This window comes from Pseudomonas sp. OTU5201, from assembly GCF_038440135.1.
In the GTDB taxonomy this organism is placed as follows: domain Bacteria; phylum Pseudomonadota; class Gammaproteobacteria; order Pseudomonadales; family Pseudomonadaceae; genus Metapseudomonas; species Metapseudomonas resinovorans.
Genome location: NZ_JASATC010000036.1, coordinates 1 through 54681 on the forward strand (window position 1 = coordinate 1; position 54681 = coordinate 54681).

Sequence of the window (54681 nt, forward strand, 5' to 3'; positions counted from 1 at the left end):
CCCCCCCCGCCGGGGCCCCCCCCCCCCCCCCCCCCCCCCCCCCCCCCCCCCCCCCCCCCCCCCCCCCCCCCCCCCCCCGGGGTGGGTCAGAAGTCGCTGGTCACCGAGACACCCACGGTGCGCGGGTCGCCGAACATCACCGCGGCGGTCTGGAAGCCGCCCGGCAAGGTGTGGTTGCGGTACTCCTTGTCGGTGAGGTTGTTGACGTAGGCGGTGACGCGGGTGGTCTCGCCCGGCAGCTCGTAGGTCACCCGGGCGTTGCCCAGGGTGTAGCCGGCGGCGCGCATGTTGGCGCTCTGGTCATTGGAGAAGAAGTACTGGCGACTGCGGGTGTTCCAGTCGGTGCCGAGGATGATCGCGCCGCCGGCATTCAGCGGGATGCGATAGTCGGCGCCGAGCACGGCCGACACGTTGGGGGCACGCACGAACTTGTTGCCGGAGAAGTCGTCGTTGCCCGAGGTGTAGTCGGTGAACTCGGTGTGCAGCAGGCCGAGGGCGAAGTTGATGTGCAGGTTCTCGACCGGAATGGCTTCCAGCTCGAACTCAGCGCCGTAGGCCTCGCCCTGGGCGCCGTTGGCCAGGCGCGAGACGGTCTGGTTGTTCACCGCGGTCACGATGTTGAGCTGGATGTCCTCGTAGTCGTAGTAGAACAGCGCCGCGTTGGCGTTGAGGCGGCCATCCAGCCACTCGGACTTCAGGCCCAGTTCGTAGGAGGTCAGGTATTCCGGATCGACCGTGGCGACGGTGGCCTGGCTGGTGACCCCGGCGTTATAGCCGCCGGAGCGGAAGCCATAGGCGTAGCGGAAGTACACCCTGGCATTGTCGGACAGGCGATATTCCGGGGTCAGGTCGTAGGTCCAGTCGCTCCAGGTATTGCTCTCGTCCTGCACGGCGTTGACCACCAGCGGCGTGCTGACGCTACCAACGTGCCACCAGTCTTCGTTGTTGAAACCGGCCTGGCCCTGGTTCCGCAGGCGCTGCAGGTCGATGTCCTTGGTCTCGCGGGTCCAGCGCAGGCCCGCGGTGAGGTTGAAGTCCTCGGTGAAGTTGTAGGTGGTGCTGCCGAACAGGGCGTAGCTCTCGGTGCCCTGGTTGAAGGTGACGTTGTTGTAGAAACGCGGGATATAGAGATTGCTCAGCGCGGCGTTGGCGTTCTCCGAGTCCAGATCCTCGTCGAAGTAGTGGAAGCCCAGGACCCAGTTCAGGCGGTCTTCGCGCGGCGAGGCGAGACGGAACTCCTGCGACCACTGCTTGCTGTCGGCGTAGCTGTAGCCACGCTGCAGCTCCAGCGGCGTGTTGTCGCTGTCGCTCAGGCCTTCGCGCTCGAAATGCTCGAAGGCGGTGATGGAGGTGAGCTCCAGACTGCCCAGCTGCCAGACCAGATTGAGGTTGGCGCCGGCCTGGTCGATGTTCACCTTGTAGTTGGCGTTGTAGTTGACCTCGCCCTTCTTCGGGTCGATCGAGTAGCCGAACTGGTTGGTGCCGTTGGCGCGGGTGCCGTAGCTGACGGTGCTGTAGCCGCCAGTGTCGTGGTAGCTGCGCGCGTGCAGGTTCAGATTGGCCTCCAGATCGTCATTGATGCGGGCGAGGAACTGCAGGCGGGCGGCATCGTCTTCCAGGGCGCCTTGATCGTCGTTGTCGGCGAGGTTCTCGTTGTAGCCGTCGCGGCCCTGATGGCGCAGCGACAGGCGGGCGGCCAGGCGGTCATCGACCAGAGCATCGCTGACAGCGCCTTCCACCACGCGATCGGCGTAATCGCCGACGCCGACCTTGAAGTAGCCGGACGGATCGAAGGTGGGTTTGCGCGAGATGAAGTTGATCGCGCCGGCCGTGGTGTTCTTGCCCCACAGCGTGCCTTGCGGGCCGCGCAGTACCTCCACCCGCTCCTGGTCGAACAGCGGGAAGCCGCTGGCGCTGATGTTGGCGATGTACACGTCGTCGACGTAGATGCCCACCGGGCTGACGGTATTGGCCCCCTGATCGCCGGTACCCAGGCCGCGAATCCACCAGCGCGGACGGCCGTGGCCTTCGGTGGTGCCCGCCGAGGCGTTGGGAATGAAACGGGTGACTTCGTTGGCCGACTGCAACGAGGTGTCACGCACCTTGTCGCCATTGAGCACGGAGATGGAAGAGGGCACCTCCTGCACGGTCTCCTCGCGCTTCTGCGCGGTGACGGTGACCTTGGCCAGCGTTGGGGCGCTGTCGGCCTGCTGCTCGGCAGGCGTTTGTGGCTGCTGCGTGGTCTCGGCAGCATGTGCCGCGACCAGGTGAAGGCTGGCCAGGCCCCCCAAGGCCCAGGCGATGGCAGTGGAAAGAGTGGTGCGCTTGAACATGTTGCCCCCAGTGACTGGCTTGTTTCCGGCATCGCGATGGCGATGCCGGGCGATCAGGTGTTGGCGGTGCCCATGCTCTTTTGCGGTGGTGGCTAGGCATCCGGCGGCTTGTGCAGGCCGCATTGCCCCTATCGCAACAACCGTACCGAGATATGTTTATTTCTCGTAATTTATTGATTAATAAGAATTTATTTTGGTTTTAGATGGCGAGTCAGCGGTTTTTTCCTACTGCCTGGCCAGCAACCATTGCTGCTCGGTTGCTGCCCCAGCAGCAATTGTCCTTATATTCTTTAAAAGAATAATCAAATGAATATTTATGATTATTTGTGCATAAATGAATTCCTGCACTATCGGCGCTCTGGCCATTAACGGATTCGCCGCCATGTCGCTGCTCACTCACCCTCAGGCTCGTGAACTGACCAAGTCGGTTCGCGCCACCGTGCTAGTGTTCAAGGACCCTCGTTCGCAGGAGTTGCTCAACCGTATCGAGCGTCTGGCACCTAGCGAGGCCAATGCACTGATCATCGGTGAGACGGGCACCGGTAAGGAGCTGGTAGCCCGCCACATTCATCACCTGAGCCGGCGCGGCAAGGCGCCGTTCGTGGCGGTGAATTGCGGGGCCTTCCCGGAGACGCTGGTGGAAAGCGAGCTGTTCGGCCACGAGAAGGGCGCGTTCACCGGCGCCGCCACCAGCAAGGCCGGTTGGTTCGAGGCCGCCAACGGCGGCACCCTGTTTCTCGACGAGATCGGCGATCTGCCGTTGAACATGCAAGTCAAGCTCCTGCGTGTCCTGCAGGAGCGCGAGGTGGTGCGGCTGGGCTCGCGTACCCCGATCCCGATCAACGTGCGTCTGGTCGCTGCGACCAACGTCAACCTGGCCGATGCGGTAGTGGCCGGGCATTTTCGCGAGGACCTGTTCTACCGCCTGCACGTGGCGACCATCCGTCTGCCGCCGCTGCGCGAGCGGCCGGGCGATATCCTGCCGCTGGCCGAGTTCTTCGTGAACGAGCATTGCCAGCGTCTCGGCTACCAGCGCGCCTCGCTGAGTCCAGAGGCCGAGCGCAAACTGCTGCTGCACAGCTGGCCGGGCAATATCCGCGAGCTGGAGAACGCGATTCATCACGCATTGCTGGTATGCCGGAATCAACAGGTGCAGCCGAACGATCTGCAACTGGTCGAACTGCGCCCCTCGATCGAGCGCCATGAACTGCCAGCTGCTTCTGGTGCGGTGGCCGAGGCGAGTCTGGAAGCGGCGCTGTACGCGCTATACGAGAAAAACCTGCCGGACCTTTACGAGCACATCGAAGAGGCGATCTTCCGCAGTGCCTATCACTTCTGCCAGGGCAACCAACTGCAGACCGGCCGTTTACTTGGAATCAGCCGCAACATAGTGCGGGCGCGATTGGAAAAGATCGGCGAGCTGAGCAGACCTATACGCGAGGTCGCGTGCCTTTAGAGCATTCGAGATTTTCAGTTTTACAAATCAATAATCCGATCCACGTCAGCCGGTCAGTTCTTGCTGGGTCCGGCATGCCCCGAAACGCCATCCAGAGCTGGCCCGTGATCCAGGAGCACACCGCCAAATGGGCAACGTCCTAAAAGCTGACAATCTGAAGGAAGTGCTGTGGCGCAATCCCGGCGACGTCCTCGATCTCGGCGTGCAGTTGCGCCAGGCCCTCGACCTGCAGCGTCATGTGCCGCGTCGCGAGCGTCCCGTGCTGAGTCGCCGCGAGGCCGTGCTGCTGGGCCTGTTCGCCCTGACCCTGCACGGCGCCGTGCTGTACTGGCTGAGCCAGCGCAGCGAGCCGGTGCTGCCGGAGGTGCCGGTGGTAATCCCGCCGATGACCATCGAATTCGCTGCACCGCCGCCTCCGCCGGAGCCGGTGATCGAGCCACCGCCACCGCCGGTGGTGGAGGAACTGGCGGTCAAGCCGCCGCCCAAGCCCGAACCGCAGAAGCCCAAGCCGCAGCCACCGAAGCCGAAACCCAAGCCGGTGCCGAAACCGGTCGAGCCGCCACCGCAGCCGCCCAAGGCCGAGACCCCGCCGGCGCCGCAACCGCCGACTCCGGCACCGGCCCCGGTGGAAACGCCGCCTTCCGCCAACGCCGCGTACCTGAAGAACCCGGCGCCGGAATACCCGAGCCTGGCCCAGCGCCGCGGCTGGGAAGGCACGGTGCTGCTGCGGGTACACGTACAGGCCAACGGCAAGCCGAGCGAGATCCAGGTGCAGAAGAGCAGCGGCCGTGAGGCCCTCGACGAGGCCGCCATCCGCGCGGTCAAGCGCTGGAGCTTCGTGCCGGCCAAGCGCGGCGACCAAACCATCGCCGGCTGGGTGACGGTGCCACTGGACTTCCGTTTGAACTGAGCCGTTTGAACTAACCGACCGATGCGGCGCCAAGCGGCGCCGCCGAACAAGACTGCAATACGCCCTGCGAGGAAAGCGACATGAACCTGCTTACCGACTCTCCCTTCCAATCGGTCGAACACAGCGTCATCTGGCTGCTGATCGGCTTCTCCGTCATCACCTGGGGGCTGGCCCTGATCAAGGGCATCCAGTTCGCCCGCCAGCGCTACCAGGATCGCCGCTTCCATAAGCAGTTCTGGAGCGCCACCAGCCTGGACTCCGCTGCCGAGCAGGGTCAGCAACAGAATGGTGCGGTGGCGCGCCTGGCCCAGGCCGGCTTCGCCGCCATCCAGGTGCAGGACGGTCAGGCTCACGATCTGGCCCAGTCGATCAACCATCAGGATCGCCTGGAGCGCTCGCTGCGCCAGCAGATCCAGCGTGAGCGCCGCTCGCTGGAGTCCGGCCTGGCGGTTCTCGCTTCGATAGGTTCGACCTCGCCCTTTATCGGCCTGTTCGGCACCGTATGGGGCATCATGGAAGCGCTCAAGGGCATCAGCGCGGCGGGCAACGCCAGCCTGGAAACCGTGGCTGGACCCATCGGTGCGGCGTTGGTCGCCACCGGTGTCGGCATCGCCGTCGCCGTGCCGGCGGTGCTGGTCTACAACTACTTCCTCCGTCGCCTCAAGCTGACCGCCGCCGACCTCGACGACTTCGCCCACGACTTCTACAGCCTGGCGCAGAAGAGTGCGTTCAAGGTCATCGCCCACCCTGGCGCGCGCAAGCCGCAGCAGCCGCAGAACGTGAAGGAGGCCGTCTGACATGGCCTTCTCCACGCAGGACAGCGACGAAGTCCTTTCCGAGATCAACGTCACCCCGCTGGTGGACGTGATGCTGGTGCTGCTGGTGGTGTTCATCGTCACCGCGCCGCTGCTGACCAACTCCATCCCGATCAACCTGCCGAAGACCGAGGCCGTGGCTCCGGCGGACCAGAAAGACCCGCTGGTGGTGAGCATCGACGGCGACGGCAAGCTGTTCATCAACAAGGACGAGATCCAGCCGGAGCTGCTGGAGAGCAGCCTGGCCGATGCCAAGAGCAAGGACGCCGAGATCAAGGTGCAGCTGCAGGCCGATGACCAGGTCGACTACGGCGTGGTGGCCAAGGCCATGGCCAGCATCGAGCGCGCCGGCATCACCAAGCTGGCCGTGATCACCGCCCGTTAGAACGATTTCATGGGGCCGCTCTTACCAGGCAGGGGAGCGGTCACTTTTTTATTCGCCATCAAGGAGTCGTCCATGCCCACGCTGTACATCTCGTCAGGGGCCTGTTCTCTGGCCGGGATTTCACCAGCTGGCGCTGTCGCAGGTCAGGCGAACCTGCGGGTACCCCAAAAGCAGGTCTGGACGAGCGGGTGCTAATGGCCGGTTAGCGACGGCCTGACACCGACCGTCGCTATACATGGTCAAACCTCGGTCTGCTCCGCCATTTCCAAGGCGTCATCGACCTCAATCCCAAGATATCGAACGGTGCTCTCCAGCTTCGTATGGCCGAGCAGCAGTTGAACCGCCCTCAGGTTCTTCGTTCTGCGATAGATCAGTGATGCCTTCGTGCGTCTCATTGTGTGAGTGCCATACATGGCCGGATCAAGGCCAATGGCTTTCACCCAGCCTTTGACGATACGAGCGTATTGACGAGTGGATAGATGGTCTGAGGTATGTAGGCGGCTCGGAAAAAGGCAGTCCTCGCTACGGAGCTGTGCTTGATGTATCCAGGCCGCGAGAGCAGACCGTGTTTGCTCAGTGATCTCGAACTGCACTGGCCGCTGCGTTTTCTGCTGCATCACCATGGCTCGTGATGACACGTGCTCGCCATGGGCAACGTCTCGCACACGCAGCTTGGTTAAGTCGCAGGCTCGAAGCTTGCTGTCGATGGCCAAATCGAAGAGGGCTAGATCACGGGTTCTTTCTGAAATCTGAAGCCTTACTCGGATCGCCCAGATATCTCTCAGTCGGAGCAGGGTTTTCTGCCCGACCAATTTCCCTTTGTTCCAGGGCTGACGGCTGCAGGTAGCGATGATGTTCATGGCAAGTCCTCCACGTGTGGGAGGACAAGGATGGCTAGCCAGAGCAATGGTCGCTAACTGGCCAGAAGCAGCCAATTGCAGAGGCTCAAAAACGATAAAGCCACCTTCGGCGGCTTGCTACAGATCACGTGCCCAAGTCTGCTCAATCTGGCTCATGCCAAATCTATGGCTGCTGACCTCCTCAACCAGCTCGAAACCGGCCTTCTGGTACAGCTTGCGGGCATCGAGCAGCGCGTCGTTGGTCCAGAGCACCATCCGTGTGTATCCGGCCAGTCGCGCAAAGCGCATGGCCTCTTCAACCAGGCGCCGGCCAATGCCCATGCCTCGCGCACTGGCATCGACGTAAAGCATGCGCAACTTGGCTGTCGTTTCGTCATGCCTGACCACGAAAATCGATCCCACCACCTTGCCGTCTTTCTCGGCAATCCAGCAGCGGTCTGAGGTGGGATTGAAATTGCGGATGTATGTGGCAACGATCTCGGCGACCAGGGCTTCAAATTCGCTGTTCCAGCCATATTCGCGGGCATACAGCACAGCCTGCTGATGCACTACCCAACCCAGGTCACCAGGCTGCGGATCCCTCAGCAGATAGCTTGTTTCCCGCTCGCCAAGCAGCGACTGAATCAGGCGCATGGCTTCGATCAACTGGTGCTGCTGAGGGGCCGTCAGGTGCTCGAGCATGCCGAGCACAGTGTTTAGCGAAGCCTCATTGAGGGGCGCAAAAACGGCTTTACCCTGGTTCGTGAGTGTCAGCTGGAACGCTCGGGCATCGAGGGCAGAACGGCTTTTCTCGACCAGTCCTTTTGCTTCAAACCCGCTGATCACGCGGCTCAGGTAGCCGGCATTGAGGTCAAGCGCGCGACAGAGATCGGTGCTGGTCAAACTTTCCTGATTGGCCAGCTCGTAGAGAATGCGCGCCTCTGTAAGGGAGAACTCACTGTCGAGAAGGTGCTCCTGCAAAGCCCCCACCTGCCGTGTATAGAAACGATTGAAAGCACGCACAAAACTGGCGCGTTCAATTGCGCTAAGTGTCGACATTGCAGAAACCATATAGTTGCTCAGGGCAAATAATTGATTGCCTTAGGCAATCATGTCAATACCTCTAACCGCAGGGCCGCGGTCTCGTTAACCATTTGGGATTTCCAGAGCGGCCACTGCGCGAACGGCAACGCCTGTTCATCCGTCATACGCGTTTCCTCATCAACGACGTGTAGCACCCTCGTTGCGCGAATGCCCCCTTTACCTACTCGCACTGCGGCGACGTACACCCGATGCAGCATTGGCCGCGGGTACAGAGAAGGCGGGCAAGATCCGCCTTTGGCCGCTTTGCGCCGGTCGCATCAGGCAGAAGTCGGCCAAAAGCGGTTATCCCGCGTCAACGAAAGCAGGGGCGCTTCAGTCACGCGCGCTTGCACATGCTCGATGTGCTCATTCACCAAGCTATTCACTCCCTCACAGTTTTCCTCTGGCCGATCCATCAGCGCCAGCAAACTTCTGATTTCGTCCAGGGCCATGTCCAGCGTACGGCAGTTACGAATGAACGTAAGCCGCTCAAGGTGCTCACTGCTGTACAGCCGGTAGTTACCCTCGCTGCGAGCCGGAGCCGGCAACAGCCCCTCGCGCTCGTAATAGCGAACTGTTTCAACCTGGCAATCGGCAAGCTTTTGTCTTCGGACTCAGGGGCTTGCGCTGGTGGTGGCTGCCTGCATTGTTGGCGGTGCTGGCCAACAGCCGTAATCGCTGGGTGGTGGAATGGGGCGTTGTACCGGAGACCTTGGCCCAGTTCGCCATGGCAGTTGCTGCCGCGCTACTGGGTCTAGCACTGCTGCGCCAACCCATTGCCTGGCATATCTGGCCAGTTGGCCGCTGGGGCTATTGGTTCTATCCGGGACACTTGGCGGCTCTGTATCTGCTTAGATTCTGAATGCTTTGGGTAACAGGGGCATCAATCCGTATTTGTCGGAAACGGACGATGGCAGCAGACAGGCATGTGATGCGCTCGCTTCCCCGCCGCTTGCACCACTGCATATGGATCAACAATCGGAGCGAAGCAGGGTGTTCTATTCAGCTGCGGTGCTGCGCAGGATTCCTCGCGGCGTATGGGTGCTCGGCGGCGTGAGCATGTTGATGGACATCTCGTCGGAGATGGTCCACAGCCTGCTTCCCCTCTTCCTGGCGAGCGGGCTCGGCTTGAGCGTTATCCTCATCGGCCTGCTGGAGGGTATCGCCGAGGCCACCGCGCTGATCACCAAGATATTCTCCGGCGCTCTGAGCGACTATGTCGGCAAGCGCAAGGGCCTTGCCGTTCTGGGTTATGGCCTGGGCGCCCTGAGCAAGCCGCTGTTCGCCATGGCCACGACACCTGGGCTGGTTTTCGGCGCGCGCTTCATCGATCGCATCGGCAAGGGTATACGCGGCGCCCCACGGGATGCACTGGTCGCCGATGTGACGCCAGAGGAGGTTCGTGGCGCAGCCTATGGTCTACGTCAGTCGCTGGATACCATCGGCGCCTTTATCGGCCCCTTGCTCGCTGTTGCTCTGATGCTGCTCTGGCACGACGATTTCCGTGCAGTCTTCTGGGTCGCTGTGATTCCGGCTGTTCTGGCAGTAGCCCTGCTGCACTTCGGCTTCAAGGAACCGCAGAAGCCCATCGACCGACCACGCACTAATCCGCTGCGCCGCTCGCAACTGCGCAAGCTGTCCAGCGCCTACTGGCAGGTGGTGCTGATCGGCGCCATCTTCACCCTGGCCCGCTTCAGTGAAGCCTTTCTGGTGCTCAAAGCCGAGGAAGTCGGCACGCCACTGGCACTGGTGCCACTGGTGATGGTTGCGATGCACCTGGTGTATTCGCTGGCGGCCTATCCGTTCGGCGCCCTATCCGATCGTGTCAGCCATCGCCATTTGCTCGCCGCCGGCCTGATTGTTCTGGTACTGGCAGACCTGGCGCTGGCCTGGGGGCCGGGCTGGTTCGGGCTGATGGCCGGCGGCGCACTGTGGGGTATCCACATGGGCATGACCCAGGGCTTGCTGGCCGCGATGGTCGCCAAGACAGCACCGGCGGAACTGCGCGGCACGGCGTTCGGCATGTTCAACCTGGCCAGCGGCATCGCCCTACTAGTCGCGAGCACCGCAGCTGGCGTGCTCTGGCACTTGCTGGGCTCATCGGCGACCTTCCTGTTTGGCGCCATTGCCTGCTGCGCCGCGCTGGTGGCACTGGCCTGCTGTTCCAGCCAGGGTGCTACGAGTCCTTGAATAGGCACAGCTTCCCCAGCGGGTTCATAGCCAATCCTAAAGCCTGACAGTCGGTGCTTATCCGTTTGCTCTCGGCCAGCAGCCGACCAGGCCTGTAGATGCTCGCTAACCCGGCATGTATGTTTTTACTCCCAGGACAGTCCCGTTAGGCGCACTATTCCGATTCAGGTCAACGCTAGGCCATTGTGTTCCATAGCAATGAACCGCCGCGCGAAACCATCTGCTATCGTTGCGCTAGATATCTTCGTGAAGAATTGCCGTGCGCCGAATTGGCTTGGTTCTGCTACTGATTGTCAGCCTCGTGCTGCCGACCTTCGGCAGTACGGCTTTCAGCATGCCGGCGCAACCCTGCCCAATGCAGAGCGGTGATCATCAAGGGCATGCGATGGTCGACGCCCCCTGCTGCGAGCATGCTGACGAGGTGGCAGACAAATCCCCCTGCAAACCCGGCCAGGAATGCAAGACCGCCAGCCTGCTGCAGACCGTCGTGATCAAGACGTTTCCCCCACGCCTTTCCGGCCCCGAAGTATTGCCGAACCAATCGGTGATCGAGCGCGAGCCCGCCGGGCTCTGGCGCCCACCCCGCTTCTCCTGATGCCCTGATCCACCGCGCCTGCATGGCAGGCGCACCGTTGCTGCCTTGCACCGCAGGGTAGCGGCTTCGATCAATCGCATTGGAGGCGAAAGCATGTCCGCTTTCCTTTTCCCACGCCGTGGCTATCTCGGTGTATTAGCTGCCGCATTCTGGGCAGTTCCCTGGGTTGCCGCGCAGGCGCAGCCACTGACCTTCGAACGAGCGCAGGCACTCGCCGAACTGAGCGCGCCTGAGAACCTTGCACGACAAGCACAGGTCGCCTCGGCACAGCAGGCCGTAGGGCCCGCAGACGCCTTGCCCGATCCCAAGCTGATTCTCGGCATCGACAACCTGCCCATCGAGGGGCCCGACCGATACACCCTGAATCGGGACTTCATGACCATGCGTCGCATCGGGCTCATGCAAGAGGTTCCCAATGGCGACAAACGCCAGGCTCGCCGCCAGTTGGCCGAGGCCTCCGTTGTCCGGGCCGAGGCCGAGCAGCGAGCCATGCAGCTTGAGGTCAAACGCCAGACGGCATTGAGCTGGCTGAATGTGTACTACGCCGAGCACAGTGTTGGCCTCTTCGATCAACTGGACCGTCAGATCGAGATGCTCCGCTCGACCGTGCAATCGCTGATCGCCGGCGGCAGCGCTCAGCCTGGCGAACTGTTGCAGGCCGACCAGGAAGCTCTGGCATTGCAGGATCGGCGAGATGAGCTGAGTCGCGATGTGACGATTGCTCGGGCCAAGCTACGCCGCTGGATAGGCAACGAAGCCGATCAGCTTCTGGCGGGAGATGTACCCGACCTGAGCTTGTACTTCCCCGATCTGCAGCACCGTTTGGCTCAGCATCCCGACTTGCGTGCAGCATCTGCCCGGGTTGGCGAGGCCAGCGCAGAGTTGGATGAGGCTGTAGCCGAGAAGACCCCCGACTGGGGCGTAGAGTTTGCCTACAACAATCGCGACAACCAGTTCGGCGACATGGTGATGGTGCAGTTCACCTTCGACCTGCCGTTGTTCGTCGGTACACGTCAGGGACCCAAAATCAACGCCAAGCAGCAGAGCGTGTCGCAGATGGAAGCTGAGCAGGAAGTGTTGCTGCGCGCCCATCAGGCTGAGTTAGAAAGCGGCCTTGCCGAGCTGGAGCAACTACGCAGAGCTCTGGCACGCACCGAAATTACCCTGATCCCACTGGCGAGCAAACGTGCCGATCTCGAACTGGCCGCCTACCAGGCCGGCAATAGTCAGCTGACATCCGTCATCACTGCTCAGCGCGAACTGATCGAGGCGCAGCTGCGGCAGATCGAACAGCAGCGCAAGCTGAGCCAGCTCTCCGCGAGCTTGTACTACGCCTATGTGGAGGGCTTGCAATGAAGATTTCAGCATTAGGTTTTTCGGCGGCGTTGCTAGCCATGGGTATTGCTGCGGCAGGCGGTGGCTACTGGCTGGCCGAGAGGCAGGCCAAACATGAGGTCATGCAGACTCCCGGACTGACGGATGAGCGCAAAGTGCTTTATTGGTATGACCCGATGCAACCTGAGCAGCGCTTCGATAAACCGGGCAAGTCACCCTTCATGGATATGGAGCTTGTCCCCAAGTACGCGGGGGCTGGGCAGGACTCGTCGACCCTGAGCGTGCCCGCTCAAGCCGTGCAAAACCTCGGAATGCGGACCACGCCAGTGGTTCGCGGTGTGCTGCCTTCGGGCATCGAGGCCGTCGGCTCCCTGGCCTATAACCAGCGCGAGGTGGCGAACCTGCAGGCCCGAGCTGGTGGGTTCGTCGAACGGGTCTATGGACACGCCCCTGGCGATGTACTACCCGTCGGTACGCCCCTCGTCGACCTGCTGATTCCCGAGTGGTCTGCCGCCCAGCTGGAGTTCCTGGCGGTGTTGCGCACTGCTGACACGCGCTTGATAAGTGCGGCCCAGGAGCGCCTGCGCCTGCTTGGCATGCCTCAAGTGTTGATTGAGCAGGTTCGTCGCAGCGGCCAGCCACGGGCGGTTCAGACCATCACTACGCCTATCGCCGGCGAGCTGCAGGCATTGGAAGTGCGTGCCGGGATGACCGTCGCAGCCGGTCAGGACTTGGCGCGGATCAACGGGCTGTCCACGGTTTGGCTCGATGCGGCGATACCCGAAGACCAAGCTGGAGCGGTTCAGCTTGGGGCGAGCATCGCCGCCACTCTAACCGCCTTCCCAGAAAAGCCTCTGCAAGGTCGTGTCGTCGCCTTGCTACCGAGTGCCGACCCGCAGACGCGTACGCTCACGGTACGCAGCGAGCTACCCAATCCCGCCGGTAAATTGCGCCCCGGCATGTTCGCCGCCGTACGCCTGAGCAGTACCGTCGAACAACCCGCGCTACTAGTCCCGAGTGAAGCCGTGATTCGCACTGGTAAACGTGCGCTGGTGATGCTGGCCGAAGCCGATGGGCGCTTCCGCCCCCTGGAGATCACCTTGGGCCGCGAGGAGGATGGGCGTCTGGAGGTGTTGTCCGGTCTTGAGGAGGGGCAGTCGGTCGTTACCTCCGGCCAGTTCCTTATCGACTCGGAGGCCAGCCTCCAGGGCGTCATGGCCAGCCATGTCGAGCAGGACAATGCAAAAGAACTCCATGAGTCCCATGGCGTGATTCGTGCCCTGGACGCCGAGGCAGTCACCCTGGAGCACGGTCCATTCGAGAGCCTGAACATGCCCGGCATGACCATGGCATTTCCGCTGGCCAGCCCCGAAGTGGCTGCGGGACTCAAGCCCGGGGACCACGTACGCATAGTTGTCCGCCAGATGGACTCTGGCTTGCAAGTAGAGCGGCTTGACAAGCAAGGAGAGCTGCCATGATCGCGCGCCTGATCCACTGGTCGATAGGCAACCGCTTCCTGGTGTTGCTGGCGACCCTATTCATCACTGCTTTAGGGATCTGGTCGTTACGCAACACGCCGGTGGACGCGTTGCCGGATCTCTCTGACACCCAGGTCATCATCAGAACCAGCTTTCCCGGCCAGGCGCCGCAGATCGTAGAGAACCAGGTGACCTATCCGCTGGCCACCACCATGCTCTCGGTCCCGGGGGCGAAGACGGTGCGCGGCTACTCGTTCTTCGGCGACTCCTTCGTCTATGTGCTGTTCGAAGACGATACCGATCTCTACTGGGCGCGCTCGCGCGTGCTGGAGTACCTCAACCAGGCCCAGGAACGCCTGCCTGAGGGCGTCACCTCCACTCTGGGCCCGGATGCCACCGGCGTGGGCTGGATCTACCAGTACGCCTTGGTCGACCGCAGCGGCCAGCATGACCTGGCCCAGCTACGGGCACTGCAGGACTGGTTTCTCAAGTATGAACTAAAGAGCCTGCCCAACGTGGCCGAGGTGGCCACCCTCGGAGGCATGGTCAAGCAGCATCAGGTGCTGCTCGATCCGCAGAAGCTGGTGGCTTATGGGGTAACTCAGCAGGAGGTCGAAGCGGCGCTGAAGAGCGCCAACCAGGAAACCGGCGGCGCCATTCTGGAGCTAGCGGAGCGCGAGTACATGGTGCGGGCTTCGGGCTATTTAGAGAGCCTGGATGATTTTCGCAATGTGCCGCTGCGGGCTTCGGCAAGCGGAATTCCGGTTCTGCTAGGCCAGGTGGCCACCATTCAACTGGGGCCAGAGATGCGTCGCGGCATTGCCGAATTGAACGGTCAGGGGGAAGTGGTCGGTGGCGTGGTCATCATGCGCTCCGGCAAGAATGCCCGGGACACCATCGCGGCAGTGAAGACCAAGCTGGACAGCCTGAAAGCCAGCTTGCCCGCCGGCGTCGAGGTGGTCACTACCTATGACCGTTCGCAACTGATCGACCGCGCTATCGACAACCTCAGCTACAAGCTGCTGGAAGAGTTCGTGGTGGTTGCCCTGGTTTGCCTGATCTTTCTCTGGCACCTGCGCTCGTCGCTGGTCGCGATCATCACCCTGCCCCTGGGCATCCTCATGGCCTTCATCGTCATGCGCTACCAGGGCATCAATGCCAACATCATGTCGCTCGGCGGAATCGCCATCGCCATCGGCGCCATGGTCGATGCCGCCGTGGTGATGATCGAGAACGCGCACAAGCACATCGAGGCCTGGAAGGCTAAACACCCCAATGAGCCGCTCCAGGGCGAAGCGCACTGGCGAGTGATCGGCGAAGCCGCGACCGAGGTCGGGCCGGCGCTGTTCTTCAGCCTGCTGATCATCACCCTGTCGTTCCTCCCGGTGTTCACCCTGGAGGCCCAGGAAGGCCGCCTGTTCGGCCCACTGGCCTTTACCAAGACCTATGCCATGGCCGCCGCCGCCGGACTCTCGGTCACCCTGGTACCGGTGCTGATGGGCTACTGGATTCGAGGACATATCCCCAATGAGCAGCAGAACCCACTGAACCGCTGGCTGATCGAGGCCTACCGGCCGGTGCTGGAAAAGGTGCTGGCCTGGCCCAAGGCTACGCTGGCCCTGGCCTTGCTTGTCTTTCTATCCAGCCTCTGGCCACTTAGCCAGCTCGGCGGGGAGTTCCTGCCACCCATGGACGAGGGGGATCTGCTGTACATGCCCTCGGCCCTACCTGGTTTGCCGGCCAGCAAGGCTAGCCAGTTGCTGCAGCAGACCAACCGCATGATCCTCACCGTGCCGGAAGTGGCGCGGGTGTTCGGCAAGGCCGGGCGGGCGGAGACGGCGACCGACCCGGCGCCCCTGGAAATGTTCGAGACCACGGTGCAATTCAAACCGCGCGAGCAGTGGCGAGTGGGGATGACGCCGGAGAAGCTCATCGAGGAGCTGGACCGCGCGGTGAAGGTTCCCGGGTTGTCCAACATCTGGGTGCCTCCGATCCGCAACCGTATCGACATGCTGGCCACGGGGATCAAGAGCCCGATTGGGGTCAAGGTCGCCGGCACCTCGCTGACCGACATCGAGCGAATCACCCGCGATATTGAAGCCGTGGCCAAGGAGGTTCCCGGTGTGAGTTCGGCGCTGGCGGAACGCCTCACCGGCGGACGCTATGTGGACATCCGCATCGATCGCCTGGCCGCGGCGCGCTATGGCCTGAGCATCGCCGACGTGCAGTCGCTAGTGTCGGGTGCCATAGGCGGCAGCAACATCGGCGAGACGGTCGAAGGGCTGGCCCGATTCCCGATCAACCTGCGCTACCCCAAAGAGTGGCGCGATAGCCCTGAGGCGCTGCGGCGCATGCCAGTTCTCACCGCATCTGGCCAGCAGATCACCCTGGGAACGGTTGCCGAGATTGCTCTAAGCGAAGGGCCGCCGATGCTGCGCAGCGAGAACGGGCGACTGTCGGGCTGGGTCTATGTCGATGTCCGCGGTCGCGACCTGGCCTCGACCGTGCGCGAGCTGCAGCAGCGCGTCACCGAGCGAGTACAGCTCGACGCTGGTATGACTGTCTCCTACTCCGGCCAGTTCGAATTCCTGGAACGCGCCAATGCGCGACTGACCTGGGTGGTGCCAGCGACCCTACTGATCATCTTCGTGCTGCTCTACCTGACCTTCAGCAGCTTCAGCGAAGCCCTGTTGATCATGGCTACTCTACCCTTCGCCCTATCGGGTGGAATCTGGCTGCTCTATTGGTTCGGTTTCAACCTGTCGGTTGCCACTGGAGTCGGCTTTATAGCCTTGGCGGGAGTGTCAGCGGAGTTCGGAGTGATCATGCTGCTCTACCTGAAGAATGCCTGGCATGCGCGCGTGGATGCAGGTCGAAGCGACCCTGTGGCACTGCTTGAAGCGATTCGCGAAGGTGCTGTCCTCCGCGTCAGACCCAAGGTGATGACGGTGGCCGTGATCATTGCTGGTCTGCTTCCGATCCTCTGGGGCGGCGGAGCTGGCTCCGAGGTGATGAAGCGCATCGCCGCGCCTATGGTCGGAGGCATGATCACTGCGCCGTTGATGTCCATGTTGGTGTTACCTGCGGCCTACTGGCTTATGCGCAAAAAAGCTTCCAAGTAGTCCAACCCAGGCGAGCTCAGGTTAGTCGGCTGCCACGGCCAGCATGGCGAACCTGAGTCGCGGCCCTGCCGATTTAGCTGGCGCCAAGCCTAGTGCCAGGCGCGCCAAGGCGCCCTGCTGCGGGAAGCGCCCGCGGCTAACCTCGGAGGCTATCGGGTTCTCAATGCCGCATTGAGTTGGTCAACGACTTCCGCCCAGTCCGCATCCAGCAGAATTTCCTCACGCAGCATTGTGGCCTGGGCCGGCAACCAGAACGAAGCATCTTCCAGCTTGACCTTCGCCTCCAGCGGCGAATGCTGCGCAATGAACTGCCGAATCCCGGCAACATCAACGGGCAGACCCAGCTGGGCAAACAGCTCGGTGAAGCGGTGGTATGAAGGTTCCATATGCCTTGACTCCAGAGTGCAGGGATTTCAACCCCGAAATGGGAATGGCCACTTCGGCCCATGGCCCACTAGCGCGCCCCGACCCTGCCAAGAAAACGCGGAATGAACCTGGGGGTGGCGCCTGCGTAGGCATCGTAGGCCGCACCGAACTCCCGGTGCATGTCACGCTCCTCGACAATCGCCAAACGCCCATACATAACCAGCAACACAGGAAACATTGCTAACGTCAGGAGGGTTGGCCACTGCAACAGGAAGCCCAGCAGGATCATCACGAAAGCCACGTACTGAGGATGCCGGCTCCAGGCGTAAGGCCCGGTTGTAGCGAGAGAATGTCGGCGCTGCGCGTGATACAGCACATTCCAGGCGGATGAGAGCAGATAGAAACCGAAGCCCAAGAATAGGTAGCTCGCAATGTGTAGGGCATTGAAATGTGGATCGCCCTTCTCACCTAGCAGCGTCGACCAGAGGTGGCCCGCGTCATGGGAGAGCAGATCGAGGTTGGGGAACTTGGACTGCAACCAACCCGACAACAAATAAATCGTTAGCGGAAAACCATACATTTCCACGAACAGGGCGACGATGAACGCAGAGAATGCACCAAAACTCCGCCAATCCCGGGCAGTTGCCGGCTTGAAGAAGCTGAAAGCAAACATGATGAAGATCGCTGAATTGATGAAAACCAGTGACCAAAGACCATATGCGGCTTCAGCATGATTCATGACGGATCCTCCGGCTTGTCGCCTTCGGTTTTTGCCGTCGCGGCCCGCTTGCTCTGATGCTGGTGCCCGACATGCCCATGGTGCATGAAGACATGCATCAGCGGGCAGGCGAGTAACAGCAGGTAAGGCAGGGCCTGGAGCACATGTGCTAGGTGCTCCGTCAGCAGGAAATAGCCCGCAACCCCACCCATGACCACAAGGCCGACTGAATAACGCGAGCCCCAGAAGCTGGGGGGTGAGCCTTCGTCGTCGGAGTGAGGGAACATGGCAGCACCTCGGAATACCAATGGATTAGTTGGGCGCACCAGAGGGCATGCGGTCCATCATCATCTGCATCATGGATTCCATCATGTCCATACGCTTTTCCATCATCTGCTGCCGTGCGGCCATATCACCGTCCATGCCCTTGCCACCTTGCATCGCACCCATGCCCGACATTCCAGCCCCCATGGACTTCATCATCGCCATGCCGTCCTGCATCAGCTTCATATGCTCAGCCATCAGTGCCTGACGCTCTGCCGGGGTTTTCGCAGCCGCCATCTTTTCGTGCATGGCCTGCATCGCCTTCATGTGCTGGTCCATCCCAGCCATTGACCCTTTTTCCATTTTTTCGGCCGTAGGCACATCTGCAGCACTCGACGCAGGTGTATTGGCCGGGTGATGTGCCGAGTGCTCATCAGCCTCCTGTGCGAGGGCCCCGAAAGACACTACAGCCATGCAAATTCCGATCAGTGCGTTACGTGACATCATCTTCTCCTTAAACCATGTTCAATAGCTTTCTTGGATATCCAGCAATCAAACCGAGCAGAGGACATAGGCGGCAGTCATCGGAACGACTATTCGTTGGCTGGCTGTGCGACGCACTACTTGCCGAGATATTCAGCGACCACCTGGTCCGTGCCAGTGTTGGTTAGACCGATGACCTGGTAGGCATGTTGCACGCCACCAACCTCCATTCCCGGAGAACCAGCCGGCATCCCTGGTACCGCGATGCCGACTAGGTCATTTCGCTTGGTTAGCTCAACTACCTGAGCTGCCGGCACATGACCTTCGACGAACTTTCCATCAATCACTGCGGTATGGCATGACGCCAGTCGAGGAGCGACCCCCAGTTTCTGCTTCACCGAGGTCATGTCGCCTTCGACGTGATCGATGACCTTGAAGCCGTTCGCTTGGAGGTGCGAGATCCACTTCTTGCAGCAGCCGCAATTGGCATCCCGGTGCACATCGATAGTCATGGACTCGGCGGCCTGCACGGAAGTGATGGTGAACAAGGCAGTCAGGGCAGCCAGGCGCACGCCTTTGCTTTTAACTTTCATGAGTATGCTCTTTGCCATCGCTGTGAGTGTGAATCTTGGGCTCAGCTTTCGGGGGTTGCTCAGAGTGGTGATTGCCAGAACTAGCCTCATCGCCAGCGGAAGCGTCCTCTGCATGATGATCTGCAGGTGCCGAATTATGGTGTCCGGGCGCTGCCTCAGCTGACCCAGAACCATGTTGATCTTGGCCAGCAGTCGCGCTGCCATGATGGTCAGGCTTGTTATCGCCATGCAGGCCTTCATGGTTGTGCATCTGGCTTTCTCCGCCACCGTGCTGGTGGCCCGCACTGGATGCCACCAAGGCCCGATATTGCTCGGCGTCCAGCTTCGGCAACTGGTTCAGGAAGGCAACCATGCCCCAGATGTACTCATCACCCATACTCTTGCCCCAAGCCGGCATGCCGCTGGCTTTGATACCGTGCTTGATGACCCAGAAAGTGGCGGCTGGGTTTCCATCAACACCTATCTCGGCGAGGTTTGGTGGCGCAGGATAAAGCGCTTGGCTGAGCTCGGTTTTGGCCACACCAGGCGCCAGGTGGCACCCAATGCACATGGCGTTGTAGTTGCCCGCACCAGTACGGATAAGCGTCTCATCGTCCAGTTTGGGTACTTCGATGCCCTTGGAGCGCACTTCGATGGAGCGATCACGCGCCATCGTGAGGAATGCATGCACGGCCGGAAAGTGGGGGTCGTCGGCACCGACATTGACCAGGCCAACATAGGCTCCAGCCAGCACCGCAGCGCTACCGACAGTACCCGCTGCCACTAGGGTTGTAATTGTTCTTTTCATGTCAGGCTCTCAAAACCACATCCGAATACCGGCGACAAAACGCGCCTCATTAACATCCTCGCCTTCGTCACTCACGAGATCAGCGGTGTTGCCATAGACACGGCTCCAGGACACACCGATATAGGGCGCAAACTGGCGAACGATCTCGTAGCGCAGGCGCAAGCCGATTTCGGTATTGGCTAGCCCCGAACCGACGCCCCGCTCAGGGTCGTTCTTGCCGTAGAAATTCACTTCTGCGGTTGGCTGAAGAATCAGCCGATTGGTCAGCAGAATGTCGTAATCACCCTCCAGGCGTGCCGCGGTCTGACCGTTCTCACCTGCAAAGGCAGTGGCTTCGGCCTCGAAGGCGTAGAGCGCCATGCCCTGCACTCCGAAGGCGGCCCAGGTCTGTGGCGACTCAGGCTTGAAGTCCTGACGGACGCCGGCAACGATATCCCACCAGGGACCGATCGATCGCCCATACAGCAGCTGCAGTTCAGCATCCTCAGTCACGCCGTTGGTGCGTTCACCCTCGGAGCGGAGCCAGACCCGATTGATATCGCCGCCCACCCAACCAGATGCATCCCAGGCCAGGGTGCTGCCTTCATCTGCATCCTGATATTCGAGCTGATCGAGCAGAAAGAAGCTGTTGATGGCACTGTCATGCATTTGATGGCCTGGCAGTGGCGGAAACGCTGCCTGACGATCGGCGTCTGTCAGAACTGGAATGGGCGTACGACTAGTCACTCTCGATGCTTCAGCGGAGCCATGGTCCATCTTGGAATGATCCATGGTGCTGTGATCCATCCCCTCCATCTGCCCTTGCATGTCACCATGGCCCATCTTGCTGTGGTCCATGGCTGGAGCCTTTTCCTGGTCCTTGCCATGCCCCATCTGGGCATGATCCATGGAGCCCATTTCGGTCTGCATGGCGCCATGACTCATCTTGCTGTGGTCCATCGGCATGGAGCCGTGGCCCATTGCCGAATGATCCATTTCGGCAGCGAGAGCGAAACCGCTACTCAGGGTGCTCAGCGACACAGCCAGCGCGATGAGCGAGGGACGTGTGAGCCTACTGGTCATGGTTCGAACCCGCCTCGGCTTCGCCGCCATGTCCTTCCATCATTTTCTCATGGTTCATCCCCTCATGATTCATGGAGCCATGATCCACCGCGCCATGATCCATTTGTTGCGCCTGGGGGGCCTTGTCTTGCGGTGAAGGGGCCGCTTTGTCACTTGCCGCCTTAGGCGCTTCAGCTGCCTGCTGGGCGTGCTCATCGTGACCTTCCCCTGCCATCGAGGTAGGGGTATACATGGCGCCAAACAGACTCAACATGGCGACACCGCCGAACAGGGCGTTTCGATTCAGAAAGTTACTCATTGAATCTCTCCTTTACTCGTCCACTCGCACTTCACGGAGCATGCCCATCTCCATGTGCAGCAGCAGGTGGCAGTGGTAGGCCCAGCGCCCCAGGGCATCGGCCGTCACGCGATAGCTGCGCTTCGAGCCAGGCGGCATATCGATGGTGTGTTTGCGCACCAGGAAGTTGCCGCCCTCGTCTTCCAGGTCGCTCCACATGCCATGCAGGTGAATGGGGTGGGTCATCATGGTGTCGTTGACCAGGGTGATGCGCACCCGCTCGCCGTATTTGAGACGCAGCGGTTCAGCATCGGAGAACTTGATTCCGTTGAACGACCAGGCGAACTTCTCCATATGTCCGGTGAGATGCAGTTCGATAGTCCGGCTCGGCTCGCGGCCATCTGGGTCGGGGAAGGTGCTGCGCAAGTCCGAGTAAGTCAGGACGCGGCGCCCGTTGTTGCGCAGGCCGATTCCCGGATCACTCAGCTTGGGCGTCGGCGTCATGGTCTGCATGTCGACCAGCGGGTTGTCGGTTTCGGAGGCCGGATGGGACTGCATCGCGCCGCCCATGCCGGACATTGCGGAATGATCCATGCCGGCCATGTCGCCTTGCATGGATCCGTGGTCCATGCCAGCCGTTTGACTGTGATCCATCTCGGGCATGCTGCGATGGTCCATACCCGCCATCTGGCTGTGATCCATGCCAGACATCCCACCCTGCACGGAACTATGATCCATTCCCGTCATGCTGCCGTGATCCATACCCATGTCCGCCATGGAAATCAGCGGGCGCGGGTCAACCTCCGGAACAGGCGCGCTCAGCCCTTCGCGCACCGCCAGAGAGCCGCGAGCGTAGCCGGTACGGTCCATGGATTGCGCAAAAAGGGTGTAAGCCTGCTCGCTCTCGGGCTCGACTATGACGTCGTAGGTTTCGGCCACGGCGATACGGAACTCATCCACGCTAACTGGCTTGACGTACTGCCCGTCTGCAGCCACCACAGTCATCTTCAGGCCCGGGATGCGCACGTCGAAGTAGGTCATGGCCGAGGCATTGATGAAGCGCAGGCGGATCTTCTCGCCCGGTTTGAAGATGCCGGTCCAGTTGCCGTCCGGCGCCTGGCCATTCATCAGGTAGGTGTAGGTGTAGCCGCTGACGTCGGCGAGATCAGTCGGGCTCATCTTCATTTCGGCCCACATCTTGCGGTCGGCTACCGCTGCGGACCACCCCATCTCGCTGACATCGTTGATGAAATCGCCAACGGTGCGCTTGTGCTGGTTGTAGTAGTCCGACTGTTTCTTCAGCTTGGCCAGAACCCGAGCAGGGTTTTCATCGGTCCAATCGCTCAGCAATACGACGTAGTCACGGTCATAACTGAAGGGCTCGGGCTCCTTGGCATCGATGACCAGCGCACCGTATACGCCGGCCTGCTCCTGCAGGCCCGAGTGGCTGTGATACCAGTAGGTGCCATTCTGGTTGACCTTGAACTTGTACTCATACATGCCATCCGGCGCAATGCCGTGGAAGCTCAGGCCCGGAACGCCATCCATGTTCGCCGGCAGGATGATGCCGTGCCAGTGAATGGAGGTGTCCTCCTTGAGGCGGTTGCGTGCGCGCAAAGTCACAGTATCGCCCTCCCGCCAGCGCAGGATCGGGCCGGGCAGCGAGCCGTTGATCGTCATGGCGGTACGCGCCGCGCCTGTGATGTTTACCGGGGTCTCCCCGATATACAGGTCGAAATCGTTACCGCTTAGCAGGTTCGGCTGACCTGGGCTGGTTACCGCCCAGACTGGCGTGCGCCACATGCCCATGCCGCCAAGAATGCCGGCGGCGGCGAGGCCTTTGACGAAAGTGCGCCTTGTGGTTTTGCTTTGCATGCCGTTGCGTCCAGTCAGATGCGCCGGAATATCAAGACCGGCGCCGGTTTTGTTGGCGACTTCAGTTCCAGCGGGTTTCCCCGCGATACTCGCCCGCGGCAAAGCGCACCAGGCAATGCAGCAGCGAGCAGCATGAAACTGCCACACACTCACATTCAGAGGGATTACATTTCTGTCAGCTTGGCTCAGCAGTTAACATGTTTGAGCTGCTTGCCCTGATCGCCCGCGGCCGGGGCGTCGCCCTTCTGCTGCTGGGCGACCTGATAGGCCTCCACGGATGACTGCCGGGGCTGCTCAATGCGAGCGAAAGTACGATCCGCCCCACCTTCGACCATGGCCAGGCCGGAAAAGCTGATAACGGTAACAGCGAACAGTGCTTTGAAAGATTTCATCCTGGGTTCCTCGTAGGGGTGGATAAGCCTCTTGAGCGGAGGCCGAGCATCGGGCTTGGCATCACCTTAGCTAGAGCGCCCTGTCAGAAACCTGAGTCGAACATTACAGTTCTGTCAGCCAGGCATTTCTTTCTTGTCGAGCCCCGCCCCTGCTCGGTAGTGTCTAATCCGTGTCCTTCCGCCGCCTTGCGGGCTTTGTGGAGCGACATGCTCGATCCGACACCACCAAGAGAGAGAACCACCATGTCGACAAAATCAAACGCCACCACCGGCGCGGCCCTCGCGCTGGTTGCCGCCAGCCTCTTCACCACCCTGCCGGCACAGGCGGCGCAAGATGCCAAGGAGGCAGAAGTGAAGTGCTTCGGCGTCAACGCCTGTAAGGGGCAGAACGACTGCATGACCGCCAAGAACTCCTGCAAGGGCCAGGGCGAATGCAAAGGCCAGGGCTTCCAACTGATGACCCAGGCCAAGTGTGACGAAGCCGGTGGCAAGACCAGCGAGTGAAGCCGCCCCGGGGAGTGCCAGTCACTCCCCTTGCTGGAGCCGTGAATGAGCATGCGCAACACGCTGGGCTTCGGTCTTGGCCTACGCAGCGAGTATTACCAACAGATCCTGGAACAGCGTCCCAATGTCGACTGGTTCGAGATCATTTCCGAGAACTATATGGTGGAAGGCGGCAAGGCCCTCTACTTTCTCGACGCGATCAAAGAGCACTATCCCCTGGTCATGCATGGGGTCTCTCTGTCGATTGGCGGCCCTCATACCCTCGACCTCGACTACCTGCACCAGCTGCGCAAGCTGGCCGATCGGTTGCAGCCGCACTGGGTGTCCGATCACCTGTGCTGGAGCCGGGGCAATGCCCATCAACTGCACGACCTGCTGCCCCTGCCGTTCACCGAGGAAAGCCTGCAGCATGTCGCCGCCCGGGTGCGCGTGGTGCAGGACGTCGTGGAGCGCCCCCTGGTACTGGAGAACGTCTCTGCCTACCTGCAGTGGAAAACCTCCTGCATGAGCGAATCGCAGTTCCTCGCCCAACTGAGTCAGATGACCGGCTGCGAGCTGCTGCTCGATGTAAACAACGTCTATGTCAGCTCGCGCAATCAGGGCTTCGATCCCTGGCAGTTCATCATGGAGCTGCCACATGAGCGTATCCGCCAGATTCACCTGGCGGGCCACAGCGACTATGGGCAATACCTCATCGACACCCATGACGCGCCCATCGCCGACCCGGTCTGGGATCTGTACGGCAAGACCCTGGGCCAGCTCGGCGCGACCGCAACCCTGATTGAGCGGGACGATCATTTCCCGCCCCTCGACGAGCTGCTGGCGGAACTGGAGCAGGCGCGCAGACTTGCTGATGAGGCGCTGAGAAGGGCCGAACCATGCACCTGATTGCACTGCAGGACGCCCTGCAAGCCTACCTGACAGGCGAATCGAATCACCCCCCGTCCGAGCTGCTGGAGCAGCTGCAAGGCAGCGCCGCGCTGGGCGCCGCCGACGGCCTGCGGATCTACCACAATGCCTACCGCACGCGCCTGCTGGCGGTGTTGCGCGAGGACTTCCCTGCGCTGCAGCAATGGCTGGGCGTGGAGTCATTCGAACAACTGGCGCTGGCCTACCTCAGCGCCTGGCCTCCGCGGCACTTCAGCCTGCGCTGGCTGGGCGAGAAGCTCCCCGAGTTCATCGCCGGCTATGTCTCGGAGCCGCAACTGTCGCCGCTGCGCGAGCTCGCCACGCTGGAGTGGGCCTTTACCCTGGCGTTCGATGCCCGCGATGCCGACCCGCTCTCGGCCGCAAGCATGAGCAGCTTCTCGGCCAAAGACTGGATCGACCTAACGGCGGCGCTGGTCCCCTCGGCCAACTGGCTGCAGCTGCAGTACAACACGCTGGAGCTATGGAAGGCCACCAAGGAAGGAGAGCCTCTCCCGCCGCTCACCCGTCTGCCTGACGAATGCAGCTGCCTAGTTTGGCGTCATGATCTGCTATGCCGCTACCGCAGCCTGGAACCCGATGAAGCGACGGCACTGCGCTCGTTTGCCGCAGGCGAGTCCTTTGCCGGACTCTGCGAGTCGCTGTTCGCGCGTTATGCCGAGCAGGCGCCGATGCAGGCAGCAGTCTGGTTGCGACAGTGGGTGAGTGAGGGACTACTGACTCGAACATGAGGGCCATTGCTGAGCAACGGCCCTCCACGATCGGCACCCTAGGCGCCAATCTCAGCCCCATAACCCAGCGTCTGCACCAGATCGCTTAAGCTCGCCGCGCTTTCATCGGAGTCGATCGAAACCGTGCCGGAGGCTCGGTCAACCTCGACTCGCGCACGCTCATCCAGGGACTGAATCGCCTTCGTGATCTTGCTCACGCAGCTGCCACAACCCATTCCCGTCACCTTCAAAACGATCATATTTCACCTCATCTCAGGACCGGCACCCGTTGCCGTACCTTCAGCATCGACCTTGCCACCTTGGCAAGGTCAAGCCCCCGGTGAATGAATCAGGTCGATCAGCGCCGGAAGGCTCAGCCAAGCGAACCCAGCGGGGTTCCAGCCAATAGTGGGTGTGGCTAATCGATCCGTGTCTGGCGCAAGCGCAGCGCATTGAAGACCACCGACGCTGAGCTGATGCTCATCGCCAAGGCGGCAATCAGCGGTGACAGCAAGTGCCCCGTCAGCGGGTACAGCAACCCAGCCGCCAAGGGGATGCCCATGGCGTTGTAGAGGAAGGCGAAGGCCAGGTTCTGACGCATGTTCTTCACCGTGGCCACCGACAGGGTCCGTGCACGCAGGATGCCCATCAGGTCGCCCTTGACCAGCGTCACCTGAGCGCTGTTCATGGCCACGTCAGTGCCCGTGCCCATGGCAATACCCACGTCCGCCCGGGCCAAGGCCGGGGCATCGTTGATCCCGTCACCGGCCATGGCGACACGCCGGCCATGGCCCTGCAGGTCGGCGACCAGCTTCTCCTTGTCCTGCGGTTTTACTTCGCCATGCACCTCCCCGATCCCCAGCTGCCTGGCAACGGCCTTGGCCGTGGTCAGGCCGTCACCAGTGGCCATGATGACTTTCACGTCCACATCTTGCAGCCTGGAAACCGCCTGCTGGGAGGTTGGCTTGATCGGGTCGGAAACGGCCAGAAGCCCCGCCAAGCGACCGTCGACCGCCAGATAGATGATGCTGATGCCTTCCAGTCGAAGCTGCTCGGCAAGATCGCGTAACGGAGCAATGTCGACGCCTGCCTCATCCATCAAGGCCGTGTTACCCAGCTGCAATAGATGGCCTTCGACCATCCCCCTGACCCCGATCCCGGAACCCGACTCGAAGGTCTCCGGCTTGGCCAGGGCGAGCCCCGCGCTGCGGGCATGATCAACGATGGCATGAGCCAGTGGATGCTCGCTGCCCTGGTCGAGGCTGGCGGCCAGGCGCAATACCTCGTTGGCGATGTAGGTGCCGAGCCCTTGCGCACTGTGAAACACGGGACGCCCTTCGGTCAGGGTCCCGGTCTTGTCGACGATGAGCGTATCGATCTTGCACAGGTTCTCGATGGCGCTGGCATCGCGGAACAACACGCCACTGCCGGCGGCCTTGCCGGTCGCGACCATTACCGACATTGGCGTCGCCAGCCCGAGGGCGCAGGGGCAGGCGATGATCAGCACCGCCACCGCATTGATCAGGCCGAATACCCAACCCGACTCAGGCCCGAACAGCCCCCAGCCGAAAAAAGTCAGAATCGCGATCAGGATCACCCCGACCACGAAATAGCCCGCCACGGCGTCAGCCATGCGCTGCATGGGTGCCTTGGAGCGCTGGGCCTTGGCCACCATCTGCACGATCTGCGACAGCATGGTTTCGGCGCCAACCTTCTGTGCCTCCATGACCAGGCTGCCATGAGTGTTCATCGTGGCGCCGATCAATGCATCGCCTACCCGCTTGGTGACGGGCACCGGCTCGCCAGTGAGCATCGACTCGTCGACCGCGCTCTCACCCTCCAGAACCCTGCCATCCACGGGAACCTTCTCGCCAGGCCGCACACGCAGGTGGTCGCCCTGATGGACATGAGTAAGCGGAATATCTTCTTCCTGACCATCCGGAGCAATTCGCCGCGCCGTCTTCGGAGCCAGCCCCAGCAACGATTTGATGGCGGCAGACGTCTGCGAGCGAGCCTTGAGTTCAAGCATCTGCCCCAGCAGCGTGAGCGAGATGATCACCGCGGCAGCCTCGAAATAGACACCGATGCGACCATCCTGAACGAAGGCCGACGGGAACCACTGCGGCACCAGGGTGGCGGCCACGCTGTACAGGTAGGCCGCGGCAGTCCCCAACCCGATCAGCGTCCACATGTTAGGGCTGCGCAAACGGATGGAGTCGATGCCACGCCTGAAGAACACCCTGCCGCCCCAGAGCGTCACCGGTGTTGCCAGCACCAGCTCGACCCAGTTCTGGGTCGTGCCGTGTAGCAGTTGCAAGGAATGGCCGGCCATTGCCAGCACGGTCACGATCACGGTCAGCGGCAGCGTCCACCAGAAGCGCCGCGCGAAGTCCTTAAGCTCAGGATTCTCTTCCTCGTCCAGCTCCGGGATAACCGGCTCCAAGGCCATGCCACAGATCGGGCAGGTCCCTGGAGTGGGCTGGCGGATCTGCGGGTGCATCGGGCAGGTGTACTCGGCACCCTGACTTGCTGGGACCGATGGATGCGGCGCAGCGGCAGGCTGGTGATGCCCGGCGTGCGCCTGGTGGCTAATGTATTGATGGGGGCTGGTCTGGAATTTCCCCAGGCACTTTGCACTGCAGAAGCGATACCCCTTCCCCTCGAAAATCAGCTGGTAAGGGCTATCAGGCTTGACCTCCATGCCACACACCGGATCGTGCTGACTGTCCGAGTTCCCGTGCGAGTGATGGACATGATCCTGATCGTGATGGCAGGAAGGACTGGGCATGCGGGCTATGTCCTATCGTCGTCCTTGGAAACGGCAGAGCTGCCGGAGTGGGAGTGGCCACCGTGATTGTGGCCAAACAGATGCATCAGCGGGCACAGCAGCAGAATCAGATATGGCAGGGCCTGCGAAAGATGGCCGTAATGCTCACGCACCACATAAAAGGTGCCGATGACTGCCAGCATGATCAGCACAGTACCGAGCCGGGTTCTCCAGAAAGGTGGCTCAGTGGCGCCGGGGTGATGGGAGTGGTCCATGACAGTGACCTCAATCAGACGGTGTTGGGATAAGCATAGGCGGCTCAAGCCAGGCAGCATCGACACGCACGACAGCATCCAGCCCGCGATCGCCTTGAATCTCTCTGCTGGGAATAAAGGACGAGGCCGACACGGCGTCGCCAGACCAAAGGAGCAATCAAGAAAAGCCCGGAAGTGAAGAGGGGGTGTTGGCCACGAAGGGCCTCACATGCGAAGAGTCCGGTGAACGTTCCAGAGCTGGTTGCGGCTTCATCGCGGTGATGGCTAGAACGCCTGAACGGGCATCCCCTCACCGGCCTGCACCAATGCCAGCCGGTGTAGGGTGGTAGACGCCAGTTCCAGGTCATTGCCCTAGGTCACATCGAAACCCCATACATCGACCTGAGCGGTGCTGAACAACGCCAGATCTACCAGCGGCTTGAGGACTGGGAAGCTGCGGATGTGCTCGCGCAGGTCAACGCGGTAGCGCTTACCGTTGGCGAACACCACCAGCAAGGCATGCCTGCCGGCAATGGGTTCCATGCTACTGATCTTGGCTTCGCTGGTCATGGGTCAGTTCCTCCGGTTTTGCCCATCCCACTCACGCTGCAAATCATCCGTGTGGTCAGCTGTGTACGGTGGCCATAGGTAGGATTGTAGGGAAACTTTTTTCCCTAGGAACAGCGCGCCTATCGAGTGCTGCCATTCTCACAAAGGGTGTCTAGATCTGGGGTCATTCCTACGGGCCTCACTGTCAGCGATGCATCGAGCTCACGATGAAGACTGTGAGGCTCGCCTCTGCGGGCTTCCATTCCTTGAGTCTCCGCACCATGCCGGCGCTGAGCAACTGATGGCCTTGACTATGGCCGACGACCACGCCGTGCAGGAGGCCGCGTTTTATGAGGTGCCGAACTACTGCCGCAGCCCTCGAGAGCTGCGCAATGCGCTGACTCGGAATGACATCCAGGTGCGCTATGACGCCGTGGCGAAGTTCGTCGGCATCGAGGATTACGAGCGCGCCGGCGGCGCCGTTCGCCGTGACCTATTCAGCTCAGTGGACGATGCCTATTTCATCGACTCAGTCCTGCTCGAAAAGCTGGCCTGCGAGAAGCTGGAGCCGCAAGCGGAGGCGCTGCGCGCTGAGGGCTGGAAGTGGGTCGATATCGTGCCGCGCGATGTGTCACTACACGCCTTCTCGCGTGTGCATTCGAAGCCGGTGGATCCGACCCCAGAGTTTCTGGTCGAGAAGGCCCGTCGGGAAGGCAACATCGAGCGCCTGGAGGGTGAAATCGCGGACGCCTCGAATGCGGATGATTGGGACAAGGTTGAAGAGTGCGATGCACTCGCCGATGAGGCACGTGAAGCGCTTGATGCCCTGGAGCGCAGCTCTACCCGCGCCTATGCCGCCGAGGACGTGGCCCGTGCTGGCTGTGTCATCTATATCCACCGCGCGGTTCATCGCGGTCTGGTGAAGCCGGAGGATGCAGTCCAGGAAGAGAACGAGCAGGACGCCGGAGAAGGGCTTGGCGATGGTGGCGAACAGGAGCCCGAGAAGACTGCGCGACTGTCCGACCGAATGGGCCGCCAGCTGACGGCTCACAAGACAGCCGCCCTGCAGGTCGAGCTGGCTCGGAATCCTCAAGTGGCGCTGGCCACGGCGGTGCACGGGATGGCAATGCGGGTGCTGCACGGCGAGTATTACTTCAATTTCAAGCTGCCGACTGGTGTCAGTCTGACCTCGCGCGGCGGACTGACCGAGTTGGCCGACGATCTCAAAGGGGGCATGGCCCTGCAGGCGATGGAGGAGCTGATCACGCACTGGCGTGAGCGCCTGCCTTCCGATCCAAAGGAGCTGTTCGCGGCGCTGCTGGAACTGTCCCTGGAAGACTTAGCCGCACTGTTTGCCATGTGCGCCGGTACCGACGTCGACGTGGTGAGCGACAAGGGCACCAAGGGCGACAGCGCCGCTGATGTGCTGGCCAGCACACTGGGCCTCGACATGCGGAACTGGTGGCAGCCCACCGCTGACAGTTACTTCTCGCTGGTGCCGAAGGGCCTCTCCCTGGAGGCCATGCAGGTAGTCGCCCCGGCCGAGGTGGCTCGCCTGTCCACCCTGAAGAAAGGCGACCTCGCCAGCGAGTCGGGTCGCTTGGTCGAAGGGACGAGCTGGCTGCCGGCGATCCTCACCAGCCACGAACCGCAGGCATAGGAGGCACCATGGCCCAGCGCGCAGCGCCACTGATGTGGCGCTACTCGCTCCAGTGGTGCTTGCCGCACAGGCCGTGCCCAGGCCTCCGCGAGCTGTTGATTAGTTCAACTGCGATTAATAAAGACCAGGGGGACGCTCCCCCTGGACCCCCATCCTTCTACACAAAGGGGCTCTACCCCTTGTCATCCCCATTTTTCGCCGGGGCGGCGCGAGCAGAAGTTTCTGTCCTTGCGTCGGTGAATCGCCCCAAAACGCGCCATTATGTGCCGGGGGCGAACGGACCTTACTGCAGCCGGTTTCGAAAGCCCTTCGGCTGAGCCAACCATGAGACTGATTCCATGACCAAGGCACGGTATGTTCCACCCAAAGTGTGGCAGCACCTCGCTCCATCTGGTGGTGAGTTCGCCAATATCAACCGGCCGGTCGCCGGGCCGACCCACGAAAAGGAGCTGCCAGTAGGCAAGCATCCGCTGCAGCTCTACTCTCTCGCCACACCCAATGGCGTGAAAGTCACGATTCTGCTGGAAGAGCTGCTGGCACTGGGGCACCGCGACGCCGAGTACGACGCCTGGCTGATTCAGATCACCGAAGGCGATCAGTTCTCCAGCGGCTTTGTCGAGATCAACCCCAACTCGAAGATTCCGGCGCTGGTGGACCGCAGTTCGGCAACACCTATCCGTGTGTTCGAGTCAGGCTCGATCCTGCTGTACCTGGCGGAAAAGTTTGGCCGGTTTCTCCCAACCGATCCGGCGGGCCGCACCGAGACCTTGAACTGGCTGTTCTGGCAAATGGGCGCGGCGCCCTACCTGGGCGGTGGCTTTGGCCATTTCTACGCGTACGCCCCCGAAAAGCTCCAGTACCCGATCGATCGTTTCGCGATGGAGACCAAGCGGCAGCTGGATGTGTTGAACCGCCGGCTCAGCGACCATCGATATCTGGCAGGCGACACCTACACGATCGCTGACATCGCCGTATGGCCCTGGTATGGCGCACTGGTGCGCGGGCATCTGTACTCGGCGGCTGAATTCCTTTCCGCCCATGAATACACCCACGTGCTGCGCTGGGCGGAGGAAATAGCCCAAAGACCAGCAGTGAAACGTGGCCGGCGGGTAAATCGTGTCTGGGGTGACGAGGCTGATCAGCTTCCCGAGCGCCACCGGTCGTCCGACCTGGATTAGCTCGGCTGCGTTCCGTGATCTCTAGATTGGTGGTAACACGGTTGCTGCTGGCCAAAGCCGATCTCAATCAAGGCGTATGGCCACCACTTCAGCCATCAGCCTTCTGCCCCGCTTCTGCCAGTATCAACTGGCCGTAATCGGCCGATTCTGTTGAAAAACTCCGTTCGAGACTTCTGCCCACAAAAGTGCATTGCGTACTCTGAAATCTGAGTCATTTCCGTGGCAGAACTGCCTTGGATTTCACTTAGCAACGCGCAAATCAGCCACTTTTTGGGCTATGGAAAGGTGGTTCCGCCCAACACCGCCTTTTTCAACAGAATCGGCCAGAAGCAGCCATTCAGAATGATGGTCTTCGACTCAAGGTAAACAGTTATTAGGGGCAGACCGTCAAACCGGCTCCTTGGGCAACCTCCAACCTCCGCACCATGCCCATCGCCCCTAACTGAGGGGCCTGCTGCCGTAGTAGTGTTAAGCGTTGACCGAGCGTCGTAGCGACGACGGGGGCACCCCCAGCAAGCGCATGAAGCTGCGCCGCATGCGCTCGACGTCGCCAAAGCCACATTCGGTGGCCACGCGTTGTACCGAGTTGGCGCCGTCCTCGAGTGCAGTGCGAGCGGCCTCGACGCGCAAGCGCTCAACGGCCTTGGCCGGGGTAACGCCGGTCTTGGCGCGGAACTCCCGCGCGAAATGACGCGGGCTCATGCAGGCGATGGCCGCGAGATCTTCGACGCTATGTCGCTGCGCGAGATGGCAGCGTACATAGTCGAGCAGCACGTCGAAGCGGTCGTGCGAGCCCTGCATCGTGAGCAACGCGGAGAACTGCGACTGCCCGCCTGGCCGACGGTAGTAGACGACCAATTCCTGGGCGACGCTGCGTGCTAGCTCGTGGCCATGGTCCTCGGCAATCATGGCTATCGCGAGGTCGATGCCGGCGCTGATTCCGGCACTGGTCCACACGGACTCCTCCTTGACAAAGATGCGGTCGGCGTCGAGATGCACGTCCGGGAACTGGCGCTCGAACTGCCCGGTGCGCGACCAGTGCGTCGTCGCACTGCGCCCATCGAGCACACCTGCCGCGGCGAGCAGCAGGCTGCCCGAGCAAACGCTTGCCACGCGTACCTGCCGGGCCACCGCGCGGCGCACGAAATCCAGCAGGCGCTCGTCATTCATTGCCTGATCGACGCCATCTCCGCCGGCTACCAGCAACGTATCGATGTCGGACAGCTGGGGCAGCTGTTCGGCCTGCCAGGCCACGCGCACCGAACTCTGCACCAGCCCAGGCTCGAGGGCTACGACCTGAATGGCGTAGCCCCCCGCCGCCTCGAAGGCCGCGATCGGCCCGGCCGCATCGAGCAGCTGGAAGCCTGGAAACACGAGCATGGCAACGCGGCGCGACATGGCAGTAATAGAGGTCTGGCTGGATATCCAGCCATAGAATTAGCCCAGGGCGCTAGCCGCGTCAAAACCATCTGCTCCTCCCGCCGTAGGAAGAGCGAAACTGGCTTCAATCGCAATGACTGCTTACATCTGGAGAGCCCCAAGAGCTAACGGCTGTTAAACCTTCTTGAAGCGCCACCATCTGCAGCGCGGGTATGCCGCTATTGCCGCACTGCTTCACCACGAACTGTAGCCGGCGCTGGGCTTATGACCGGCCACTTCCTTACGTTGCGGATTCGGCACTTAGCGCTGCTCAGCAGGGCTACGTAGTCGCTCAAGAAACTCCACATAGACCCGCGCTGTCAGCGTCGGCGCCTCCATCATTGGCAAGTGTCCGATCCCAGGTAGTCGCCGCACCTGCGCCTGCTTCAGCCGCGCGCGCAGCGCCCACGCGCCCGATGCGTCGAACAGGCGGTCTTCCTCGCCCCATAACACCAGCACGGGCACGCGCAGTTCGCCGATACGCGCGTCAAGCAAATACCGGTCCTGCAGTTGCTCGTTCCACAGTCTTTGGTTCGACGTCGCGCCACCGATCGCATCGGCCCGAGCCGCGTGCAGGATCGGATACGGCAGGAAGGGGCGCTGCTCGAATAGCAGCGCGAGCATGCGCTCGAACGCCGCCTCGTCCCTCGCGATCAATGGGCTCTCACCGGCCTCGATCGCTGCGTCCATCCGACTGCGTCGGGACGTGCGAATGCCGTGCGGCGCGCCGATGAATGCAAGGGTGGCAACACGTTGCGGTGCGCGCATCGCGAGCAGCGCAGCCAGGGTGCCCCCCATCGAGCTGCCGGCAATATGGACACGCTCGAGGCCCAGGCGCTCGAATAACGTCTCAAGCCGTGGCAGCTGTGCGGCATAGCCGTACGACTCGCCGGCTAAGCGACTGCTGCCGCCGAATCCGGGAAGATCCGGCACGATGACGCGGTAACGGTGAGTGAGTTGCCGCGCAAAGTCGACCCAGTGGTCCTTCTCACCGAAGATGCCGTGCAGCAAGACCACCACCTCGCCCTGGCCACCCTCCAGATAGCGCACCTCATGCGTGCCTAAACTCACCGCTCGCTCCGAGAGCCCGGCGACAGCGCGGTTTAATTCGACCAGAGGCGGTTTCCACAGTGCCGGTGCCAGATAGAAGGTTGCCAAGGCGCTGGTCAGCAGCGTGACGGCCAGGGCGGCCACGCATTTAAGCTTCAAGATGGAATGTCTCCTGCAACTCGGCGCTCATTGAGTAGCCAATTGCGAGGCCGTGGCGATCAGGCGGTGATAGAAGGCGATCATCTCGGCGTAGTTTTCGATCGAGATGCGCTCGTTGGTGCCGTGAAAGCGCGACAGGTCGCCCTCGGTCGCGCGCACCGGCGAGAAGCGGTAGACGTGGTCGGCGATTGGCAGCATGTGGCGCGAGTCGGTGGCCGCTACCATCAGGCCTGGCGCAACGATGGTGCCCGGAAAGATCTCGCGAATGGTGGCGTTCATCAGGCGGTACGAGCCCGACTGCGTGCCGGAGATCGGCGAGGCTTCGGAGACCATGCCCTGACGACTCACCTGCACGGAGGGGTTATCGATAACCGCATGCGTATGCTCGATCACCTCGTCCTGAGTGTCGCCAGGCAGCATGCGCACGTTCACGAGCGCCTCCGCGTGCGCGGGCACTACGTTCACCTTGTTGCCCGCGTGAATTACCGTCAGCGCCGACGTGGTGCGCGTGAAGGCATTCGAACTCTTGGTCTTCTCGAGTTCGCGCTTGACCAGCGGGCCGAACAACCACAGGTTGGACAGCAGCACGCGCTGGACTCCGCGCATTTCGGGGGCGAGGGTGTCGAACATCTCGGCCGCCACCCCGCCAATCGCGGCCGGCATGGGGTTCTGCTCAAGGCGCGCCAGCGCGGCGCTGAGCAGGCCGATGGCCGTCTCGCGCGGAGGCATCGAAGCATGGCCGGGCTCATCATGCGTGGACAGCGACAGCGTCATGATGCCCTTCTCGGCCACGCCGATCAGCGCAACCGGCTTGTCGAAGCCCTTTAGCACGCCCTTGGTTATCAGCGTGCCCTCGTCCATGACGAAGTCCAGTTGGACCGACCGCGCTGCCAACAGCGCGGCGATCTCTTTCGCGCCGCGACTGCCGCCGACTTCTTCGTCGTGGCCGGCCGCGATGTAAATCGTTCGCCTCGGCCGGAAGCCCTGGGCCAGCAGGGTTTCTATGGCCTCCAACATTGACAGCAGATTGCCCTTGTCGTCCCAGGAACCTCGGCCCCAGATATAGCCGTCCTTGATGGTGCCCGCGAAGGGATCGACAGACCAGTTCTTCTCAGTGCCTTCGGCGATGGGTACCACATCCTGGTGCGCCATCAGCATGAACGGCTTGGCCTGTGGGTCGCTCCCCTCCCAGGTGTAGAGCAGGCTGTAGCCTCCTACCAGTTCGCGCTTGAGCGTGCGGTGCACCAACGGAAACGCGTCCTGCAGGTGTTTGTGCAGCTTGAGGAACTCGGCCGCCGCATGGTCCGGCTTGCCGTCGTACGAAACGGTGCGCAGCCGCACTGCCGCGGCGAGCCGTTCAGCGGCTGCCAGGCCATCGATCTCGGCATGCGTCACTGCCTTCACCGCAATCTGCTTCGACTCCTTAAGATAAGTGTTCGCCACTAGCGCGAGCGCCAGGGCCACCAATGCCGCCAGTAGCCCTAGTAACGATTTTTTCAACATCAGTGAACTCCTCCACGAAACTGCTTGATTGCGGCTCACGGGGCATGCTTCGGCTGGGCCTGACTTCGATGGGAGCCACATAAACAAGCCTGCACCGGCGATCGCCGGCACGCTGCTACTGCCGCGCCACAGCCTCGGCGATGCGCGCTTCGACATAAGCCACGCGCTCGGCCTGCAGCGCGCACAGGTGCTCGACCAGCGCAGGGCCGGCCTTCTCGGGTGAGCCGCAGTCGAACGGCGGCTCGGGGTCGTACTCGAAGGCCAGTTGCAGTGTCTTGGCCACGTCGTCACCGGCCAGTTCGGCGGCCAGGGCGAGACCGAAGTCGATGCCGGCCGTCACCCCGCCGCCGGAGATGCGATTGCGGTCGCGGACGATGCGTCTTGCCACAGGCTCCGCACCAAAGCGCGGCAGGTACTTGCGCCACATCCAGTGGCACGCCGAGCGGTAGCCCTGCAGCAGCCCGGCGGCGCCAAGCAGCAGCGCACCGTTGCACACCGAGGTGACATAGCGCGCGTCCTCGCCGTGGCGGCGCAAGAAGGCCAGCGTATGGCTGTCGTTGAGTTGGTCGCCAATGCCGAAGCCGCCGGGCACACACAGCACGGTCAGTGGCGGGCAGTCGGCGAAGGTTGTGGTCGGCACGATCTCGAAGCCAACGTCGGTGACCACCGGATCGCGGGTCTTCCACACCAGATGCACTGTGGCATCCGGCACACGGCTGAGCACCTGGGCCGGCCCGGTCAGGTCGAGCTGGGTGACATGGGGAAAGAGGAGGAATCCGATGTGGATGGGGGTGTTCATCGTGCACCTGGCGACGTAGTGAGGGCAGGCCACCAGAATCGTCGCCTGGCGCTATGGCTGCAATGTCGCACTTACAGCTTTTTCTGCCATCAATATCGAACCGTGCCGAGCACGTTGCCAGAGTTGTGGACCTCGACACCGACCACGAGCATGTCGCGCACTAACCCCGCACAAGTCTGCCCTAGCAACGCTTGGCCTTCGCTGTGCAGACTACGAAGTGGCCGGCGCGGTAACGCCCTCTACAGAGCCGGTATATGCATACGACTGCACTGACAGCGGGGTAGCATAAACAGCCTCGGCTTTTCCCAAGACAGTCCCGGCAGTGTCCTCGGCTCGTGGCGTTCTGCCTCGGCTGAGGCTACGCCACTATGGCCTCTAATCAATTCCCGCTGTCTGCTTCGCGGCAACCGGCTCGCTCCTGGTCCAGAGGCGGACAGATGTACAGCGACCGCATGGTTTCGACACATGCTCGCCTAACGGCATCCAGTCACCTCAGCGCGGCAAACTTATTCGCGCGAGCTCGGCAAAGTACCGGGCACCAGTGGCTAAGATGGCGTCGTTGAAATCGTAGTTGGCGTTGTGGAGCGGGACAGCTCCGTCTTGCCCTGATGCGCCATTACCGATGAAGACGAAGCACCCTGGCACCTTCTGGATGAACGCGCCGAAATCTTCCGAGATCATCACGGGCTGGACATCCGCGTCCAGTGACGCACTGCCGACGACGGTACGCGCCGCTTCGACAGCGATGGCGGTATTGGCGACCCAGTTAACGGTTGGCACGAATTCATGCGTGTATGTTAGCGCTGATGCGATTTTGACCCAGGCTTCTGATTTTGACTGACCCAAATGCAGCCTCCGAGATCCCGCGCAAGGCCATCGTTTGCTGAGTACTCGGGCGGGTCAGTGAATTCCGGCAGCCTGGGTCAAAATCGCATCAGCACCAACAGACACGTAACAGCAGTACCCAAGAACAAGCGAATACTGGCCCATCTTGCGGTAGATCCAAGAAAGCTTCGAGACGCACACGGATCATCGTTCCCTTCAAACTGACCTAGAAACGGGCCTTGGCCGCCTGCTGGCGGTCGAAGGTCTGGCTTTCCTGATAAACTTGCCGGCCATCGCGCATGATCCGGATCTGCGCCGTATAGCCGAACGTCCCGTCCTTGCGTTTCCGCTTCCTGATAGTCGCCATAGGTTATTTGGTACATGAGCTTTCTGGGTTGGTGCATTGTACCAGTGACACCCCAAAAACAAGCGGAAACAGCAGAAAACGGCAGGAAACCAGAAGTACCGAGATGCCCCCAAGATCAGCCTCTACGCCAGCAACCACGCGCCCTGCTCTGTCCCGCCGCTTCTCCGTGGCGCCGATGATGGATTGGACGGACCGCCATTGTCGTTTCTTCCTGCGCCAGCTGTCGCAACATGCCCTGCTCTACACCGAAATGGTGACCACGGGCGCGCTGCTGCGTGGCGACCATGAACGCTTCCTGCGCCACGACGAGGCGGAGCATCCGTTGGCGCTGCAGCTGGGTGGCAGCGTGCCGGCAGAACTGGCGGCCTGCGCAAAGATGGCGCAGGAGGCGGGCTACGATGAGGTGAACCTGAACGTCGGCTGCCCCAGCGACCGGGTGCAGAACAACATGATCGGCGCCTGCCTGATGGGCCATCCAGCACTGGTCGCCGATTGCGTCAAGGCGATGCTCGATGCGGTGGTGATTCCGGTGACGGTTAAACACCGCATCGGCATCAATGGCCGGGACAGCTACGAGGAACTCTGCGACTTCGTCGGCCAGGTGCGTGAAGCCGGCTGTCGCAGCTTCACCGTGCATGCGCGCATCGCCATCCTGGAAGGACTTTCGCCCAAGGAGAACCGCGAAGTTCCACCGCTGCGCTATGAGGTGGCAGCACAGTTGAAACGGGACTTCCCGGATCTGGAGCTGATCCTCAACGGCGGCATCAAGACCCTCGACGAATGCCGTGAGCACCTGAAGATTTTCGACGGTGTGATGCTGGGTCGCGAGGCGTACCACAACCCCTACCTACTCGCCGAAGTGGATGCCGACCTGTTTGGCTGTGCCGGTCCGCAGATCAGCCGCGCCGAAGCCCTCCAAGCCATGCGCCCCTATATCGAACGCCATATTGAGGAAGGTGGCGTAATGCATCACATCACCCGCCATATGCTCGGCCTGGCCCAGGGCTTTCCCGGCGCCCGACGCTTCCGCCAGTTGCTGTCGGTCGACGTGCACAAGGTCGCCGACCCGCTGGCGTTGCTGGATCAGGCGGCGGAGCTGCTGCGCGGCCGCTGAGTGGAGATCGACGCTTCCCAGGCCGGTGCCAGGCGAAAACGACTGCCACCCCGGGCGACCACCAGGCCGCGATCCACCATGCGCCCCAGTACCTGACGTACGCTGACCAGCGACAGCGGCTCACCTGCCTCCACCAGGCGCTCATGAAGAGCGCGGCTGGGAATGTCGCTACCGTCCTGAGAGGCGATGCAGAGTATTTCCAGCACCTTGAGACGCAGCATGCTGGTCTTCAGCCCTGCCTGCTGCAGCATCTGCCGCACCTGGCGGTGATCCAGGTTCAGAAGACTTCGCTCCTCCCTCAGGCCCATGGGCGGCGGGACGACCTGCTTGGCTCGGGGCAACGCATGTACTCGCATCAGGACCTCCTTGTTGATCATTGGCTTGCGTGGCGCAAAGCTTCGGGCCGAATCTCCTGCCGGCCTGTTTCCCGACGTTCTCGGGCTCTCATAGAAGAAGACGGACGAGCGAGGAAAAACCGCAATAAGAAAGCGAAATATTTTTCCCTGGGGAACCTGCTCCCCCCTTTTCCCGGTCTGTTGAGTTGGGCAGGCCAATGGCCTGTAAAAAGCCCTTACGCCCCCGTTGAGCAGCCCCGGCAGCTCGGGTAAGGTCGGATCATCCGCCACGACAAGGTTTCGCCATGACCTCCAAGCTGGACCAACTCAAGCAATACACCACTATCGTCGCCGACACCGGCGACCTCGACGCGATTGCGCGCCTGAAGCCGGTCGACGCCACCACCAACCCTTCCCTGCTGCTGAAAGCTGCCGCCATGCCGCGCTATGCCGAATTGCTCGACAGCGCCATGGACGGCGCCGGCGATGACCTGGGCTTGGCCTGCGACCGTTTCGGCGTGGCTGTAGGCCAGGAAATTCTCAAGGTGATACCGGGGCGCATTTCCACCGAGGTGGATGCCCGCCTATCCTTCGACACCGATGCCACCCTGCGTCGCGCCGAGCGCCTGATGGGTCTCTACGAAGAGGCCGGCATCGGTCGTGAGCGTGTACTGATCAAGATCGCCTCGACCTGGGAAGGCATTCGCGCCGCCGAACAGCTGGAGCGCGCAGGCATCCAGACCAACCTGACCCTATTGTTCAACTTTGCCCAGGCGGCGGCCTGTGCCGACGCCGGTGTCTTCCTGATCTCGCCCTTCGTCGGCCGCATTTACGACTGGTACAAGAAAGCCGAAGGCCGCGACTTCGCAGGCAGCGAAGACCCTGGCGTGCAGTCTGTCTCACGCATCTACCGCTACTACAAGGCCAATGGTTACCGGACCGTGGTGATGGGCGCCAGCTTCCGCAACCTGGGACAGATCGAGGCACTCGCCGGCTGTGACCGACTGACCATCAGCCCGGAGCTGCTGCAGAAGCTGGCTGACGATCACGGCGCTCTGGAGCGCAGCCTGGCTCCAGGAAGCGACGCCGAAGCTCGCGTCGTGCTGGACGAAATAGCCTTCCGCTGGCAGCTGAACGAGGATGCCATGGCCACCGAGAAGCTGGCCGAAGGCATTCGCCTGTTTGCTCGCGACCAGGAAAAGCTGGAAGCCCTGCTCGCCTCCCGCCGCTGAAACGCGAACGCGCGCAGCGGTTGCGGGCTGCGCGCGTTTTCATTTGCGGAGAAGTAACGACGGATCAGTGGCGTTCGAGTGCGCTGACCAGGTCGTGAAAGGCTTCGCGGTTGGACTCATTGAGTCCCATGAGAATTCGATGGGCTTCCAGCACCTTGGTGCGGACCACTTCCTCAGTCTGGTCCTGCGGCGGCAGGTCTTCCAAGCATTCCGGGCAAGGTATTGGCGTCCCGACGATATTGAACACCTGGTCGAATCCCATCGACTGCAGCAGCCGCGTGATATCGGGATGGGTGGTCACTACCGTGGGCAACAGGCCCACTTTCTGCCGCGAAAGGATCGACAGCTTGGCCAGAAGCCCCAGGGTGGTGCTGTCGATGCTCTGGGTTTCGGTCAGGTCGATCACGATCGCCGAGAAATTCAGCGCCGAGAAGATCTTTTCAATGGTCGCATCCAGGGCCGAACACAGGGTCAGGCGGATTTCCCCGACAAACTTCAGGACGAACGTCCCATCCTGCTCGGCAAACTGGATTTTACCGGTACTCATGCAAGGTTCCTGCTCAAAACCAGCAAGGCGATATCATCCGGCATCTCGCCCAAGCTGGCCAGTCCAAATACTTGTCGCAAGCCATCCAGACTGCCACCTGCCGCACAGACCATCTCTGGCAGCGCGGCTTCCTTATCTTTGAGGGTATCCCCGGGTAAAAGGTCCAAGATCCCGTCGGAGAGCAAGGTCAGGCTGAAGGACGACGGCAGATCGATGACCCGATCATCATAGCTCGCCTCTTCGAACAGCCCCACTGGTAGCCCCTTGCCGGCCAGGTAGGAGGCTTTGCCCTCGCTATACAGCACCGGCAGCGGCAAATGCCCACCAATGCTGTACGTCAGTTGACCGCGCTCCTCGTCGATCACGCCACCGAGCATGGTCACGTGCTTGCCCAGCTTGGTATTGATCAGGCCGCGGTTGATGTGTCCAAGCACCTCGGAAGGTCTGAACTCAGGCAACATGCCATTACGCCGGGACTCATAGAGCAGGCGCGTTGTCATGAATTTGAGCAGAACGGTCACGAAGGCCGAGGACGCGCCGTGGCCGGAAACGTCCGCCAGGTAGAAGGCAACCCGACGGTCGTCCACACGGAAGTAGTCGACGAAGTCCCCTGAGAGGTACAGCGACGGGATGATCTGGTGGGCGAAACGCAGGCCGTCCACTTCCCAAGGCGTCACCGGCAACATGTTCATCTGCACCTGGCGCCCGGCGTTCTGGTCTTCCTGCAGCAGGTGCAGGCTGGCTTGCAGCTCCCGGTTGGCGGATTCCAGCTTTTCCCGGTAGCGGCGGTTTTCCAGACGCAGGGCCGCGCGATCGAGCGCGCGACGCACCGAATGTTCGAGAACGGCCAGGTCTTCCAGGGGCTTGATCAGGTAGTCCGCCGCGCCCAGGCGCAGAGCTTCGACAGCATCGCTCATGACGCCGGCGCCGGAGACCACCAATACAGGGGTTTCTGATTCCAGTTCGGAAATGCGACGGATCAGCTCCAGGCCATCGACCTGAGGCATGCGCAGGTCGCAGATCACCAGATCCGGGCGCTCCTGCTCGAAAACCTGCAGCCCTTGCAGGCCGTTACTGGCCTGCCGAACGCTGAATCCACTGTCTTCCAGATAGGCCGCGAGGCTTGCGCGCACTACCTCGTCGTCATCAATAATCAGCAGCTTGGCACTGGGATTGTGCATGGAGTATCCAGGCAAACGGCGCCAGGGATGGGTTGTTGTAGCACCCGACCTAAGGCCCGAGCACGAGTACGGGGGTTCGCTTTACGGCGCAGACGGTACTCCCATCCGCAGGGCGATTCAAGCTTGCGCCGCGAGTCGGACTCTGCCTTTACACCTGAAATCGCTGGAAGTTATAAGGGGCTCAGCCCCACTCCATGACGAGAAGAGGATCAGCGCGTGAGCCTGGACGACCGCAACTACAGCGAGAAGCGCGACTTCATCCGGATGCAGGTGCAGACAAAAGCCATCCTGGAACACGCCGGCCAGCAGTACCCTGCCCTTTGCCTGGACCTTTCCAGCACGGGGATGCAGCTCGAAGTGAACGCCAAACTGGCAGTTGGCGATCGCGTTCGCGTGCTGATCCCTTCCGAGCACAGCGCGCTCAAGGGCCTGGAAGCCGACACCGAAGTGGTGCGGATCGGCGAGAATGAAAACGGCAGTCGGACCCTCGGTCTGGCCATAATCAGCATGCGCTAATCGTAAAAGCCAGAAACGAAAAAGGCGACCCTGAGGTCGCCTTTCTTCATGATGCCGAGATCGGACCAGCAGACTTAGAAGTCGTCCTCAACCTCGCCATCCTTCACCTTGAACTCACGGTTCTGCAGGTAAGCGTTGCGGATGAAGATGTACTTGTCACCGGTGATCAGCTTCTCCGCGGACAGCAGGCTGGCGCGGGTATCCACGACATCGACCCCACGGGTCACGTTACGGGTCGGCACGTGGTCGATGTAGGGGTAAGGTTCGAGGAAGGCATCCGGAATCTTGCCGCCAGCATCTCGTACCGTGCTCGGGCCGAGGAACGGGATCACCAGATAGGGACCGCTGCCCAGGCCCCAGTAACCGAGGGTCTGGCCGAAGTCTTCGTCGTTGCGCTGCAGGCCCATGTGGGTGGCCACATCGAAGAAACCGAGCAGGCCGAAGGTGGTGTTGAATACCAGCCGGCCAGTGTCGACACCGGCATTGTGGAACTTGGCCTGGAATAGATCGTTGGCCAAGTTGCCGACATCTCCGACGTTGTTGAAGACATTGTGAATGCCGTCTTCGAGGAATTGCGGAGTCACCGCCTGGTAACCCTGGGCGATAGGCTTCAGCGCGTAGGTGTCGAGGGTGTCGTTGAAGCGGAACATCGCACGGTTGAAGCCCTCCCAGGGGTCATCCTCAGCGGCGCTGGCAGAGACGGGTAGTACCGCCAGGGTAACGCAGGCCAGTACACGGCCCAGATGATCGAGCCACCGAGTACCGATCAATCGCATTGCAGACTCTCCTTGAGAAAAGTAGTGTGGCGGCCCGCCGCCCAGTCAGGGCGCGCAGTATAAGGCCATCGCCCGTATTGGGCAGCATAGCGGACTGCCAGCATGCCGAAAAAACCTTGCTTCATGTCGCACGCATTCCCGTTCGTTGGGGCGATATGGACAGCTACGGCCACGTCAACAACACCCTCTACATCCAGTACCTGGAAGAAGCGCGGGTAGCCTGGTTCGAGAGACTCGGGATCGCCATGAACAACGTGTCCCAGGGTCCGGTGGTACTACAAACGCTGCACACCTGCCTCAAGCCCGTGGCGCATCCGGCTACCTTAGTCATCGAACTTCATGCAGGCCCCGTGGGCAACAGCAGCCTGGTGGTGGAGCACCGACTGAGCACCCGTGAAGACCCGCCCCCCTTTACGGCGAAGGCCATTGCAAGCTGGTCTGGATCGACCTCGCCACAGACAGATCGGCTCCCGTGCCTGATGACCTGCGCCTGGCCATGGGGGCTGGCCAGCGGCAGTAACCTCGCTGTCATCCAGGGCGGTTAGTCTGCGCCAGACCTCGTCAGGATGACGCTGATGCCCCAGAGCCAACCGCCCGCCTTCACCGCCCTCCTATTCGGCCTTTCCGGCTGCCTGGTGGACTTCGGTGCCCGCACCTTGCCGCTGGCACTAGCCCGATTGTTGCCGGACTGTCCGGCACCGCGCCTGGCGGAAGCTGCCTCCCTGCCCCTGCGCGCCGCCCTCGACTGCGCACTTGGCTCCCCCGCCAGCGAAGAGCTGTTCCAGGCGCTCCAACAACAGTTGCTGGACGCTGCCGGCGAACACGCCGAAGCCGTCACCAACCTCGATGAGTTGGCCAACCTGGTGAGTAGCACCCAGGTTCCCTGTGCCTGGCTCGACGACCTGCCCACCCCAGCCAGCTGGCGCCTGGCCACCCCTCTGCCCGCCTGGCTGAGAGGCAGTGAAATCAGCAGAGCGCGTCCCTGGCCGGCGCCGGACAGCTGCTGGCAAGCCCTGGCAGGGCTTGGCGTTTCACGCCTGGAAGGCTGCGTGCTAATAAGCGCCAATCCGCGCCTGCTGCTGGCCGGGCTGAATGCCGGACTCTGGACCATTGGCCTTGCCACCAGCGGCCCCCTGTGTGGGTTGGCACCGGCGGACTGGCAGGCGCTGGACAGAGCCGAGCGCGATCGACTGCGCGCCGCCGCCACCCTGGAGCTATACCGCCTGGGCGCCCATTCGGTGATCGACCACCTGGGTGAGCTCGCCCCCTGTCTGGCGGACCTCGCCTACCGCCGCGACAAGGGCGAGAAGCCCTGAGTGCAGAATTTGTATTTCAGGCTTGATCCGAGTCAGGCAGGCCTGTCCCGCCTGGATTAATCTCTAAGGCATGAGGGACCTTTGCCCCAGTGGCCAGGTCAACTCCTGAGACATTCGCAAAGGGAGAAAGACATGCCTGAACGCCTGCAGCAGCAACTGCAACAACTGCGCGACCAGTTGGCCGAGGAACCGCCGCTGGATGCGGAGGAACGCGCATCGCTGATCGAGTTGATGCAGGAAATCGAACTGCGCCTGGCCCGCGACGCTGCCATGGCGCCAGATGCAACCCTGGTGGACGGGGTCAACCTGGCCATCGAGCGCTTCGAAACCCGTCACCCCACCCTCGCCGGAACCTTGCGCAATATTATGCAAAGCCTGGCGAATATGGGCATCTAGTCCGCCCCAAATGAAAAACCCCGACTTCGAGTCGGGGTTTTCGTTACTGCCGCACCAGCCGGCGATTATCAGCCTGCACCGTGTGGGTGCTGCGGTACGGGTTGATGTCCAGCCCGCCGCGGCGCACGTAACGCGCATATACGGTCAGCAGCTCCGGCACGAGCAACCTCTTGAGGTCGAGGAAAATCCGCTCCACACACTGCTCATGGAAGTCGGCATGCTGGCGAAAGCTCACCAGATAGGCCAGGAAACTGGCGTGATCCAGCCGTTTCGCCCCGCGATACGCGACGACCACAGTGCCCCAGTCCGGCTGGCCGGTAACCGGGCAGTTGGATTTCAGCAGATGGCTGTGGAGCGTCTCTTCCGCCGTCTGCCCGGCTTCGGCGCGCAGCAGTTCGGGCTGCGGATGCTCGTAGCCGCCGATGGTGACATCCAGCTCATCAATGCAGATGCCTGGCAAGCTGGCGACACCCTCGGCTTCCACCGCTGTCAGGCTGCGTACGCGCACCGCGACTGGCGCACCGGCTGCCGCACTCAGGTCCCTAGCCAGCACCTGCTCCAGTTCAGCCGCACTGGCATAGACAGACTGGTTCAGCGAATTGAGGTAAAGCTTGAAAGACTTGGATTCGATGATGTTCGGCGAATCGGCCGGAATGGCGAACTCACCGATCGCGACCACCGGCTTGCCGGACGGCGTGAGCCAGGACAGCTCATAGCAGTTCCAGAAATCCACGCCCTGATACGGCAGGGTTGCGGCAGTCAGGCCCAGCTCGTTCCACTTGGTCACGCGGGAGATGGGGAACAGCAACTCAGGGCTGTAGGAGCTGACGTACTCGCTGGATTTGCCCAGCGGCGAATGTTCGGCGGGGTGATGCATGAGCGGGTGAACCTGAAAGTGCGGGAATCGCGCAATTGTATACAGTCGGGCGGCTGCTGAAAAATCTGCGGCACCAACGGCGTCGCTGCATTACAACTTTGTCAGCTTGCCCTGCCCGGCCGGCGAGCACGGTATAAAGCAGCAGACCAAGCCATGAGCCCACCATGAAGCTATTGATAGTCGAAGATGAACCCAAGACCGGCCAGTTCCTGCGCCAGGGCGTGCTCGAAGCCGGTCTGGCTGCCGACCTCGTCACCAATGGCCTGGAAGGCCGGGACCTGGCTCTGACCGGCAGTTACGACCTGATCATCCTGGACGTGATGCTCCCCGGCCTCGACGGCTGGCAGGTGCTACGCAGCCTGCGCCAGGCAGACCTGCAGACACCGGTGCTGCTCCTTACCGCACGGGATGCCGTGGAGGAACGCGTCCATGGCCTGGAACTGGGGGCAGACGATTACCTGATCAAACCCTTCGCCTTCGCCGAACTCCTTGCCCGCGTGCGCACCCTGTTGCGCCGTGGCGCCGCCGCGCCCCAGGAAACCAGCCTGGAACTTGCCGACCTGCGCATGGACCTGCTGAGCCGGAAGGTCGAGCGCAGTGGCCGTCGCATCGACCTCACCACCAAGGAGTTCTCCCTGCTGGAATTCCTGCTGCGACGCCAGGGCGAAGTGCTGCCCAAGACGCTGATCGCCGCCCAGGTCTGGGACATTCATTTCGACAGCGAAACCAACGTCATCGAAGTTGCCGTCCGCCGGCTGCGGGCCAAGCTCGACGACGATTTCCCCACCAAACTGATCCATACCGTGCGCGGCATGGGTTACGTGCTGGAGGCGCGCGAAAGCTGATGCGCGGACTCTCCCTCACAGCCCGTCTGGGTCTGCTGTTCGCCGCCTGCACGGCCACTGTGTCGCTGATCGCTGGGGTATTGTTCAGCCGCGCCAGCGAAGCGCACTTCATCGAACTCGACCAGCAACTGCTGGATAGCCGCCTGAGAGCCTTTCGCACTCTGGTCAGCGATGTGGACAGCCCCGCGGCCTTGGTGCCTCGTCTGAACGCTCTGCAAGCTGAGCTACGCCTGCATCCGGACTTGGCCCTGCGCCTGGAAGGCCACGACAACCGCTACTGGTTCAACAGTGCCGATGGCCTGCTCGCGCCGGGTCGTGACGGGCTGCATGACTGGCAACAGGATGGCACCGACTACCGGGTCTACAGCGCACTGTTGCGACCGGATGCCCCCAATTCGCCACGCCTCACGCTGGCCCTGGACATTACTCACCACCAGCACTTCCTCGAACGCATGCAGCGGCTGATCTGGCTCACCGTAGGGCTCTCCGCCCTGGCCACTGCCCTGCTGGGCGCCTGGGCAGCGCGCAGTGGCCTGCGCCCGCTGCATCGCATGGCCCAAGTGGCCGCCGGAGTGTCCGCCAGTTCACTGACCGCCCGCCTGCCCGACGATCAGGTTCCCCCGGAGCTGGTGGAACTGGTGCGCGCCTTCAATGCCATGCTGGCCCGGTTGGATGATGCCTTCCAGCGGCTCTCGGCCTTTTCTGCCGACATCGCCCACGAGTTGCGCACGCCGCTGTCCAACCTGCTGACCCAGACCCAGGTGATCCTCAGCCAGGATCGCGCGACAGACGATTACCGCGAAGCCCTGCATTCCAATCTGGAAGAGCTGCAGCGCCTGGCGCAGATGGTGGGCGACATGCTGTTCCTGGCCAAGGCCGAACACGGCCTGCTGCCTACCCGACGCGAGCCCCTGGAGCTGGCCGACGAACTGGATGCCCTACTGGACTACTTCAGTTCCCTGGCCGAGGACCGCCAGATCGCCATGAGTCGTAGCGGCGACGCCAGCTTCAGCGCTGACCGCAGCATGCTGCGTCGCGCGCTATCCAACCTGTTGGACAACGCCCTGCGCTTCACGCCGGAAGGCGGTCGGATCGAAGTCAACCTGACCAGGGACGCCCGCAGCCTGCAACTGACAGTGACCAACAGCGGTCCGGACATCCCCACCGAACTGCTGCCACGGTTGTTCGATCGATTCTTCCGCGCCGACCCCGCCCGCCGCGAGGGCCGCGAGCATGCCGGCCTGGGTCTGGCCATCACCCGTTCCATCGTTCGCGCCCACGGCGGCGATATCCGCTGCGAATCCGCCAACGGCCGGACATGCTTCACCCTGGAGTTTCCCACCCCCTGAAACGCAGAAGGCGCACCATCTGGCGCGCCTTCTCGACAGCTAACCCGGATCAACCCTGTGCGGTCGACCAGTCGATCATGCCGAACTGCCAGGTCGCCAGGATCAGCAGGCCGAAGCCGATGCGGTACCAGGCGAACGCCGCGTAGCTGTGGCTGCCGATGAACTTCAGCAGGCTGCGTACGGCAATCATGGCGAAGACGAATGACACCACCGAACCCAGGGCAAACACCGGCAGGTCGCTCGGCTGGAACAGGTCGCGGTACTTGTAGCCCGAGTAGACGGCGGCGCCAACCATGGTGGGCATGGCGAGGAAGAAGGAGAACTCGGTGGCGGCCTTGCGCGACAAGCCGAAGAGCAGGCCGCCGATGATGGTCGCTCCGGAGCGCGAGGTACCCGGCACCAGCGCCAGGCACTGGGCGCAGCCAACCTTGAGCGCATGCTTCCAGGTCATTTCGTCGACGGTTTCGGCCTGCACCTGGTGCTGTCGCTGCTCGGCCCAAAGGATGATCACACCGCCTACCACAAGGGCCGAAGCCACGGTGATGGGGTTGAACAGGTAATGATGAATCACATCGGCAAAGGCCACACCAAGGACCACCGCCGGAAAGAACGCCACCATCAGATTGAGGGTGAAACGTCGAGCACCGCGCTGGGTGGGCAACCCGACAACGACGTCGAAGATCTTCCGCCGATACTCCCAGACCACCGCGAGAATGGCCGCCAGCTGAATGATGATATTGAAGGCGATGGCCCGTTCACCGGTGAAACCCAGCAGGTCCGCGACCACGATCTGGTGGCCGGTGCTGGAGATCGGCAGGAACTCCGTCAGGCCTTCGACAACCCCCAGAATGATGGCCTGCAAGGCCGTCCACAAATCCATTGAAACTCTCCCCGAGGCGCGCTCTTAAGGCGGCCTTTTCGTTACGAATGCGCAGGTGATTGACACCACGAATGTGCCGAACGGCGATGAAACCAGGTGCCAGCAAGCAGGTTCCGGGACGAACGAGCCTTCAGCTTTGCCCCGAAGCGCCGAAATGCTAACAGAGAGCCAATGGGAAATCGCGGCTAAAGGCTGATTGATAAAAGCCAAGCCGCCTGCTCTGCTTCAAGCACGCAATCAATAACAAGAAACCAGGAGTTCCCGCCCCATGCACAGCTTGCGCAACCTGCCGATCAGCCGCCGTCTCTGGCTGATTCTCATCGTCGCGGTCTTCATGCTGGTCATCCTCGGCTTACTGATGCTGCAGCAGATTCATAGCGACCTCTACCAAGGCAAGGAGCAGAAGACCCGCCACGTGGTCGAGACGGCCACCAGCGTGCTGCAGTTCTTCCAGGCTCAGGAAGCCGCAGGCACCCTGCCCCGCGAAGAGGCGCAGAAGCAGGCGATGCAAGCGATCCGCACCCTGCGCTACGACAAGGGCGACTACTTCTGGATCAACGACCTGACGCCGCGCATGATCATGCACCCGACCAATGCCAAGCTGGAGGGTCAGGATCTCTCCGGCTACAAGGACCCCGACGGCAAGGCGTTGTTCAACGAGATGGCGCAGGTGGCCAAGTCACAGGGCGCCGGTTTCGTCCACTACCGCTGGCCCAAGCCCGGCGCCAGTGATCCCGTGCCGAAGGTGTCTTACGTGCAGTTGTTCGCGCCCTGGGGCTGGGTGATCGGTTCAGGAATCTACATCGACGACATGCAGGCCGAGTTCCGTGACCAGGCCATTCGTGCCTCCGCGGTAGGCCTGGCGATTGCCGCGTTCATGGCGCTGCTGGTCATCTTCATCGCCCGCAGCATTACCCGGCCCCTGAACCAAGTCGTCTCCGCCATGGCCCGGATCGCCAGTGGTGAAGGCGACCTCACCAGCAGCCTGGATACCCATGGCCGAGACGAAATCACCGCGCTAGGCGGCCACTTCAATGCCTTCACCGGCAAGCTGCGTGGGGTCATCCGCCAGTCCCTGGACGCGGCAAACGCCCTCGACCAGGCCGCCAGCAACCTCGACGGCATTGCCAGCCTGGGGCTGCGCCAGAGCGAACAGCAATCCCTGCAGATGGAACAGGTGGCCACGGCCATCAACCAAGTCACCTATGGCGTACAGGACGTAGCGAAGAACGCCGAGCACGCGGCCAGCGAAGTGCGCCACGCCGAAGAACAGGCTCGCCAGGGGCACGACAACATCGACAGCAGCCTGCGACAGATCGACCAGCTCTCCTCGACCATCACCAAGGCGGTGGACGTCATCCAGACCCTCGCCCAGGAAAGCGCCCAGATCGGCAGCGTGCTGGAGGTTATCCGCTCCATCGCCGAACAGACCAACCTGCTGGCGCTGAACGCCGCCATCGAAGCCGCCCGCGCCGGCGAGCAGGGGCGCGGCTTCGCGGTGGTGGCCGATGAGGTTCGCTTGCTGGCCCAGCGCACCCAGAAGTCCACGGCGGAAATCCAGACCATGATCGAGCGCCTGCAGCAGAACTCAGAGGCGGCGGTGCAGGTCATCGACGAGAGCAGCCGCGCCTCCCTCGCCACAGTGGAACGCGCCAGTCAGGCCGGCGAGAGCCTGGCGCAGATTGCCCAGGCGCTGCGCACGCTGACGGGTCTTAACGCCTCCATCGCCAGCGCCACCCTGCAGCAATCCCACGTGGTCGAAGACATCAACCAGAACGTCACCCAAGCGGCAGGCCTGGCCCATGACAGCGCCAGCGCAGCGGAACAGACCACCGACGCCAGCCAGCGTCTGGGTCAACTGGCCGATCAACTCACCCGCCTGCTGGGGCAGTTCCGGGTGTAACCACAACCAGCCGAAACCGCAGCAAGCCGCTACAATCGGCGGCTTTCTCACATGGAATTGGCAAGGTGTCTTCTTTCGAACTCAGCGCCGCGGCCCTCGGCGTGCTGGCGGTATGGCTCACTGTCCGGCAGAACCCTTGGTGCTGGCCGATCGGCCTGATCATGGTGCTGATGTACAGCTGGATCTTCTTCGAGGTGAAGCTGTACTCGGACATGCTCTTGCAGCTGATTTATGCCGTGTTGCAACTTTACGGCTGGTGGCAGTGGACCCGTGGCGGCCTCCAGCATGATGGTCGCCAGGTCAGTCGTCTGGGCGCACGACCACTGAGCCTGGGTCTGCTGGCGGGAACAGCCGGTAGCCTGGCCTTGGGCTATGGCATGGCGACCTGGACCGACGCCGCGGCTCCCTGGTGGGACGCTGCGCTCACGACCTTCAGCCTGGTGGCTCAGTTCTGGATGGCGCACAAACGCCTGGAATGCTGGCTGCTCTGGATTGTGCTCGACCTGCTCTTCGTCCTGCTGTTCCTCAGCAAGGGGTTGTATCTGACCGCCGCGCTCTATGGACTCTTCACCCTGCTGGCCATGCAGGGTTGGCGCACCTGGCGACGTGAGCTGGAGCCCGCTACGGCATGAAAGTACTGGTGCTTACCGGGCCCGAGTCCAGCGGCAAGAGCTGGCTCGCGGCGGAGCTGCAGGCCAGGTTCGGCGGCCTGCTGGTGGGCGAGTACGTGCGCCACTTCATCGACCACGAGCAGCGCGACACGTGCTATGCCGACATCCCGGCTATCGCCCGTGGCCAGCTCGATTGGGAAGACCGGGCACGCGCCAAGGCGCCTCCCCTGCTGATCCTCGACACTCACCTGCTCAGCAACATCCTCTGGAGCCGCAAGCTGTTCAACGATTGCCCCGACTGGCTGGAAGCCGAGCTGCGTGCACGCCATTACGACCTGCATCTGCTGCTGAGCCCGCAACACGTGGAATGGGTCGACGACGGCCAGCGCTGCCAGCCGGAGCTGACCGAGCGCCAGACCTTCTTCGAGGATTGCCGCACCTGGCTGGAAGGCGCGGGCCAGGCCTTTGAGGTGATCGAGGGCGATTGGGAGACGCGCCACCGGCAGGCCCTGCAGCAGGTTAATCGCTGGCTACGCTGACCTAAAGCGCTGCAAATCAATGTAGGCGCCAAGCTCCGGCACGGCATCAACCTACGAGGCTCGCGCAGCCGGCAGTTCGATGCGCACCCGCAAGCCACCCAGCGGGCTTTCCTGCAGGCTCAGGCTGCCATTCCAGGATTCGACTACGTCACGCACGATACCGAGCCCAAGACCGTGCCCGGCTACGTGCTCATCCAGCCTCGCCCCACGCCCAATGACTTCCTCGCGCTTGTCTTCGGCAATTCCAGGGCCATCGTCGTCCACCATCAGACTGTAACCGCCCTCCCCGCTGCGAATGGTCAGGTTGACCTGGGTTTCCGCCCACTTGCAGGCGTTATCCAGCAGGTTACCCAGCAGTTCCAGCAGGTCCTCCCGGTCCCAGGGCAGTCGCAAACCCTCGGGGGCGTCCCAGTCCAGGTCCAGCCCACGGTCGTGGATCATCGCCAGGGTGGAGAACAGGCCGGGCAGTTCCTCGGTGCAATCGAAGTGCGCTCCTGGCAGCGCCTCGCCAGCCAGGCGCGCACGCCCCAATTCGCGCGCCAGACGCTGCTCGATCTGCGCCAGTTGTTCACGCAGGGTCGCGCGCAAGGCGGGTTTATCTCGCAGCTCTTCACGGTCGGCCAGGCTGACCAGCACCGCCAACGGCGTCTTCAACGCATGACCAAGGTTACCCAGGGCGTTACGGGAACGCCTGAGGGTGTCCTCGGTGTGGTTAAGCAGGTGGTTGACCTGTGCCACCAGAGGCTCCAGTTCCTCGGGAGCGTGACTGTCCAGCTCACTGCGCTGACCTTGCTGCAACTGTGCAATCTGCTGGCGAACATCCTCCAGTGGACGCAATGCCCGGCGCACTGTGACGCGTTGCAGGGCGAGGATCAGCAGCAACCCGGTCACGCCCAGGGCAAAGCCCGTCCACTGCACTCGACGGAAGCTTTCCAGTATCGGTGTGTAGTCTTGCGCCACAGAAATTCGCACGGTCCGCCCGAAGCGTCGGTAATCGCCGCGCCAGGTTAGCAACTCCTGATCAACGGGCCCTGGCAGCAAGCTATCGGCCAATCCCTTCTGTTGAGGCATCGGTAGCTCCGCATCCCAGAGCGAACGGGAACGCCAAGTCTCTTCGCCCAGGTCAATGATGAAATAGCGGCCGGAATAGGGTTGCTGATGGGCGGGATTCAGACGCGTCTCGTCGAGTTGAATCCCATTGGGGCCTCGCACCAGGGCACTTAGCAGCAGCTCGGCTTCGCTGCGCAGGCCTTCGGCCAGGTAGCGCCGCAGCCCCAGGTCGAACAACCAGAGACTCGTCTGCGCCAGGACCAGTCCCACCACCAGCAGCACACCAACCAGTCCGAGGCTGAGCCGGCGCTGGATCGACCTCATCGGCCCTCACCGGTGAAGCGATAGCCCTGGCCGCGACGGGTTTCAATGACCTCACGACCCAGCTTGCGACGCAGGTGATTGACGTGCACTTCGATCACATTGGAATCCCGTTCGGTTTCACCGTCGTAGAGGTGCTCGGCCAGGTGGCTCTTGGACAGAAGCTGGCCAGGGTGCAGCATGAAGTAGCGCAGCAGGCGGAACTCGGCGGCGGTCAGTTGGACCTCCTCGCCATTTCGGCTGACACACTGGCGCCCCTCATCCAGCTGCAGACCCGCCGCCTCCAACTGCGGCTGGTTGGCCAGGCCGTGCGCGCGACGCAGCAGCGCCTGGATGCGCAAAGCCAGTTCCTCCGGGTGGAAAGGCTTGGTCAGATAGTCGTCGGCGCCCGCCTTGAGCCCATCAATCCGCTCGGCCCAGGAACCGCGTGCAGTCAAAACCAGCACCGGGGTCGACATGCCACCCGCGCGCCATTCCTGCAGCACCTCCAGCCCCGGCTTACCAGGCAGGCCGAGGTCGAGAATGATCAGGTCATAGGGTTCGCTGGCCCCCTGGTGCAACGCGTCGCGGCCGTCGGCCAGCCAGTCCACGGCGTAGCCTTGGCGACCAAGGCTGTTGGTCAGCTCATCGGCCAGGGGTACATGGTCCTCTACCAGCAACAACCGCATCAGTCGTCTTCCTCGTCCTTCAGAATGCGCCCGTCGCGGGCATCCAGTTCCAGCTCACGTACCGTACCATCGGCGGTGACCAGCTCCACCTCGTAAATGTAGACGTCGTCCTCCTCTTCCAGCTCGGCCTCCAGCAGGCGCGCCCCGGGATAAAGCCCCAGGGCGCTGCGCAGAAGCTGGTCGAGGGGCAGAATGA

General features: G+C 62.0%; 56 protein-coding genes and 3 pseudogenes (1 of these 59 only partly in view). 26 read left to right on the forward strand and 33 right to left on the reverse strand.

Translation table 11 applies throughout. The annotated features are described in order from the left end of the window. Positions 1 to 86: 86 nt before the first annotated feature. Entirely contained in the window at positions 87 to 2333 is a 2247-nt protein-coding gene (locus tag AAHM40_RS20380; protein ID WP_342246267.1) for a TonB-dependent receptor, read from the reverse strand. Between the two features lie 382 nt (positions 2334 to 2715). Here AAHM40_RS20380 and AAHM40_RS20385 point away from each other — a divergent pair, with 382 nt between their 5' ends. The 4 genes from AAHM40_RS20385 to AAHM40_RS20400 all read left to right on the forward strand — a co-directional run bounded on the left by AAHM40_RS20385 (position 2716) and on the right by AAHM40_RS20400 (position 5899). Next, entirely contained in the window at positions 2716 to 3789 is a 1074-nt protein-coding gene (locus AAHM40_RS20385; protein ID WP_192398130.1) for a sigma-54 interaction domain-containing protein, read from the forward strand. 127 nt (positions 3790 to 3916) lie between these two features. Then, the gene (locus AAHM40_RS20390; RefSeq protein WP_342246268.1) at positions 3917 to 4699 is read left to right on the forward strand and encodes an energy transducer TonB; all 783 of its coding nucleotides are present in this window, start codon (positions 3917 to 3919) and stop codon (positions 4697 to 4699) included. Between the two features lie 80 nt (positions 4700 to 4779). Further along, positions 4780 to 5496 carry a MotA/TolQ/ExbB proton channel family protein gene (locus tag AAHM40_RS20395; protein ID WP_342246269.1) on the forward strand — a complete coding sequence of 239 codons (717 nt, stop codon included), beginning with the start codon at positions 4780 to 4782 and terminating at the stop codon, positions 5494 to 5496. Position 5497: 1 nt separating this feature from the next. Next, on the forward strand, positions 5498 to 5899 hold the full coding sequence (locus AAHM40_RS20400) for an ExbD/TolR family protein (RefSeq protein ID WP_342246270.1): 402 nt from the start codon (positions 5498 to 5500) through the stop codon (positions 5897 to 5899). Between the two features lie 239 nt (positions 5900 to 6138). Here AAHM40_RS20400 and AAHM40_RS20405 read toward each other — a convergent pair whose 3' ends face one another. The 3 genes and pseudogenes from AAHM40_RS20405 to AAHM40_RS20415 all read right to left on the reverse strand — a co-directional run. Next, positions 6139 to 6759 (reverse strand): tyrosine-type recombinase/integrase, encoded by a 621-nt coding sequence (locus tag AAHM40_RS20405; RefSeq protein WP_342246271.1) that lies wholly within the window; start codon positions 6757 to 6759, stop codon positions 6139 to 6141. Positions 6760 to 6876: 117 nt separating this feature from the next. Beyond that, positions 6877 to 7797: a bifunctional helix-turn-helix transcriptional regulator/GNAT family N-acetyltransferase gene (locus AAHM40_RS20410; RefSeq protein ID WP_342246272.1), complete on the reverse strand. Its 921-nt coding sequence runs from the start codon at positions 7795 to 7797 to the stop codon at positions 6877 to 6879. A 362-nt stretch (positions 7798 to 8159) separates the two neighbouring features. Beyond that, a pseudogene (locus tag AAHM40_RS20415) lies at positions 8160 to 8423 on the reverse strand (MerR family transcriptional regulator); the annotation flags it as partial. Between the two features lie 20 nt (positions 8424 to 8443). Here AAHM40_RS20415 and AAHM40_RS20420 point away from each other — a divergent pair. From AAHM40_RS20420 to AAHM40_RS20445, 6 genes are all read left to right on the forward strand, one after another. After that, positions 8444 to 8683, forward strand: coding sequence for a TraX family protein (locus AAHM40_RS20420; protein WP_342246273.1), 240 nt, complete (start codon positions 8444 to 8446; stop codon positions 8681 to 8683). Between the two features lie 197 nt (positions 8684 to 8880). Beyond that, positions 8881 to 10011, forward strand: a complete 1131-nt coding sequence (locus tag AAHM40_RS20425) for an MFS transporter (RefSeq protein ID WP_342246325.1) — start codon at positions 8881 to 8883, stop codon at positions 10009 to 10011. 259 nt (positions 10012 to 10270) lie between these two features. Next, complete coding sequence (locus tag AAHM40_RS20430; RefSeq protein WP_342246274.1) at positions 10271 to 10606, forward strand: hypothetical protein; 336 nt, start codon at positions 10271 to 10273, stop codon at positions 10604 to 10606. A 93-nt stretch (positions 10607 to 10699) separates the two neighbouring features. Next, positions 10700 to 11962, forward strand: coding sequence for a TolC family protein (locus tag AAHM40_RS20435; RefSeq protein WP_342246275.1), 1263 nt, complete (start codon positions 10700 to 10702; stop codon positions 11960 to 11962). Further along, a complete protein-coding gene (locus AAHM40_RS20440; RefSeq protein ID WP_342246276.1) occupies positions 11959 to 13419 on the forward strand; it encodes an efflux RND transporter periplasmic adaptor subunit in 1461 nt (486 codons plus the stop codon). Before AAHM40_RS20435 ends, AAHM40_RS20440 begins: the two co-directional genes overlap by 4 nt. After that, on the forward strand, positions 13416 to 16541 hold the full coding sequence (locus AAHM40_RS20445) for an efflux RND transporter permease subunit (protein WP_342246277.1): 3126 nt from the start codon (positions 13416 to 13418) through the stop codon (positions 16539 to 16541). Before AAHM40_RS20440 ends, AAHM40_RS20445 begins: the two co-directional genes overlap by 4 nt. 149 nt (positions 16542 to 16690) lie before the next feature. Here AAHM40_RS20445 and AAHM40_RS20450 read toward each other — a convergent pair whose 3' ends face one another. The 10 genes from AAHM40_RS20450 to AAHM40_RS20495 form a co-directional block, all read right to left on the reverse strand. Then, complete coding sequence (locus AAHM40_RS20450) at positions 16691 to 16927, reverse strand: DUF2789 domain-containing protein (protein WP_342246278.1); 237 nt, start codon at positions 16925 to 16927, stop codon at positions 16691 to 16693. Positions 16928 to 16995: 68 nt separating this feature from the next. After that, entirely contained in the window at positions 16996 to 17646 is a 651-nt protein-coding gene (locus tag AAHM40_RS20455; protein WP_342246279.1) for a methyltransferase family protein, read from the reverse strand. Next, on the reverse strand, positions 17643 to 17912 hold the full coding sequence (locus AAHM40_RS20460) for a DUF2933 domain-containing protein (RefSeq protein ID WP_342246280.1): 270 nt from the start codon (positions 17910 to 17912) through the stop codon (positions 17643 to 17645). The genes AAHM40_RS20455 and AAHM40_RS20460 overlap by 4 nt, the downstream gene beginning before the upstream one ends. Before the next feature lie 25 nt (positions 17913 to 17937). Next, positions 17938 to 18393 (reverse strand): hypothetical protein, encoded by a 456-nt coding sequence (locus AAHM40_RS20465; RefSeq protein WP_342246281.1) that lies wholly within the window; start codon positions 18391 to 18393, stop codon positions 17938 to 17940. A 116-nt stretch (positions 18394 to 18509) separates the two neighbouring features. Continuing rightward, a complete protein-coding gene (locus AAHM40_RS20470; protein ID WP_342246282.1) occupies positions 18510 to 18965 on the reverse strand; it encodes a DUF411 domain-containing protein in 456 nt (151 codons plus the stop codon). Continuing rightward, complete coding sequence (locus AAHM40_RS20475) at positions 18955 to 19752, reverse strand: c-type cytochrome (RefSeq protein ID WP_342246283.1); 798 nt, start codon at positions 19750 to 19752, stop codon at positions 18955 to 18957. Before AAHM40_RS20475 ends, AAHM40_RS20470 begins: the two co-directional genes overlap by 11 nt. A gap of 9 nt (positions 19753 to 19761) precedes the next feature. Next, the gene (locus AAHM40_RS20480) at positions 19762 to 20814 is read right to left on the reverse strand and encodes a copper resistance protein B (protein ID WP_342246284.1); all 1053 of its coding nucleotides are present in this window, start codon (positions 20812 to 20814) and stop codon (positions 19762 to 19764) included. Then, positions 20804 to 21112: a hypothetical protein gene (locus AAHM40_RS20485; protein WP_342246285.1), complete on the reverse strand. Its 309-nt coding sequence runs from the start codon at positions 21110 to 21112 to the stop codon at positions 20804 to 20806. Before AAHM40_RS20485 ends, AAHM40_RS20480 begins: the two co-directional genes overlap by 11 nt. Positions 21113 to 21124: 12 nt before the next feature. After that, complete coding sequence (locus tag AAHM40_RS20490; protein WP_342246286.1) at positions 21125 to 22966, reverse strand: copper resistance system multicopper oxidase; 1842 nt, start codon at positions 22964 to 22966, stop codon at positions 21125 to 21127. A 185-nt stretch (positions 22967 to 23151) separates the two neighbouring features. Next, positions 23152 to 23358 carry a co-regulatory protein PtrA N-terminal domain-containing protein gene (locus AAHM40_RS20495; protein ID WP_342246287.1) on the reverse strand — a complete coding sequence of 69 codons (207 nt, stop codon included), beginning with the start codon at positions 23356 to 23358 and terminating at the stop codon, positions 23152 to 23154. 243 nt (positions 23359 to 23601) lie between these two features. Here AAHM40_RS20495 and bufA2 point away from each other — a divergent pair, with 243 nt between their 5' ends. The 3 genes from bufA2 to AAHM40_RS20510 are packed head-to-tail and all read left to right on the forward strand — an operon-like array spanning position 23602 to position 25520. Beyond that, positions 23602 to 23862, forward strand: coding sequence for a BufA2 family periplasmic bufferin-type metallophore (gene bufA2 / locus AAHM40_RS20500; RefSeq protein ID WP_342246288.1), 261 nt, complete (start codon positions 23602 to 23604; stop codon positions 23860 to 23862). Between the two features lie 45 nt (positions 23863 to 23907). Continuing rightward, on the forward strand, positions 23908 to 24750 hold the full coding sequence (gene bufB, locus AAHM40_RS20505; RefSeq protein ID WP_342246289.1) for an MNIO family bufferin maturase: 843 nt from the start codon (positions 23908 to 23910) through the stop codon (positions 24748 to 24750). After that, positions 24741 to 25520, forward strand: coding sequence for a DNA-binding domain-containing protein (locus AAHM40_RS20510; RefSeq protein WP_342246290.1), 780 nt, complete (start codon positions 24741 to 24743; stop codon positions 25518 to 25520). The genes bufB and AAHM40_RS20510 overlap by 10 nt, the downstream gene beginning before the upstream one ends. A 38-nt stretch (positions 25521 to 25558) precedes the next feature. Here the strand turns inward: AAHM40_RS20510 and AAHM40_RS20515 are convergent, their stop codons facing one another. From AAHM40_RS20515 to AAHM40_RS20530, 4 genes are all read right to left on the reverse strand, one after another. Continuing rightward, a complete protein-coding gene (locus AAHM40_RS20515) occupies positions 25559 to 25759 on the reverse strand; it encodes a heavy-metal-associated domain-containing protein (RefSeq protein WP_342246291.1) in 201 nt (66 codons plus the stop codon). Between the two features lie 158 nt (positions 25760 to 25917). After that, positions 25918 to 28287 (reverse strand): heavy metal translocating P-type ATPase, encoded by a 2370-nt coding sequence (locus tag AAHM40_RS20520; protein ID WP_342246292.1) that lies wholly within the window; start codon positions 28285 to 28287, stop codon positions 25918 to 25920. Between the two features lie 5 nt (positions 28288 to 28292). Beyond that, the gene (locus AAHM40_RS20525) at positions 28293 to 28541 is read right to left on the reverse strand and encodes a DUF2933 domain-containing protein (protein ID WP_342246293.1); all 249 of its coding nucleotides are present in this window, start codon (positions 28539 to 28541) and stop codon (positions 28293 to 28295) included. 351 nt (positions 28542 to 28892) lie between these two features. Then, the gene (locus tag AAHM40_RS20530) at positions 28893 to 29090 is read right to left on the reverse strand and encodes a hypothetical protein (RefSeq protein WP_342246294.1); all 198 of its coding nucleotides are present in this window, start codon (positions 29088 to 29090) and stop codon (positions 28893 to 28895) included. A 280-nt stretch (positions 29091 to 29370) separates the two neighbouring features. On the opposite strand from AAHM40_RS20530, the gene AAHM40_RS20535 reads away from it, so the two are divergent. Together AAHM40_RS20535 and yghU are read left to right on the forward strand one after the other, a co-directional pair. Next, complete coding sequence (locus AAHM40_RS20535) at positions 29371 to 30729, forward strand: hypothetical protein (RefSeq protein WP_342246295.1); 1359 nt, start codon at positions 29371 to 29373, stop codon at positions 30727 to 30729. Between the two features lie 338 nt (positions 30730 to 31067). After that, positions 31068 to 31907 (forward strand): glutathione-dependent disulfide-bond oxidoreductase, encoded by an 840-nt coding sequence (gene yghU, locus AAHM40_RS20540; protein WP_342246296.1) that lies wholly within the window; start codon positions 31068 to 31070, stop codon positions 31905 to 31907. Between the two features lie 468 nt (positions 31908 to 32375). Here the strand turns inward: yghU and AAHM40_RS20545 are convergent, their stop codons facing one another. From AAHM40_RS20545 to AAHM40_RS20570, 6 genes and pseudogenes are all read right to left on the reverse strand, one after another. Next, positions 32376 to 33305 carry a GlxA family transcriptional regulator gene (locus tag AAHM40_RS20545; protein WP_342246297.1) on the reverse strand — a complete coding sequence of 310 codons (930 nt, stop codon included), beginning with the start codon at positions 33303 to 33305 and terminating at the stop codon, positions 32376 to 32378. Positions 33306 to 33587: 282 nt separating this feature from the next. After that, positions 33588 to 34535, reverse strand: a complete 948-nt coding sequence (locus AAHM40_RS20550) for an alpha/beta fold hydrolase (RefSeq protein WP_342246298.1) — start codon at positions 34533 to 34535, stop codon at positions 33588 to 33590. Positions 34536 to 34562: 27 nt separating this feature from the next. Next, on the reverse strand, positions 34563 to 36194 hold the full coding sequence (locus AAHM40_RS20555; protein WP_342246299.1) for a M20 family peptidase: 1632 nt from the start codon (positions 36192 to 36194) through the stop codon (positions 34563 to 34565). Next, a complete protein-coding gene (locus tag AAHM40_RS20560; protein ID WP_342246300.1) occupies positions 36154 to 36837 on the reverse strand; it encodes a DJ-1/PfpI family protein in 684 nt (227 codons plus the stop codon). Before AAHM40_RS20560 ends, AAHM40_RS20555 begins: the two co-directional genes overlap by 41 nt. A 492-nt stretch (positions 36838 to 37329) precedes the next feature. Then, positions 37330 to 37683 (reverse strand): M20/M25/M40 family metallo-hydrolase, encoded by a 354-nt coding sequence (locus AAHM40_RS20565; protein ID WP_342246301.1) that lies wholly within the window; start codon positions 37681 to 37683, stop codon positions 37330 to 37332. Positions 37684 to 37897: 214 nt separating this feature from the next. Continuing rightward, positions 37898 to 38029 (reverse strand): annotated as a pseudogene (locus AAHM40_RS20570) (site-specific integrase); the annotation flags it as partial. 103 nt (positions 38030 to 38132) lie between these two features. Between AAHM40_RS20570 and dusA the strand changes: the two are divergent. Next, entirely contained in the window at positions 38133 to 39143 is a 1011-nt protein-coding gene (gene dusA, locus AAHM40_RS20575; protein ID WP_342246302.1) for a tRNA dihydrouridine(20/20a) synthase DusA, read from the forward strand. Here dusA and AAHM40_RS20580 read toward each other — a convergent pair. After that, complete coding sequence (locus AAHM40_RS20580) at positions 39113 to 39499, reverse strand: hypothetical protein (RefSeq protein ID WP_342246303.1); 387 nt, start codon at positions 39497 to 39499, stop codon at positions 39113 to 39115. The genes dusA and AAHM40_RS20580 overlap by 31 nt on opposite strands. Positions 39500 to 39783: 284 nt before the next feature. Between AAHM40_RS20580 and tal the strand changes: the two genes are divergently transcribed. Continuing rightward, complete coding sequence (gene tal / locus AAHM40_RS20585) at positions 39784 to 40710, forward strand: transaldolase (protein WP_342246304.1); 927 nt, start codon at positions 39784 to 39786, stop codon at positions 40708 to 40710. Positions 40711 to 40774: 64 nt separating this feature from the next. Here tal and rssC read toward each other — a convergent pair whose 3' ends face one another. Together rssC and rssB are read right to left on the reverse strand one after the other, a co-directional pair. Next, positions 40775 to 41257, reverse strand: a complete 483-nt coding sequence (rssC, locus tag AAHM40_RS20590; protein ID WP_280286332.1) for an anti-sigma factor antagonist RssC — start codon at positions 41255 to 41257, stop codon at positions 40775 to 40777. Beyond that, positions 41254 to 42438, reverse strand: a complete 1185-nt coding sequence (gene rssB / locus AAHM40_RS20595; protein ID WP_342246305.1) for a two-component system response regulator RssB — start codon at positions 42436 to 42438, stop codon at positions 41254 to 41256. Before rssB ends, rssC begins: the two co-directional genes overlap by 4 nt. Before the next feature lie 216 nt (positions 42439 to 42654). On the opposite strand from rssB, the gene AAHM40_RS20600 reads away from it, so the two are divergent. After that, a complete protein-coding gene (locus AAHM40_RS20600; protein ID WP_342246306.1) occupies positions 42655 to 42954 on the forward strand; it encodes a PilZ domain-containing protein in 300 nt (99 codons plus the stop codon). Positions 42955 to 43028: 74 nt separating this feature from the next. Here AAHM40_RS20600 and AAHM40_RS20605 read toward each other — a convergent pair whose 3' ends face one another. Continuing rightward, complete coding sequence (locus AAHM40_RS20605) at positions 43029 to 43730, reverse strand: MlaA family lipoprotein (RefSeq protein WP_342246307.1); 702 nt, start codon at positions 43728 to 43730, stop codon at positions 43029 to 43031. Between the two features lie 155 nt (positions 43731 to 43885). On the opposite strand from AAHM40_RS20605, the pseudogene AAHM40_RS20610 reads away from it, so the two are divergent. The 3 genes and pseudogenes from AAHM40_RS20610 (at position 43886) to AAHM40_RS20620 (ending at position 45442) form a co-directional block, all read left to right on the forward strand. Beyond that, a pseudogene (locus tag AAHM40_RS20610) lies at positions 43886 to 44250 on the forward strand (acyl-CoA thioesterase). Positions 44251 to 44305: 55 nt separating this feature from the next. Then, positions 44306 to 45046: an HAD family phosphatase gene (locus AAHM40_RS20615; RefSeq protein ID WP_342246308.1), complete on the forward strand. Its 741-nt coding sequence runs from the start codon at positions 44306 to 44308 to the stop codon at positions 45044 to 45046. Positions 45047 to 45178: 132 nt separating this feature from the next. After that, entirely contained in the window at positions 45179 to 45442 is a 264-nt protein-coding gene (locus AAHM40_RS20620) for a DUF4404 family protein (RefSeq protein WP_280286338.1), read from the forward strand. Between the two features lie 43 nt (positions 45443 to 45485). Here the strand turns inward: AAHM40_RS20620 and queF are convergent, their stop codons facing one another. After that, positions 45486 to 46319: an NADPH-dependent 7-cyano-7-deazaguanine reductase QueF gene (gene queF, locus AAHM40_RS20625; protein WP_342246309.1), complete on the reverse strand. Its 834-nt coding sequence runs from the start codon at positions 46317 to 46319 to the stop codon at positions 45486 to 45488. A 164-nt stretch (positions 46320 to 46483) separates the two neighbouring features. Between queF and AAHM40_RS20630 the strand changes: the two genes are divergently transcribed. Together AAHM40_RS20630 and AAHM40_RS20635 are read left to right on the forward strand one after the other, a co-directional pair. After that, on the forward strand, positions 46484 to 47164 hold the full coding sequence (locus AAHM40_RS20630; protein ID WP_342246310.1) for a heavy metal response regulator transcription factor: 681 nt from the start codon (positions 46484 to 46486) through the stop codon (positions 47162 to 47164). Beyond that, complete coding sequence (locus tag AAHM40_RS20635) at positions 47164 to 48513, forward strand: heavy metal sensor histidine kinase (RefSeq protein WP_342246311.1); 1350 nt, start codon at positions 47164 to 47166, stop codon at positions 48511 to 48513. The genes AAHM40_RS20630 and AAHM40_RS20635 overlap by 1 nt, the downstream gene beginning before the upstream one ends. 49 nt (positions 48514 to 48562) lie before the next feature. Here the strand turns inward: AAHM40_RS20635 and AAHM40_RS20640 are convergent, their stop codons facing one another. Continuing rightward, a complete protein-coding gene (locus AAHM40_RS20640; protein ID WP_028630467.1) occupies positions 48563 to 49393 on the reverse strand; it encodes an undecaprenyl-diphosphate phosphatase in 831 nt (276 codons plus the stop codon). Positions 49394 to 49661: 268 nt separating this feature from the next. Between AAHM40_RS20640 and AAHM40_RS20645 the strand changes: the two genes are divergently transcribed. From AAHM40_RS20645 to AAHM40_RS20655, 3 genes are all read left to right on the forward strand, one after another. Beyond that, positions 49662 to 51296 carry a methyl-accepting chemotaxis protein gene (locus AAHM40_RS20645; protein WP_342246312.1) on the forward strand — a complete coding sequence of 545 codons (1635 nt, stop codon included), beginning with the start codon at positions 49662 to 49664 and terminating at the stop codon, positions 51294 to 51296. 65 nt (positions 51297 to 51361) lie between these two features. Next, positions 51362 to 51928, forward strand: a complete 567-nt coding sequence (gene pnuC, locus AAHM40_RS20650) for a nicotinamide riboside transporter PnuC (protein ID WP_342246313.1) — start codon at positions 51362 to 51364, stop codon at positions 51926 to 51928. Next, positions 51925 to 52446, forward strand: a complete 522-nt coding sequence (locus AAHM40_RS20655) for an AAA family ATPase (RefSeq protein ID WP_342246314.1) — start codon at positions 51925 to 51927, stop codon at positions 52444 to 52446. The genes pnuC and AAHM40_RS20655 overlap by 4 nt, the downstream gene beginning before the upstream one ends. 51 nt (positions 52447 to 52497) lie before the next feature. On the opposite strand, the gene AAHM40_RS20660 is transcribed toward AAHM40_RS20655, so the two are convergent. The 3 genes in view from AAHM40_RS20660 to AAHM40_RS20670 are tightly spaced (each overlapping or abutting the next) and all read right to left on the reverse strand, a layout consistent with a single transcriptional unit that may run on beyond the window. Beyond that, positions 52498 to 53820 (reverse strand): ATP-binding protein, encoded by a 1323-nt coding sequence (locus AAHM40_RS20660; protein ID WP_342246315.1) that lies wholly within the window; start codon positions 53818 to 53820, stop codon positions 52498 to 52500. After that, positions 53817 to 54485 (reverse strand): response regulator transcription factor, encoded by a 669-nt coding sequence (locus tag AAHM40_RS20665; protein WP_342246316.1) that lies wholly within the window; start codon positions 54483 to 54485, stop codon positions 53817 to 53819. Before AAHM40_RS20665 ends, AAHM40_RS20660 begins: the two co-directional genes overlap by 4 nt. Continuing rightward, on the reverse strand, positions 54485 to 54681 hold the 3' portion of the coding sequence (locus AAHM40_RS20670; protein WP_342246317.1) for a PepSY domain-containing protein. 118 nt of this gene lie beyond the right edge of the window; only the last 197 of its 315 coding nucleotides appear in the window; the start codon falls outside the window, past its right edge; it ends in the stop codon at positions 54485 to 54487. Before AAHM40_RS20670 ends, AAHM40_RS20665 begins: the two co-directional genes overlap by 1 nt.

Coding starts and splice junctions, on each gene's coding strand:
- AAHM40_RS20380 (WP_342246267.1), bottom strand. CDS start 2,333: ATGTTCAAGCGCACCACTCTTTCCACTGCCATCGCCTGGGCCTTGGGG.
- AAHM40_RS20385 (WP_192398130.1), top strand. CDS start 2,716: ATGTCGCTGCTCACTCACCCTCAGGCTCGTGAACTGACCAAGTCGGTT.
- AAHM40_RS20390 (WP_342246268.1), top strand. CDS start 3,917: ATGGGCAACGTCCTAAAAGCTGACAATCTGAAGGAAGTGCTGTGGCGC.
- AAHM40_RS20395 (WP_342246269.1), top strand. CDS start 4,780: ATGAACCTGCTTACCGACTCTCCCTTCCAATCGGTCGAACACAGCGTC.
- AAHM40_RS20400 (WP_342246270.1), top strand. CDS start 5,498: ATGGCCTTCTCCACGCAGGACAGCGACGAAGTCCTTTCCGAGATCAAC.
- AAHM40_RS20405 (WP_342246271.1), bottom strand. CDS start 6,759: ATGAACATCATCGCTACCTGCAGCCGTCAGCCCTGGAACAAAGGGAAA.
- AAHM40_RS20410 (WP_342246272.1), bottom strand. CDS start 7,797: ATGTCGACACTTAGCGCAATTGAACGCGCCAGTTTTGTGCGTGCTTTC.
- AAHM40_RS20425 (WP_342246325.1), top strand. CDS start 8,881: ATGTTGATGGACATCTCGTCGGAGATGGTCCACAGCCTGCTTCCCCTC.
- AAHM40_RS20435 (WP_342246275.1), top strand. CDS start 10,700: ATGTCCGCTTTCCTTTTCCCACGCCGTGGCTATCTCGGTGTATTAGCT.
- AAHM40_RS20440 (WP_342246276.1), top strand. CDS start 11,959: ATGAAGATTTCAGCATTAGGTTTTTCGGCGGCGTTGCTAGCCATGGGT.
- AAHM40_RS20445 (WP_342246277.1), top strand. CDS start 13,416: ATGATCGCGCGCCTGATCCACTGGTCGATAGGCAACCGCTTCCTGGTG.
- AAHM40_RS20450 (WP_342246278.1), bottom strand. CDS start 16,927: ATGGAACCTTCATACCACCGCTTCACCGAGCTGTTTGCCCAGCTGGGT.
- AAHM40_RS20455 (WP_342246279.1), bottom strand. CDS start 17,646: ATGAATCATGCTGAAGCCGCATATGGTCTTTGGTCACTGGTTTTCATC.
- AAHM40_RS20460 (WP_342246280.1), bottom strand. CDS start 17,912: ATGTTCCCTCACTCCGACGACGAAGGCTCACCCCCCAGCTTCTGGGGC.
- AAHM40_RS20465 (WP_342246281.1), bottom strand. CDS start 18,393: ATGTCACGTAACGCACTGATCGGAATTTGCATGGCTGTAGTGTCTTTC.
- AAHM40_RS20470 (WP_342246282.1), bottom strand. CDS start 18,965: ATGAAAGTTAAAAGCAAAGGCGTGCGCCTGGCTGCCCTGACTGCCTTG.
- AAHM40_RS20475 (WP_342246283.1), bottom strand. CDS start 19,752: ATGAAAAGAACAATTACAACCCTAGTGGCAGCGGGTACTGTCGGTAGC.
- AAHM40_RS20480 (WP_342246284.1), bottom strand. CDS start 20,814: ATGACCAGTAGGCTCACACGTCCCTCGCTCATCGCGCTGGCTGTGTCG.
- AAHM40_RS20485 (WP_342246285.1), bottom strand. CDS start 21,112: ATGAGTAACTTTCTGAATCGAAACGCCCTGTTCGGCGGTGTCGCCATG.
- AAHM40_RS20490 (WP_342246286.1), bottom strand. CDS start 22,966: ATGCAAAGCAAAACCACAAGGCGCACTTTCGTCAAAGGCCTCGCCGCC.
- AAHM40_RS20495 (WP_342246287.1), bottom strand. CDS start 23,358: ATGAAATCTTTCAAAGCACTGTTCGCTGTTACCGTTATCAGCTTTTCC.
- bufA2 (WP_342246288.1), top strand. CDS start 23,602: ATGTCGACAAAATCAAACGCCACCACCGGCGCGGCCCTCGCGCTGGTT.
- bufB (WP_342246289.1), top strand. CDS start 23,908: ATGAGCATGCGCAACACGCTGGGCTTCGGTCTTGGCCTACGCAGCGAG.
- AAHM40_RS20510 (WP_342246290.1), top strand. CDS start 24,741: ATGCACCTGATTGCACTGCAGGACGCCCTGCAAGCCTACCTGACAGGC.
- AAHM40_RS20515 (WP_342246291.1), bottom strand. CDS start 25,759: ATGATCGTTTTGAAGGTGACGGGAATGGGTTGTGGCAGCTGCGTGAGC.
- AAHM40_RS20520 (WP_342246292.1), bottom strand. CDS start 28,287: ATGCCCAGTCCTTCCTGCCATCACGATCAGGATCATGTCCATCACTCG.
- AAHM40_RS20525 (WP_342246293.1), bottom strand. CDS start 28,541: ATGGACCACTCCCATCACCCCGGCGCCACTGAGCCACCTTTCTGGAGA.
- AAHM40_RS20530 (WP_342246294.1), bottom strand. CDS start 29,090: ATGACCAGCGAAGCCAAGATCAGTAGCATGGAACCCATTGCCGGCAGG.
- AAHM40_RS20535 (WP_342246295.1), top strand. CDS start 29,371: ATGGCCTTGACTATGGCCGACGACCACGCCGTGCAGGAGGCCGCGTTT.
- yghU (WP_342246296.1), top strand. CDS start 31,068: ATGACCAAGGCACGGTATGTTCCACCCAAAGTGTGGCAGCACCTCGCT.
- AAHM40_RS20545 (WP_342246297.1), bottom strand. CDS start 33,305: ATGTCGCGCCGCGTTGCCATGCTCGTGTTTCCAGGCTTCCAGCTGCTC.
- AAHM40_RS20555 (WP_342246299.1), bottom strand. CDS start 36,194: ATGTCGAAGCGCGCATCGCCGAGGCTGTGGCGCGGCAGTAGCAGCGTG.
- AAHM40_RS20560 (WP_342246300.1), bottom strand. CDS start 36,837: ATGAACACCCCCATCCACATCGGATTCCTCCTCTTTCCCCATGTCACC.
- dusA (WP_342246302.1), top strand. CDS start 38,133: ATGCCCCCAAGATCAGCCTCTACGCCAGCAACCACGCGCCCTGCTCTG.
- AAHM40_RS20580 (WP_342246303.1), bottom strand. CDS start 39,499: ATGCGAGTACATGCGTTGCCCCGAGCCAAGCAGGTCGTCCCGCCGCCC.
- tal (WP_342246304.1), top strand. CDS start 39,784: ATGACCTCCAAGCTGGACCAACTCAAGCAATACACCACTATCGTCGCC.
- rssC (WP_280286332.1), bottom strand. CDS start 41,257: ATGAGTACCGGTAAAATCCAGTTTGCCGAGCAGGATGGGACGTTCGTC.
- rssB (WP_342246305.1), bottom strand. CDS start 42,438: ATGCACAATCCCAGTGCCAAGCTGCTGATTATTGATGACGACGAGGTA.
- AAHM40_RS20605 (WP_342246307.1), bottom strand. CDS start 43,730: ATGCGATTGATCGGTACTCGGTGGCTCGATCATCTGGGCCGTGTACTG.
- AAHM40_RS20615 (WP_342246308.1), top strand. CDS start 44,306: ATGCCCCAGAGCCAACCGCCCGCCTTCACCGCCCTCCTATTCGGCCTT.
- AAHM40_RS20620 (WP_280286338.1), top strand. CDS start 45,179: ATGCCTGAACGCCTGCAGCAGCAACTGCAACAACTGCGCGACCAGTTG.
- queF (WP_342246309.1), bottom strand. CDS start 46,319: ATGCATCACCCCGCCGAACATTCGCCGCTGGGCAAATCCAGCGAGTAC.
- AAHM40_RS20630 (WP_342246310.1), top strand. CDS start 46,484: ATGAAGCTATTGATAGTCGAAGATGAACCCAAGACCGGCCAGTTCCTG.
- AAHM40_RS20635 (WP_342246311.1), top strand. CDS start 47,164: ATGCGCGGACTCTCCCTCACAGCCCGTCTGGGTCTGCTGTTCGCCGCC.
- AAHM40_RS20640 (WP_028630467.1), bottom strand. CDS start 49,393: ATGGATTTGTGGACGGCCTTGCAGGCCATCATTCTGGGGGTTGTCGAA.
- AAHM40_RS20645 (WP_342246312.1), top strand. CDS start 49,662: ATGCACAGCTTGCGCAACCTGCCGATCAGCCGCCGTCTCTGGCTGATT.
- AAHM40_RS20655 (WP_342246314.1), top strand. CDS start 51,925: ATGAAAGTACTGGTGCTTACCGGGCCCGAGTCCAGCGGCAAGAGCTGG.
- AAHM40_RS20660 (WP_342246315.1), bottom strand. CDS start 53,820: ATGAGGTCGATCCAGCGCCGGCTCAGCCTCGGACTGGTTGGTGTGCTG.
- AAHM40_RS20665 (WP_342246316.1), bottom strand. CDS start 54,485: ATGCGGTTGTTGCTGGTAGAGGACCATGTACCCCTGGCCGATGAGCTG.